Consider the following 57,671-nt stretch of genomic DNA (forward strand, 5'->3'; position numbering starts at 1 on the left):
GTACGCGTTGTGAACTACTCAAATAACGTTTATGGTAAAAAATATACCAATCATTTGTCGTAGGTGATTGAACAATACCATTATGACCGGGGCCATCTGCAGTTGTCGTATCTGTATGCAGCATAATACCTTGCGGTACAAATGGTCCTGTTACAGAACTCGACGTTGCATACATGACTTTATAAGAGGAATCTGCCCATACACCGGCAGCATAAGTCAAATAGTAGATCCCGTTTCTCTTGAACACTTTTGGCGCCTCAAAATAATCATTATCTCCCGTTTTAGCGGGCGTAACTTTCTTATAGACGGTTCCGTCGGGCCATGTACCCAGAGACTTCATGTCAGCGTTCAGTTTTACAACATTACACTCTCCCCAGCTGCCATAATACATGTATTCCTGACCGTCATCATCGATAAATACATCTTGATCCATTGGCCCCGCACCATTTCTTACAACATTAATAAGGGGGGCGCCAATCGCGTCGGTATAAGGACCTTGTGGATTATCGGCGACTGCAACGCCTATACCGCCTAATTGTCCATCGCCATTGATTGCGTTAGCAGCAAAATAGATGTAATATTTCCCATCACGATAAGCCCCGCTCGGTGCCCACAATGAATGTTGCAACCATGAGATATTGGCCGAACTTATGACATTTGAGTATTTGGTCCAATTGACCATGTCCGTTGAAGAGAAGATGTCCACCGATTTTGCGCCAGTGCCGGATTCACCAACTTGAGTCGAACGAGTCGGATATACCCAATATGTGCCATTATAGATCTGTACATCAGGATCTGCATAATAGCCATCCACAAATTGTGGTCCAGCGTGAATCGGAGCAGCATTAGCTAGTCCCGGTAACGATACTATCAAGCAAAATACAATCGAAACGCAGAACAATACCCAATTAGATTTTTTTAATTTTCCCATGAAATAACCTCCTTTTTAATTGACAATTTCATATCTTAGTTGAATTCTTTTACTTCGAACTTGTAGGGAAGCGCTTTCAGATTGATCGCTACAAATTGGCCACCTCCTAAATGTGATTCGGGAGAAAACTCTGTTGGAAATTTTATGCAGAGATCTCATGTGAAAAATTATACGCTCATGGATTTTTATTAAAAATGTAATTTGATAAATAATTTTTGTATAAAATTTAAATTTATGAATAAGGGAATTCTCATCGGAGAGAGCGGACCGTACATAAGTAAAAAAGGCTGGCTCGTGTTTGGGTACGCAATCATCACCTTGACGTAATTAAATAACTTTACTAAACTTGATTACAAATAGTAAGTATTTAAAGGGGGCTTTCCATGTCTGCGACTCTGCCTAAGGATATGAAGATTGGCATCATCAAATTGTTTGTCTCCGATTTAGAACGTTCCATACGCTTTTATCAAGAAACGGTCGGTTTGCGCCTAGGCAAGACAACATCCACATCCGCTGAATTGACGATTGACGGCATTAAACCCTTTGTAATACTGGAAGAAATGCCTGATGCACAGATTACACCGCGCAGGTCGGCTGCCGGGCTTTATCATTTTGCAATTTTGCTGCCGACACGGAAAGATCTTGGTTTGAGTTTAAAAAATTTGATTCAATCCGGCATCCATATTGGTCAAGCGGATCATTTGGTAAGCGAAGCTTTGTATATCACCGATCCGGATCATAACGGAATTGAGATTTATTGTGATCGGCCAAGAAGCACATGGCGTCGCGACGCCGAAGGAAACTACATCATGGCAGCAGATCCGATAGATTGGGAAGGCTTGCTGCACGAAGCAGAAGGTGCGGTATGGAGCGGTTTACCTGTTGGTACGGTGATGGGACATATTCATTTCCATGTTAAAAATTTGCAGAAGTCTCACGAATTCTACTGCGATATCCTAGGTTTTGATGTGGCGGCTGATGCTCGCATGGCAATGAAAGCCTTGTTCATCTCCGCTGGTGGCTATCATCATCACATCGGGTTAAATGTTTGGGCAGGTGAGGAGGCGCCATTACGGCCTGCAAATGGCACAGGGCTGGATTATTACACCTTAGTGTTTCCTGACGAGCAGACCCGTAATGAGGCCGTCGAGCGCTTGAAGCTGGCGAATGTGCAAGTGAGTATGATCGATAATATCTTAATGGTAAAAGATCCGTCCGGCATTCCACTGAGATTGGGTTACGAACAATAAGGCCAAAAGAAGCAGATGCCGGGGGAACCCTGCCTGCTTCTTTTTTATTTAGAACTACAATCCACTAATTTCACTGCAAAAGCATATTTAAGTAGGTAGTGGGACTACGTTTCGATATTTCGCCCCCAATTCCCTTCCGCGCAAAATGGGCCTAAATTCACAGAAATAGGGCCGTGTAGTTCCCCTCAGCCGACTCACAGCCTCGGCCCGGCTTTGCCGCGAGCATGCGGCGGTGCATAGAGGAACCTGAGGGCACTATTTTGTGCTCTCAGGGCTGTTCTAGAGCTTTCCGGGGAACTACAGGGCCTTATTTCTAAGTATTTGCCCGAGTATCAGCCAAATACTTAGAAATAAGGGCCCCCAGTTCCCCTTCAGCGCAAAATGGGCCTATTTCACAGAAATAGGGCCCTGTAGTTCCCCTCAGCCGAGTCACAGCCTCGGCTCGGCTTTGCCGTGAGCATGCGGCGGTACATAGAGGAACCTGAGAACCTGAGTGCGTTATTTGTGCGGCTCAGGGCTGTTCCAGATCTTTCCGGGATCTTCAAGTGACTTATTTCCAAGTATTTCTGGCGGAGTATCAGCCACCCCTCTACATGTACCGCAAAAGGTACAGAAATTAGTTCCAGATTGTCCCTTGCGCTTCGGACGAACCACGCATACTTTAGCATAAAGGCAGGCATGTACAGAGGAGGAGTCTTTCATGCGTCGAGTTGCTAGTAAGTGGTCGAAGTTCGCTGTTCTGCTGCAGCATTCCGGTGTCGCCAAGCATATTCCAGCTATGCGTCGGTATAGCGCAGAGAACCTTGCCGCAATGCTTCGTCAATTTCAATTTGTCGTAGCCAAACCAATCGTTGGAACCGGCGGGAGCCGTGTGATGAAAATTCAACGGGCAGGCAGCGGATTCATGCTTCACAACGCGGGTACGAAAAGAGTGTATAACTGGAATGAGCTGCTGCAAGCCATTCATCGCATACGCCAGAACCGCCCGTTGATGCTCCAACAGGGCATACATTTGACTACCATCGATGGTAGGCCCGTGGATTACCGGGTCAAGCTGGCCAAAGTGGGACGTACTTGGGAGATTCGTGCGGTTGTGGGCCGGTTAGCGCGTCCAGGACTGTTCGTCACGAACCTGTGTCAAGGCGGTACGCAGCTGAAAGGCAGGCATGCCGTACGTCGAACGTTCCCTGCTGCGCTTGTCAAATCCAAAATCGACACCATGGTTGGTGTTTCCCGGACATGCACCATGTTATTAGAGGCCAAATATCCCGGAATTGGGATGCTAGGGTACGATTTTGGCATCGATAATAGGGGAACTGTCTGGATTTTTGAAGTGAACACAAGACCTCACTAATATTGGCCTCATGCTCCAGCCCACACGCCTTATTCCTGAGCGCATACCAATATGGTAGGTGCATGACTACTTACAAGTCACAGGAGGCTCATAGCCATGTATAAAATAATATGTCATTGGAGCCGTTTGGATTGGCATTTTCCTCAGACTGTGATGAAGGAAGAATTTGAAACGAAGCAAATTTGGAAAAAGGCGATTCCCGCCAGTGTGAAAGTCGATCATCAAGGACAATATTATGTTTCGGTTCCGCGTTGGTCTCCCGATATTCCTGCAACGATGAATCGCATCGTGGTCAAGGAAGATAAGCCACTGCTTGAAGCTTTTCCAAGTTGGGAATGGAATGAGGTCGGCGATAGTCCCTCCCTGCAATCTGTCCTCGGCTTTGAAATTGATGAATATAATCGCATGTGGCTGCTGGATCAAGGCAAAATTGCCTTCGAGCCTTCGCAGGAGGGATCTCAGAAGCTTGTGATTTGGGATATAAGCAGCAATTCGCTGATTGATACGATCGTAATACCGGATGAGATCGCACCGTATCGGACTTCCTTCCTCAATGACCTCGTGGTAGATAACAAAAATGGTTTTGTTTATATCACGGATTCTGGATGCGGGCACCCGGACCATCCCCTACGCGGCGGCATTATTGTATATAACATGAAAACCAAATTGTTCCGGCGTGTGCTCGATCGGCAGTTCAGTACGCAGGATTTCCCGGACTTTCATTTTCAAATTGACTATAAGCCCGTGTTTAAGAATAAACCGCTGCGGATCGGAGTCGGCGGCATTGCTTTGTCAGGGGATCGTTCTACACTCTACTATTGTCAATTAACTGGCCGCAATTTGTACGCAGTTCACACGAAATTATTACGAAACGAGCAAATTCCGCTAGAACAAATAAATAGCTCCGTGCAAGTCCTCGGAAGCAAAGGGACAACGACAGACGGGATGCATGCAGATAATCGGGGCAATTTGTTTTATACGATGTTGGAGGGAAAAGGGATCGGTTTTTTCGACGCAAGGGATCGCAGTTTCCATAAATTCGTTTCCGACGACCGGATGTTGTGGGTAGATGGGGTTGCTTTTGATCAGAAGGGCTCCATCATTTTTAACAACAACCGGCTTCATGAAATGTTTGAGGATCATGAAATTGATTGGAACAATCCGTACAATTTGATTATCTGGAAAGCTTACGTTGGAAAAGATGTGAAATCCTATTTATACGGGTAGCTTTAAATATAGTTCGCGAAAAAACGGTCAAGAAGGTAGAAGCTACCTAATTGACCGTTTTTTTTGTTTTCAGTCTTTTTAGTTCAGCGACGATAACGAAGGATACAATCACAAGTAAAAACCAAGCAACAATTTTGGACGGATGCACGATATGCCACAAGTGATCTTGATTGGGATACCGCCATGCACCGAAATAAGTAGCAATATTTTCAGCGATCCAAATGAAGAAGCCGATGCACAAAAAGGATAATGGCAGTGGCATTGCTAATTCAAATCGGGATAGCTTAAATGTGATTTTTGTACGATAGAAGAGTATGCAAAGCAATATAATGAGCGGGTATCTCACATCGCAAATGAAATGATGCGTAAAGAAATTGAGATAAATGCAAGCACCGAAAGGAATCGAGATCCATGTTGGCGGGTAAGCGTTCAAGGAAAGCGATAATCGACGCCAAGATTGACAGATGAAGCTTGCTACACTTGCATACATAAAGCCGCTGTAAAGGGGAACACCCCAAAATTTGCTAAACCCATGCTCTGGATAGCTCCACGATCCCATATGTACTTTAAACAATTCTAGAGCGATACCAATGACATGAAAGACACAAATAACTTTTAATTCGTCCTTTGTTTCCAGCTTGCTAAGATACATAAATACTTGCAAGAGGAGACAACCTGCCAAAATAAAATCATACCGTGGTACCCCAGGTATCGAGATGAATTTGCTTAAAGCAAGTGTTATGAAAATGCCCACTGGGAATAAACACGCCATCGCTTCATGGTAAATAAAGAGGCTTAACAGCTTAATAAACAGTCTCACGCCATGCCTTCCTTTCGAGTACGGTTCATCATTCTAATACCGTCACTATTCTAACAAATGGACTTGATTTTCTAGCGCTTTGTTCAAAGCATTATTTTCCATTTTCAGCAAACGTTAAGTTAGCTTTCAACTTTCTTTCAGCCCGTGCTCAGTATGGTTTCAGCCTTACCCCTTAGACTCCTAAATGTGAGATGTATATGACGAAGACAATCGTGGTCTTGGTACATGGGAGAGGGGAAATCAACAATGAACTTGAATCGGAAGAAAAAATGGATCATTGTCGTTGTGGCTGCGTTGTTATGTGGAGCTGGAACTTATTACTACATACACAACAAATCGAAGCCTGTAGCAGCCGCTACGGGGCAGCAATCGGCAATGAAGGTAACCAAAGGAGCCATATCTTCATCTATATCGGGAACCTCTCAGCTGGATGCTAAAGATAAGCAAAATATCGTAATTCCCGTAGACGCAATTATTAAAACAATGAATTTGACCCAGAATCAGGCGGTAAAGAAAGGCGACGTACTTGTAGAGTTGTCTGTCCCTTCCACAGAAACAAATCTGAAAGAAGCGCAGGTCACTCAGCAGCAGCTGGAAAAGGAACTCTCTGAGCTGCAAGGTGAGCAAAACCATATGAGTATCTCCGCCTCCATGAGCGGAAAGCTTACATTGGCTTCCAATTTGGATGTGGGTAGTCAAGTGAGTAAAACGACGAAGATCGGTACGATTTCGGATACTTCACAGTTTAAGGTCAAACTTGCATTCCCTCTGCAGGAAGCTGTTCAACTGCAGCAAGGGGAAAACGTCGAGTTGACGGTAGATGGATATTTATTGTCAAAAATTGGGACGGTATCAACCGTATCTCATGAAATGAAAGCTGATACGAACGGCAATAAGATTGTTGACGTAGAGGTATTGGTTACGAATGACGGGACACTTTCCGCGGGCATGAAAGTGAAAGGCAGTATTGGAAGCGGCGATAGCAAAATTGAATCAACGGAACTTGTCGCCTTAGATTATGTGCGCACAACGCCTATTTTTTCGGAAGCTAGCGGCACTGTTAAAAGCTTGAAATTCAAAGACGGAGACACTGTGAAACAAGGTGATCTCATCGCAACGTTATTTAACGATGATCTTCAACAAAACATCATCAGTAAGCAAGCGGCGATCGACAGCCAGAAAATTAAAGTGGACGATGCACAGCAAAAGGTGAATCAATTGACAATCACAGCGCCATTCGACGGTGTGTTCTCGGCAGACTTTGCGAATAGCAAAAGCAATGTGCTTCGCAACTATCCGGTGGGCGCACAAATCACAGCCAATACCACGCTTGGTGCGGTAGCGAGTTTAAGTACGATGCAGCTGCCCATTGCTGTGGATGAGCTGGATTTAACGAGTGTGAAGGTCGGTCAGAAAGCTGTCGTGAAAGTGGACGCGATTTCGGGTAAATCTTTTGAAGGTGAAGTGACATCCGTGTCCAATGTCGGTACGACAACCAACGGAGTAACCACCTACGATGCCGTTGTCTCCATCCCGAATCCAGATAGCGTACTCAAATACGCGATGACGGCAACGGCTGAAATTTACATTCAAGATAAAAAGGACATTCTCGTAGTCCCTATTCAAGCAATTACGACGACGAAGGGCAAATCCACCGTTTCTTTGAAGAAAGCAGATGGAACTGTCGAAGAACAGCATGAAATTAAAACGGGTATACGCAGTAAAACACAAGTTGAAGTCTTGAGCGGTTTGGCAGAGGGCGATGAAGTTGTGATGCCGACACGACGAGCTACGACGACAACTAACCAGCAAGGCGGTTTCCCTGGCGGCGAAGGCGGTCCTCCCGCTGGTTTCCAAAGAGGCGAAGGTGGAGGCGGTGGCTTCCAAGGTCAAGGCGGAGGAGGAGCGCGCCAGTAATGGGCAGCTTCGAGGAAAGGAGCCAGTCGTATGAATATCATTGAATTAACGGGAGTCACCAAAAGCTATGCACGTGGAGAAGAAGAATTGCAAATTCTAAAGGGAATTACCCTGCACATTGCCAAAAGTGATTTCGTTGCTATTATCGGTCCCAGCGGATCAGGGAAATCCACGCTAATGAATACGATCGGATTGCTGGATATACCAACTTCAGGGACATACTCGCTCGATGGCGTTTCTACGGTAAAAATGTCCGACAATGGCTTAGCCGAGCTCAGAAATCGGAAAATCGGTTTTATTTTTCAACAATTCAATCTGCTGCCCCGGCTATCCGCTATCGAAAATGTGGAATTGCCGATGATTTATGCCGGTATTCCTGCGAAACAACGCCGAGACCAAGCCCAGCGTATGCTAGAAAAGTTAGGGATGGGTCAACGCGGACATCACAAGCCAAGTGAGCTTTCCGGCGGACAGCAGCAAAGGGTGGCGATTGCCAGAGCGCTGGCCATTTCACCATCGTTAATATTGGCTGATGAACCGACCGGAGCATTGGACTCCAAAACAGGGATTGAAGTACTGGAGTTAATTCAGGAGCTCAATCAGCAGGGCAACACGATCGTACTGATTACGCATGACAATCATATTGCCGATCATGCCAAACGAGTTGTGACGCTTCGAGACGGCGAAATCATCAAGGATGTTCGCAATCAGCCGTTGCCGATTCCGAAGGTGGAGGAGGCGGTGACGAGATGAGACCTTGGGAGCTTTTTCAAATGGCGATGGCCACGGTTCGTTCCAACCCGCTCAGAACGGTTCTGACTATGCTTGGCGTTATTATTGGGGTTAGCTCCGTTATTACGCTGGTATCAATCGGACAGGGAACCTCCAAATCGATTGAGAAGCAATATGAAGGACTAGGAACGAACCTGCTTACGGTGAATCTGCTTGGCAATGGCCGCGCTACGCAACTGAAGTATGAGGAGATCATGGAGCTCGAAGGCACTGCGGGAATTAGCGGGATTGCCCCGACGATGACTAGAAACAGCACGAGCATCAAGTATGACCGCACGACAGAAACGTACAACGTGATTGGTACGAACGACCGTTATCTGAGTATGCAAAAAGGAGAAATGGGCAGCGGGCGTTTCTTAGCCGAAGCGGATTTGGACTATCGCAATCATGTGGCAGTCATAGGAAGTGAAGTGGCGACGAAATTTTTTGGCAAGGATGATCCTTTGAATGAGGAGATCAATGTCAACGGCTATATGTACACAATTATCGGTGTTTTGAAAAGCAAAGGTTCCAACACGAGTGGAACGTCGCTAGACAGTGCTGTTATTGTGCCGTTGCCTACAATGAGCAGAGATTTTAAACTAGGCTCTATTCGCTCTACGTATGTAGAAGCAGCAAGTGGGGACGACGTTAGCAGGGTGCAGGCTGTTCTTGAGAGATATTTGTCGAGCAAATTCAAGAGTACGTCGGGTTATAACATTTTTAACTCATCCGAATTGATCAGCGCCAAACAAACGGCGTCAAGCACGCTAACGAATCAATTAGTTGCTGTAGCTGCGATATCCTTGCTGGTTGGCGGTATCGGAATTATGAATATCATGCTTGTAACCGTTAGTGAACGAACGCGAGAGATTGGGATTCGTAAATCCATCGGGGCCAAACGCCGGAATATTCTCTTGCAGTTCCTGGTGGAAGCTACGTTAATCAGCGGAATGGGCGGCTTTATCGGCCTTGTTGTTGGGGTAGCGTTGTCGCTCGCTTGGCCCTATATCAATCCGAGTCAGGCGACAAGTCTTTCCATTAACGTAGGCCTTTACGCATTCTTATTCTCAGCATTAGTCGGTGTTATTTTCGGATTGTACCCGGCCAATAAAGCGTCCAAATTAAAGCCAATCGATGCTCTTCGTTACGATTAATTCATAATGCTGAATGATTTCTTGACTATTATAAGCTACGGGAGGTAAACATCATGATTCGCAAATTAACAACTCTTTCTTTGAAACATACGACCTTAGCCTTGTTATTGACTGGCAGCCTAGCCGCTGCCTCCTTACCCACAGGGATGGCTCAAGCAGCAGGGGAAGCCGTTTATATTACTTCTGCCTCTTATTTTACGATCAGCCAAGCTGCGCTCTCGTCCTCATCGCTACAGTTCGCGGTTTCCTTACATAATGGGGACCAAAATGCAATCGACTTCAATCAATATGGCGTGCGCGTCACCGATACGTCTGGGCATAGTTTTACAGCTAAATTGAGTGAAAAGAAGAGCGCCAGCGTTCTTCCCGGACAGGATACGAGCTTCCGTTTCTACGCTAATTTGGCGGAAGGTGAAACTGCTGATCAGCTTAAGATCGATGTCTTCCGTTGGGATGCAGGGCAGGCAGATTTCATGAAACTTCTGGGTCAACTGCCTGTAAGTTCTGAGCTTGGAGAGGGTCAAGTGACCGTGCCGGAAGAGATTATTAATCTTCGTACACTGGACAGTACGTTAGCCAATGATGCTTCACTAGCTTTCCAATTAGGGCAGAGCGTTCGGGTTTCCGAGAATGGGAAATGGTATCTGTATACACAAGTTTCTGCAAAAAATCTCGGTTCCAGCAGCGTTAAACTGCCTGCGGCTCTTCAATTCAGGTTAGTAGATGCCAATGGATTGAAATACGCTTCTACCTATGCAAATGGATCTAGTACAACGTTCCTTCCAAGTGAATCCGATACCTTAACGTTAAAAACGCCTATCTCTAAACAAATGGCAATGTCTGGTGCATCTTTGGAATTTTATTACTTGAATCAAAGCGAAGATGTGACGCTGGGGAACATGAGCCTGAATGCCTCCCTCCAAACAACAGCGCTAAATACGAAACAGGTGTATAGTGGACAACAAGACGGAGAACAGATGACAGTCCAAGCGAGTACATCCCAGTACTCGACGCAAGCTGACGGCGTTCATGTGCAAACGGTTGTTACGTTAAGTAATGACGGTGAAGCGTCAGCGGCCATTCCATCCTTCATTGCGACTTACCAAGTTGGAGATTCCGGCACGGCTTTGTCGGCAGCGGATAATACGGCTCGCTCAGCATTTTTAGCTCCGAAAGAAACAACGACCTTTTACTTTAATGCGATTTTGCCGTCCGGCTCTGATCCGAATGCGGCTCAGCTTGTCCTCTGGGAGAAGACATCGGGCACGACGAGCGCAGGCAATGGTAGCAGTACGGGCAGTGCTAACAGCACTAGTAGCTCTAACAGCACTAATAGCACTAATAGTGCAAACGGAGACACAACGTCAACTACGGCTGGAACGAACGAGACGTCCAATTCGGCAACAGCATCTGCGGGTAGCGGAACTACAGGGCAGATGCCTGTAGCGGTGTTCCTGCTGAAAGGTGCGAGCGAAGCCAAAAATGGCTTTACGACAGCTGCAAGCTACTCGATTGGCAATAAGCTGACTTTAACGGATAATGCCATCGTGAACAAAAATGTGGATGTTTCGCTTGTCGAGCTGCATGCTCACGAAAACGATGACCTTGGCTACAAAACTGCCATCGCCAAATACAAAATCACAAATAACGGCTCGAACACGATTGCCTTGCCAGAGCTTCAAAATGAGCTGTTGGATAGCAGCGGCAATTCGTACACGGGCACACGCCAAAGCTCTGTCACCACGCAGCTTACGCCGGGCAGCTCTTATGTGGTCAGCTATTCCTATCTGCTTCCGAATCGCAAAACAGCGGATGATGAAGCCTTTGCGCTGAATATCTATGATGATAAGTCAGTGTCCGAAGGCAAAGTTTCACTCGGAACATATCAAGTTGCTCTACAGAAAGAGGACGAAGGCGACACAATTGATCTTTATCCGTTCTCATTGAAGGTGAATGATGAGTCAATCAGTTGGCTGTACAGCGGCGGTTCTTATTCTTATCAACTAAACCTTGATCTTGATATCACGCATGAGGATCAAGTCATCATTGACTCGAACTTCTCGACCATTGAATTCGACATGGTAGATTCGCTTGGCCGAATCGTAGGAACTCAAACGTCCTCACTAGTGGGAACTGGCAAACTGACGAGCGGTAAGCAAAAAATTGTTGTTACTGGACTTAAAAATGAGCAAGTAGACTCAGGTGTCGTCGTCAATATGTACGAAGTTATTAATACCCCTAACGGGACAGCTAAACGTCTGATTAAGCAATTCCACTAAAAGTTGCAGTACGTAGCCTGATGGGTCATAGACCTGTCAGGCTTTTTACTTATGATTGAGCCACTTGCAGCCCACTTGCTGTTTTGCGATCTGTTACGGTGCCTCACAGCGGCAATAACAGGAATTTCGCCGATCCTAAAATAGCTGGTTTGGAACTCCCTTTCTGCTGTTAAAAACAAGAAGATGTTCGTCGTAGACACGGAGATTCTCGGGCCTCTTGCTATGGGGCAGTTCAAAGAGAAGACCGAAAACCAATCATACTTGAAATGATTGGTTTTTATATATTAGGCTAATAGTGTGAAAAAAATATGAAGACGACAGGAGCCATCAAAAAGTTATGAAACAAAACAAATATGATGATCACAGTTTTTTTGAAAAATACAGCCAAATGGCACGCTCGACAGGCGGGCTGGATGCGGCAGGGGAGTGGCCTGCACTTCGCGCGCTGCTGCCCGATCTTTCAGGCAAGTCCGTGCTAGATCTTGGCTGCGGATATGGCTGGCATTGCCGATATGCACGCGAGAATGGAGCTCGCTACGTTGTAGGCGTGGATCTTTCCGAGAAAATGTTGGAGCGCGCTCAAGAACTAACAGAGGATGAAGCCATCACATATCGCCGTCTCGCGATTGAAGACATCGATTTTCCGGCAGGCCAATTTGATGTGGTGATTTCGTCACTTGCCATTCATTATGTGGAACATTTCGACGCTCTTTGTCAAAAGGTTCATCATTGCCTCGCAGAAGGGGGAAGCTTCATCCTCTCCGTCGAGCATCCGATTTTCACATCGCGTGCTGAACAAGATTGGTATTATGGTCCTCAAGGCGAACGCCTGCATTGGCCAGTTGATAACTATCAGGACGAGGGACTAAGACAGGCAAGATTTCTGGAAACAGACGTCGTGAAGTATCATCGAACGGTTGCCACCTATATGAATGCGTTGGTCGAGGCTGGATTCAACATCATGAAGCTGTCCGAGCCTCAACCAACGCAAGAAGCATTGGACAAGTATCCGGAGATGAAAGATGAAACCCGGCGTCCAATTTTTCTTTTGATTGCAGCAGCAAAACGCACCCAATAAGCCCATTTCGAGTCTTTTCATGCCCAGCCATATAATTTTCTTGATTGTTAGGCTAACTTGGTTATAATGAAAGATGTAAGTTTATACATTAAACAAACTAAGTTTAACGAGGAGAAAATGGACATGAACAAGCCTGCACAACCTAAGGAACCTTTAGTTACGCATATTTACACGGCTGATCCATCTGCCCACGTATTCGAAGGTAAAATTTATATTTATCCTTCCCATGACCTAGATCACGATGGACCGTCTAATGACAATGGCGACCAATATGCGATGGAAGATTATCATATTCTCTCCATGGACGATTTTAATTCACCTTGTGTCGACCATGGCGAAGCTTTGCACCTGAGAGATATTCCTTGGGCGAAGCAGCAATTATGGGCGCCAGACGCAGCATACAAGAACGATACGTACTATCTCTTTTTCCCGGCTCGGGACAAAGAGAACATTTTCAGACTTGGTGTCGCTACAAGCTCAACGCCTGCAGGTCCTTTTACGGCTCAGGAAAATTGTATCCCAGGCAGCTACAGTATTGATCCTGCCGTGTTCATCGACGAAGACAACAAAGCTTATATTTATTTTGGCGGATTATGGGGCGGCCAGCTGGAGAAATGGCAGACAGGTACATTCCTTCCTGATGCTAAGGGGCCGGCAGAGCATGAACCAGCCTTGGGGCCAAGAGTGGCTGTTCTAAGTGATGATATGCTCACTTTCACGGACGAGCCGCAAGAAATCAAGATTGTGGATGAAGAAGGCAATCCCATTCTAGCAGGCGACGAGGACAGACGATATTTCGAGGGTCCATGGGTTCATAAATACAATGGATATTACTATCTGTCCTATTCAACGGGGACTACACATTGTCTTGTTTATGCAATGAGCGAACATCCTCAAGGGCCGTATGTGTTCAAAGGCACGATCCTGACGCCGGTAATCGGATGGACAACGCATCATTCCATTGTTCAATTCGAGGATAAATGGTACTTATTTTATCATGATTGCTCCCTATCAGACGGAGTTAACCATAAACGCTGCGTCAAATATACGGAATTAACGTATAACGCGGATGGTACAATTCAAACGATAGACCCATATAAATAAACAATTATTCCTATAGAACTGCTTCCTACGGTCTTGTAAGACTTGAGGGGGCAGTTTTTTCATGCATAGAATCCCGATTTTGGATAAAAATACATGGAAGGAAATCAATGGAGAGAGAAAGCTGCAATCATCTAATGAGATGTACAGGGGGCGTATTCGGATGACGATTTGGCAGTGGTATAGACGTCGGACAAGACCAGGATCCCAAAGTCAACAGCCTTCAAAGATTCCACGGATCGAAACGCCAGCGCATCAAATTTTGGAGAAATATGCAGAAGCTACCGTTAGCCAAAAACTCGATGATTCCTTGGATTTCGTTCAGGGTATACTTGGCGACAATGACGATTTTATTATGCGCCGTTTTTGTATATGTGACGAGCATGCGGCAGCAGCTTTATATTTCGCTGATTTAATTGATAAACAACATTTGAACGACCATATATTAAAGCCTTTAATGCGTACGACCTCGAAGGAATATCCAAAGGATGATAACCGTTCAATGAGAGATTATCTGTTGAACGATACGTTGTATTCCTGTGAAGGCAGAACGGAAACCGAGCTGGATGAGATCATCCAAGCCATCGTCGAAGGGAAAACCGTCATTCTGGTTGACGGTCTGGTGGATGCTTTTGTTTTCAGCACCCGCCAAGTTGACAAGCGTTCCATCTCGCAGCCGGAAACCGAGCAGGTGATCAGGGGAGCCCGGGAAGGTTTTATAGAAATAATGGGCACCAACTTGGCGCTTCTCCGCTATCGGCTCCCGACACCGGATTTCCGGATAAAAACCATACGGATTGGGCGAGTTACGAAATCCAAGGTAGCTCTTTGTTATATTAATGGCATTGTGAACCCTGAACTCGTGAAAGAGGTATTCAGGCGTCTATCGTTGATTGATATTGATGGCGTTCTTGATGCAGGTTATTTGGAGCAATTTATCGAGGATAATCACGTCTCGCCATTTCCGCAGATTCAAAACACAGAACGGCCCGATAAGGCTGTCGCCAATCTGCTGGAAGGCAGGGTGATTCTCCTGGTAGACGGATCACCGTTTGCTCTTATTTTACCAACGGTTTTCAGCCAATTTTACCAAACGGTGGAGGATTACTCGGAACGGTATCTCTTGGTCAGTTTCATACGTCTATCTCGCCTCGTTGCGCTTGTATTCTCGCTGATTTTTCCATCGTTGTATGTAGCTCTGATCTCGTTTAATCCGGAGCTTATTCCAACGGAGTTCGCCGTCGCGGTGACAGGGGGAAGAGCAGGGGTGCCATTCCCGTCGGTCATTGAAGTGTTAATCATGGAAATCTCCATGGAAGTTCTGAGGGAAGCGACGCTGCGGCTACCGCAACAAGTTGGTGGAGCCCTTTCCATCGTTGGCGTGCTTGTCGTTGGACAAGCGGCAGTTGCGGCAGGATTTATTTCACCGATTACGGTTGTTATCATTGCATTAACGACGATCGGTTCTTTTGCAACACCGGCCTATAATGCAGCGCTAGCTCTTAGATTGTTGCGATTCCCGCTTGTTATTTTGTCAGGAATTTTCGGTCTGTATGGCGTGATGATCGGATTAATTTTGATCGCGAACCATATGCTCTCCTTACGTTCATTCGGCGTTCCGTACCTGAGCCCGATTGTGCCTGGAAATTTCCAGGGGATGAAAGATACACTGGCACGATTGCCCCTATGGTCGATGCCCAAAAGACCTGGGCTTTTACATACCCCTAATGACACTCGTCTAAGTAAATTAACGAAAGACATGAGTGGCAAAGCACCAAATAATACGTTAGATCCATTGAAGGTTGGAGATAGGAGGAACGTAACCTATGGAGCATCCTCGCCAGATAACAGTGATTCAAGCCGCGATCATACTGATTAGCACGATTATTGGAGTGGGGGTGCTTGCTCTCTCACTCTTTGCTGTTCGCGCAGCTGATTCCGGGGCACCGCTAGTTACTTTTCTAGGCTTAATGCTTGGATTAGTAGGTCTTTGGCTTCTAACAAAGCTCGGAATGCGATTTCCTGATCAATCGATTATTGAATACAGTAAGGATTTAATCGGCAAATGGACGGCAGGCGTATTCAGTGTATTAATCATTGCTTTCTTTGCTCTAATTACAGCACTGGCAGCTCGGGAATTTGGTGAAGTCGTCGTAACGTCCGTTTTGATGAAAACTCCGCTTGAAGTGACGGTGATCGTCATGCTGCTGCTAGCCGCTGTTTCCTCACGCGCAGATATTACCACGTTTACTTATTTCCATCATTTTTATTTTCCGGTCATTGTATTTCCTGGATTATTAATTGTTGTGCTATCGCTTAAGAACGCGCATTTAGTCAATTTGCTTCCTTTATGGGGGAATCAACCAAGCGGCATGTCTGGTGGCATTCTCACGATGGCAGCCCTATTTCAAGGCTCTTTCGTCATGACCATTGTCATACCTGCGATGCGTAGACCGGAGAAGGCCATGATTGCCGGCTATGTCGGGATGGCCATTTCAGGGGCTTTATATGTACTTATTGTCATTGCAACGGTTGGCGTCTTTGGATCGGAGGAAATTAAAAAGTTAGTGTGGCCAACCTTGGAATTAGCCAAAACAACTTCACTGCCTGCGAACATACTGGAGCGTTTAGATGGGGCTTTTCTTGCTGTATGGGTGACGGCGGTATTTACGACATTACTGTCTACATATTACTTAGCCATTTTTTTTATCACTCAGCTCTTGCGACTCAAGGATCACAAGATGTTCACCTTCTTTCTAGTTCCTTTTATTTATGTGATGGCTATGTTTCCTCAAAATTTGCTGCAGATGTATGAAATCATTCAAGTTGTCGGCCGCTGGGGATTAATCATCACGGTGGTGTATCCACTTGTCTTATTTATAGTGGCGTTGATTCGTAAGAAAAAAAGTCGGGGTGATCAACTTGTGGCAAAATCTGATTAAACAGATTCTTGTTTTCGTGTTGATGACCCCTTTGCTTACAGGCTGCTGGGATCGCCTTGAAATCGAAGATCGTGCGGTTGTCTTAGCCATTGGCATCGATGAAGCAAAGCCGGGAGATGAGAAAGAAACTAGCAATGCAACACATATTCTTAATCAGGAATCCTCAAAAAAGGGACTCATTCGTATCACCGTTCAAATTGCCGTACCAGGTCGCATTCCACTCGGGACAGGAGGCGACACAGGGGGGCCAGCTTCTCAAAAACCAGTTTGGGTCTTGACCAGCGTAGGATACACCATTGAAGATGGGTTAATGAACTTACAGCAGCAGCTCGCGGATCGGTTGTTCTATGGCCATTTAAGAGTCATTGTGCTGTCGGAAGCGGTTGCCAAAAGAGGGATTGAGAACGTGAATGATTTCTTTCGCCGTCAGCCTCAAGTTCGAAGAACAGTCTGGATGGTTGTTTCCAAAGGAGCCGCAGCAGACATTATGAATGCTACTCCGCAATTGGAGCGCGTACCGTCTTTATATTTGCTTGCCACTTTGGAGCATGCTAGAGAAATGGGCAAGCTGCCCAACATTTTCTTAGGTGTTTTTTTCAGTGCCAGTTCGGCGAAAGGTCAAGAAGGGACGGTTCCTTACTTGGAGTTAAAGAAGGAATCGAATATCGAACTTGCCGGAATGGCTTATTTTAAAAATGACAAAATGGTGGGCACCTCAACAGCTTTGCAAATTGGCCACTATATGGCCATAAAGCAATTAAACCCCGGCGGTTACAGTATCCTTCAGGAAATGCCGGGCTCTCATACAAACGTTATTTTCAAAACTACACATCGGAAATCAAAAATAACAACAACAATCAAAAATGGGAAAGTGTTTGCGACCATTAGATGCCAAGTCGAAGGGGATTTAACGGAAAAATCGGATGAGAAGGTACTCGTGACGAGAAATAATTTGATCAAGCTGGAAGAGAAAATTCAAAAAGACGCCGCGGAGGGATTCAAAGATTTCATCCAGCAGACACAGGAAGATGGCAGTGACATTTTCGGCTTTGGGGAATATGTACGTGCAACGCAGCCGGCATATTGGAACAAGGAAATTAAAACCAAGGAAAAATGGGAGAGCAAATATAAAGAGATGGCCGTAGATGTCTCGATGCACGTTAAGATTAGACGAATTGGAACGAAAACGAAGTAAGGAAGGATTCGGCCCATGATCACCTTTAATAATTACACGGTTTTGCTGCTGCTGATCTCCGGACTGCTCGTCTTAGTTTTTGATGTGAAAATTTATACCAAAGCAAACTTGCAGAGGGAGAAAAAAGGGGCTCTTTTTACCGGATGGTTCAATATATCCCTAGGGATTCTTTCCTACGTAGGCTACCTAGTTTATGAAAAATGGTTCTGGAAATAAGCGTGCATAGCCGTCTTGGTGTTATTCTTCAAAAGAGGGAAACAAGAGATATATGGAGAATATAGACATGCTGAACTTTGTACAAAAGCCGCAATTACGAGGAGGGGGAAATAGGAATGAAATACCGTCAACTAGGTGATACGGAACTTAGCATTAGTGAGGTTAGCTTCGGTACATGGGCCATCGGTGGGAGCTGGGGACTATCTAACGATGATGAAGCCATTAAGGGCTTGCACTTGGCTATGGAAGCAGGGGTTAACTTTTTTGATACAGCGGATGTTTATGGATCGGGGCATGCGGAAGAACTGCTGGCCAAAGCAACTAGAGGAAAAGAAGATGACATTTACATAGCAACAAAGTTTTGCCGTGCAGGAGATATTTATGATTCAAAAACGTATTCAGAGGAAACGGTTCGCCAATATTGCGAAGATAGCTTGAAAAGATTGAATCGCGAACGGATCGATCTCTATCAAATTCATTGTCCACCGCTAGCCATTTTGAAGGATGGTCACGTTTTCGAAGTGCTCGACAAGCTCAAAGCGGAAGGTAAAATTCGTCATTACGGCGTTAGCGTCGAGACGGTAGAAGAAGGTTTGTTCGCACTGAGTAAGCCTGGTGTCAAGGCGCTGCAAGTGATTTATAATCTGTTCCGGCAAAAACCGGCCGAAACTTTATTTCCGCAAGCGAAAGCCGCGGGGGTAGGGATTCTTGTCAGACTTCCGTTAGCCAGCGGTCTGCTGACCGGGAAATTCACTGAAACGAGCACATTTGCTGCGGATGATCACCGGAATTTCAATGCGGATGGCGCGCAGTTCAACGTTGGCGAGACGTTTGCCGGGCTTCCTTTTACCAAGGGAGTGGAGCTGGCAAGGGAACTGGCATGGATCGCAGAAGGCCGCGGCAACATGGCGCAAGCTTCTATGCGCTGGATTTTGGACAATCCGAATATTACCTGTGTGATTCCGGGCTTCAAAAACGAACGCCAAGTCGCAGATAACCTCGGTACTTCGCAGACCCCATCATTTTCCGGGGAAGAATGGGCGCGACTTCAAACTTTTTATGAGGACAGGGTGAAAGACTACATTCGGGGGCCTTATTAGTAGATGATGTTTCTATGATTGATTTTTTTAAAGACTTTATCTTAAATATCTTCTTGATTTTCTCTCCGCTTGTTGTTTATCCCTATTTGTACAAATCACAAAGTCATAGCATGAAGTACCGGCTGTGGCTTTGCTTTTTTTTCACAGTAGCTATTGGGTTCGCGATGTCCATACCTGTTAATTTAAATGGTTTGGTTTATGATTTTAGGTCCATTCCGCTGATTGTCGGCTCTCTGTACGGCGGGATTTATGTTTCGATGTTTCTGTATGCGGCAATTATTGTAGTCCGATATGTTCTCGGAAATCCAAATAATTTAATTTATTGCGTTTCCTTTATTCCAACAATTATTTTTATCGTCTTGCTTCTAAAAAGATATCAACAAATGCGTTTAACCCATAAAATAATTTCCGCCATTATCGTTTGCGTTGCTGTTAAAATTGTAAGTTTTCTCATTTATTTGACGAGCATCGGTAAGCTGGACCTTTTTACTGCCAACCTAATCTCCTCCTCTCAAACCTACATTCTGCAGAGTGTGGTAATCGCCGTCTATATTTATCTAATCGAGTTTCAACAGAAGTACATTCATATGCAGGAAGATGCAGTCCATGGCGAGAAAATGAGAATTGTCAGCGAGATGGCAGCTTCAGTCGCCCATGAAATCAGAAATCCGCTCACGGCTGTGAGAGGGTTTATTCAACTCATGGGGGTACCTCATTTGGCCCCATCGAAACTCCAATTTTATCAGCAAATCTCACTGGAAGAATTAGAGCGGGCACAAGTCATCATTAGTGACTACTTGGCCATCGCAAAGCCTGAACCTGAGAAAGATGAATTAATCCTGATGAAGGATGAAGTGCAATATATTTCTCAGGTGTTATTAACGATTGCCAATTATAACGATGTCAAAATTGATGTGACCTTGCAGGATGGACAAATGTTTATCCAGGGGGACCGGAATAAGCTGAGGCAATCGCTGATCAATATCGGGAAAAATGCCATTGAGGCGATGTCCAAAAGCGGTGGTGTTCTGGAAATAGGGCTAAAAGAGCAGACCGATAAAATTATCATCACGATACGTGATAACGGGATTGGCATGACAAAGGAACAAATTAGCCGATTGGGTACGCCATATTTTTCCACCAAAGAGAAAGGCACGGGCCTGGGTACAATGGTCTCATTCAGTCTTATTCGAGCGATGAAGGGGAAAATAAATATTACCAGCGAAGTAGGCAAGGGGACGGAATTTGAAATATCATTTCCAGCGGCTCCGCATGGATATTGACAAAAGTTGAATAACAGCTTACTTAAGGGGCTTGCCATTGGCAGCTCTTTTTTTGTTTATATTCACTTAAACATTGTCCGTTATAGTTGATCGCAAGACGACATAGGAGGCAGACAGGATGGGAAAAGAAAGCATAAAAAGTCGGTTCATCAAAGCTGGATTACGATTCATACAAGTTAATGCTATTTGGAAAAAGACAGGCGAAGCCCTTCAAAGAGAAATAGAAAATAGGCAGAATAAAGAAAGTTATGAACCTCCTAAGAATATGTTTAGAAAGTATGATTGCCGCAAATATGAGGCAAATGGTCATGCTTATTATGTCGTGAAACCTCTGGAACAAGCTGCTGGGAACAAGCATATCTTCTATCTGCACGGCGGTGGCCATGTGCTCAAAATCACCTCGCTGCATTGGGAATTTATTGCGTATTTAATTGATTCGTTACATTGTACGGTCACGGTTCCGATGTATCCACTTGCGCCAGCGCATAGCCACAAGGATGTTTTTGAGATGCTCGTCCCTCTGTATCGCCAAGTGTACGCGGATGTGGAGGAACGAGATCTCGTGGTGATGGGAGATTCTGCCGGTGGCGGGATGAGCTTGGCATTGGCACAATTCCTGCGGGTGAAGGGATTTAAACAGCCAGGGAATATCATTTTGATCTCCCCGTTGTTGGATATGACCTTCAGCCATCCCATGATAAAAATGATCGAGAAACAAGATCCGATCTCGGCTACTCCGGCGCTGCACGATATTGCCAAGTGGTATGCGGGCGAAGAAAGTGTGAAGCACTATTTGGTCAGCCCAATTTACGGGAACTTCCACGACTTGGGAAGGATCAGCGTGTATATCGGAACACATGATATCTTATATCCTGACGCGAATAAATTCAGTAAACTCGCTGGCATGCAAGGTATTCCCATCAATTATTATGAATACCCGTCTATGCTTCACGTCTGGCCGTTATTTCCCTGTCCGGAAGCCTGGCAAGCACGAGAGCAGATGATTCATACGATCCGGTCGACTTAACATTTTTTTAATAAATGTTCTTGACAGTTGAAACGATTTGGAATGATAATAAAAACGACTGAGTAGTCATTTTAAGAGAGAGAATAGATGAGGAGGATTTCAATGACTAAACACCATGATCAATTAGTTAAATATGCGTCTTTGGCTATACAACTGGGAGTAAATGTGCAGCCGGGACAAACACTAGTCATTTTCGCACCTCTAGTATCGGTGGATTTTGTACGCTTATTAGTCAAACACGCCTATGAAATAGGGGCAAAGCTTGTCTACGTGGAGTGGGTTGACAGTGAAATTACACGTTTGAAATATGAATTGGCGCCATTTGAAGCACTGCTTGAATACCCGATGTGGCAAGCAAAAGGTTATGAAGAATTAGCAAGTCAAAATGCCGCTTTCCTCTATGTTTCTGCCAATAACCCGGATCTGATGAATGGTATTGATCCCAAACGACTGCAAACCGCCAGCAAAACATCAAGCACGGCAATCAAGGAATTAACGATGGCAAGATTAACGAACAAAGTCAGCTGGACGATCGTCGCTGTGCCAACACCAGCTTGGGCGGATAAAGTTTTCCCACTACTTCCGGCAGAGGAACGGGTAGATGCGCTATGGAGCGCTATCTTCCAAGCAACTCGAGTTGAGAAAGATGATCCGATCGAGGAATGGAGGAATCATGCCCGCACATTACTAACCAAATCCGATTTGCTGAATCAGAAGCAATATAAGGCACTGCATTACTGCGCGGAAGGTACGGACATTACGGTTGAATTGCCTCAGGACCACTTATGGGTATCGGCCGGCAGCAATAATCAGCAAGGTGATACCTTTATTGCAAATATGCCGACAGAAGAAGTGTTTACATCTCCCTTGCGAACCGGTGTAAATGGTACCGTAAGAAGCACGAAACCGCTAAGCTACAATGGTGTTCTTATCGAAAATTTCTCTCTGACTTTTGAAGAGGGAAGAATCATTGATTTTGAAGCGGAAAAAGGCGAAGAGATGCTGCGAACTCTCGTTGAGATGGATGAAGGATCTCATTATCTGGGGGAAATTGCGCTAGTTCCGCATCGTTCGCCGATCTCGGATATGAATCTAATTTTCTATAATACCTTGTATGATGAGAACGCCTCCTGCCATTTTGCCATCGGTCGGGCATTCCCGTTTTGCTTGAAAGACGGCGTGACGATGAGCGGAGAAGAACTGCTGAAACGCGGCTTGAACGAAAGCTTGACGCATGTAGATTTTATGATGGGTTCAGCGGATATGGACATCGACGGGATTAAGATGAATGGCGAAGTTGAGCCCGTATTCCGCAATGGAGACTGGGTAATTTCGTAGAAACGGAGGAGCAGCATGTCACCGAAAGTTACGCAAGCCTACAAGGAAGAGAAGAAGGCGGTTATTCTTGAGGGAGCGCTCCACTGCTTTACGGAAAAAGGCTTCCAGGCTACGACAATGGATGATATCGTGCGGCATTTGGGAATTAGCAAAGGCGCTATTTACAGCTATTTTGCCAGTAAAGAAGAAATGTATATTCAGATGGCCGATGATAAAATGAATGCCATGCTGGAGAATTCTACAGAGACCTTCAAGAGCATGCCTAGCGCAGCGGATCAAATCCGTTACATGTACAACCGGTTTCGCAGCCAATCGCTGACAGAACTTCGCAAATGGATGGCCTTTCATTTGGAGTTTATGCTGTATGCGGCACGCCAACCCCAGTTAACGCAGCGATGGAATGAGTACGCGGACAAAGCCTTAGTGTTCATTAAGGACATCATGGATGGCGGCAAGCTAACAGGCGAATTTCGCTCGGATTTGGATAGCGCGGCAGCTTCTCGGTTATTCTGGTCCATTCGGGATGGCCTTGCGCTGCAGTACATGTTAAGTGGCGAGGAAGCCGACTATAAGCGCACAATTGATGATATGGAAAGTATGGTGTTCCGCTATATCATGGGGTAATCCTTTTGAACCGGAGGAGAAGGTTATGGTTTTCAAAAAAATGAGCGAAATGTCAGTCGAAGATCTGGTTGCGCTTTGGAATAAGGGCTTCGAAGGGTACTATCTCAACAGTTCACTGGACATGAGCAAATTCATGGCTAGAACCGTTCATGAAGGTCTCTCCTTGGAGCATTCTTTGGTGTTGTATGAAAATGAGGAAGCGATCGGTTTCGTCATGAACGGATTTCGCACCATCGAAGGGAAAAAGGTGGCGTGGAACGGCGGGACCGGAATTATCCCTGACTACAGGGGTAAGGGATTCGGAAAACACTTAATGCTTAGAAATTTGCAATTATATCAAGAGCAGGATGTGGACATTGCCTTGCTTGAAGCGCTTGTCCAAAATGAAGCCGCGATTAATCTTTACCAGAAAGTCGGTTATGAGATTACCGAACAGCTTGTCTGTTTGCAGCATACGGGAGAACTTCATGTTAACCTGCTGGAATCAAAATTCCCTGAAAAATATAGCTTACGTCAGGGACATCCCGTTGAAGTTAACGCTGTGCCATTCAATAAGCCGATGTCTGCCTGGCAGACACAATGGCCTAGTATGAAAGGCGGCGAAAGCATACTTGTAACCGTTGCTGAGGAAGTGGTGGGCTATGCCCTATTCAAGCGAGTTTATGCGGAGAATGGCAGCTTGACCTCATTCGTGCTTTATCAATGTGAAGCATGTCCAGGACGCGAGGATGAAACGGAGATTCTGAAAACGGCTTTAAGGGAAGTATTCGCACCACTGACCTCTTCATGTACGCGATTAACGATGAATATCAGACATTCCAATGAGGGGTTAAATGAGCTGTTAGCCGGATTAGGCTTTACCTCATTTGTTGAGCAGGTACATATGCTGCGGCATATTTGAAATCTGTTGGCTTGGAACATGAGAACCTGACGTATGAGTTGGGCATGGGGCGCATATGAATCGTTATGAGCAAAAAACGATGAATGGAGGGGGTACCCCATGTCTTTTTTTGACAAAGTCAAACAAGGTGCAACGGATGCCGCGAAGAAAGCTCAGCAAACCGTTGAGCTGACGAAGCTCAAAGCGCAAGTTTCTTCCAAGGAGAAGGAGATAGAGAAATTTTATAATCTCATTGGAGAGTCCGTGTATGCCGCTTATATGTCGGGAGATATAGCCCGTGCCGGTGAGATTGTCGAGAGATTCAGTCTTGGCATCGACGCGGTTAAGCAAGAAATTGCCGTATTGGATCAAAAAATCATTGAACTGCGAAATGAGAAAGAATGCGTTTGTGGTAAAGTCGTTGTGGCCGACACGAAGTTTTGTTCATCTTGCGGCCATCAGTTTTGAGGAAAGATGAGACAGTCTGTAGAGACTGTCTTTTTTGTTGCATGTGTGAAGCGGGTGCAGCGACGATCAACGCCGGGGTGCAACATCAAACTTGACGGAACAGCCCCTTCATGGTTTTAAGCTAGCTACTTCACCGGCCTTCCACTTTCCAGTCACACTTGCATATTACAGCAAACTTCTACCTTCCACTTTCCAGTCACGCTAATGCACAATACAACCAACTTCCACCTCAGTAGCATACAACAAATTTCATGAGATCTAGCGAGAATTCCGCTAAAGATTTTCTAGAGGGATCTATGGTCCACTATTTGAAGGTAAATCAGCTTATTCCTTGGTGAGTGGGAATTAGAGGCTCTTATTTAGCCTCCACGATACGATTTTCGGGTGAAATCGGCGAAATAGGGAAACGTAGTTCCCATGGGCTGATGGGAGAGGCTACTTTTCTGAGATTAGCGGACCATATTTCCCTCTACGTGCAGGGATATTCTGGGTCATAGGGAATTAATGTAAATGGAATGCCAACCAAGCGACAAATAAAAGCAAAGGAGCCCTCAATGTCCGATTATGATTGGGATAACAAAATTGAATATTTAAGAAACACAAGAGATCTATATTACAACGATGACTACTTGGAGTTTCTAGTGAAGACAGTTTGGAAGATCACTCAGCCAGTGAATGTCGTTGACTATGGTTGCGGGTACGGATATTTGGGGCTGAAGCTGTTACCGCTTTTACCCGAAGGATCCACGTATACGGGAATTGACAAAGGAATAGAGCTAGTCAACACAGCAAGGGAAATTTTCGCTACGCTGCCATTTACAACAAATTTTATCGTGGCCGATTTAGAAACGTTAGCGATCGACAGGCAATATGATCTGGCCGTTTGCCATGCGTTATTATTGCATCTGTCCGATGCGAAAAAATTACTCTACAAGATGATCGATTGCGTGATGGATGAGGGGAGGGTCATCTGCTTCGAGCCACATTGGATTGCTAACATGTCTAACTATAGTTTGCATGGTGTTGATCAAAGCCAAGTGATTCGCTTGGGAATTTTACAAAAACTATTTGAGCAGGATACTAAAAGTAACGGAAAAGACGGAAATATCGGGATAAAAATACCCGAATATCTCAGTAAAATAGGCTTAACAAATGTTCAATGCAGAGTAAGCGATAAAGTTAATTTTCTAGATCCGAATGCGGATCGACAAAAGAATCAACGGCTGTACAATTCCTTGAGAGAGGAAGGGATTGGCAGTTTCCCAGGCGATGAATGCAAGTTTATTCATAACTTGATGAATCGGGGGCTAACAGAAAGTGAAGCAAAGAGTCAATACGAGGCGGAGTTATTATTTTCAAAAATATTCAACGAGGACTCCGTATTAACCTACGCTCCTAACTTGAAGATTTCATTTGGTACGGTGAACCGATGAGCACAGAAAGCAAAATGCTTTTTAAAAAACCTGTGATCGTTGGGGCAATTGGTTGGGCTGTCTTACTTTTGTCAATTTCTACTTGCTATCTTATTTGGTTATTTTCTAGCCAATATACGATCCTCTACTACTGCACATTTTTATTTGCAATATTCCTCGTGGTTTGGACGGTAATATCTACTTTTGGCGTATTACAGAGTTTATTGGATTACAAAGAATTAAATTTTATGAAAGCTTATCTCCATTTAGCTGAGATTAAGAAGCGGAAAGCACTGTTTGTGTTGGGGCTGCTTACAAATTTATTATTAATTCTATGCAATAGCACGTTGATATTTTGTCTATATAATCTATGGCAAAAGATATTTCCGTAAAACAAACTCGGATAATTCCAAACAAGCATGTCAGAATTGTGCCGAAAAACAAAAATAAGAATTCTAATCGTAACTATATTGACACAATGTAAGGGGATACATTAATATGTAAACATGCTCAGGAAAACGTTTGGGCAAGAATTTGGATCATCGTTTTGGATAAAAAGGAGCTGTCACTATGCCTACACTTAAGGATATCGCTGATTTAGTGGGCGTCTCCATTTCAACAGCCTCGAGAGTGGTTCGAAATGATACAAGCCGGCATATTAATCCGGAGACGAGGGCCAAAGTATGGGAGGCCGTTCGCCAGCTCGATTACAAGCCGAATGAGTCAGCACGCCATCTCGTGAATAAACAGAAGACCGAGAAGAGACAGACCAAACAAATCGGCTGCATTATTCAAGCGGCACGACTCAATGATGATCATCCTTACTATTCGCCGATTATTACGGCTTTTACGAAAAAGATTTTGGAGTCAGGCTATTCATTAGCCTTCATTCATACTTCGGACGAGCTCGCGGATGATGCTTTGCTTCACCGCTGCATCCATGATATTCAAGTGGACGGCATCATCATCGTTGGCGAAGTCGGGCCGGCCATTCTGGATTATTTGCAAAAGGTAGAGGATCTCGCTTTGATTGGCATTTGTACGATTGGGACTGAGATTACGATGGTGGACTATGATCGTATCCACGCTGCCAAATCCGCTGTCGATCACCTCATTGCGCAGGGCCACCGTTCTATCGGATTTATCGGCGGGCCAGGTCATACGGGAGAGCTAAACAGTGAAGAGAGGTTCCAAGGCTACAAATTCGCGATGTATGACGCCGGCATTCCCTTACATAAAGACTGGGTGATAGACACCCGTTGGGAAATTGACCGCAGTTACGAATACGTGAAAGAACAGTTAAAACGATCCGATATAGAGCGCCCTACGGCAATCTTCTCAGCAAGCGATCAGTTGGCGATTCCGGCTATGCGTGCTGTGATCGAAAGTCAGCTACGAATTCCGGAGGATATCGCCTTCATCTCGATGGATAATATTGATTTCGCGCAATACACGACGCCACCGCTATCTTCGGTGCATGTGCCGAAAGTGGAGATCGGTTTGACAGCGGCTGCAACCTTGTTGGATATGTTAAAAGGAGAGCAGCTGGCGCTATCCAAAGTACTGCTACCACATAAAATTATTGTGAGAGAATCGTCCACATTTGCTAGAAGCTAATTTTTTTTATTACTCAGGATAACGTTATCCTGAATTTGGCGCCAAATTATTTTACTACGTCAAGGAGGTGAAATCAGCTTTTACGGGTTCCATTTTTAGCAAGGTCATGTTTCTTTCACAAAAATTAAAAAAGGGTGATTGCGAAATGGTAAAGAATACAAAAAAAATCGTCTGCTTAACTATGTTGATGTCTACAATGGTTGTTGCAAGTGCTTGCGGTAATTCCTCTTCCTCTAATCCCGTCTCATCCGGTGCGCCTGCAAATGATGCAAAAGCAACAGCAGCCGCCAGCGGTGAGAAAGTAACCATTACCTATGGCGGTTGGGGCCTGGATACGATGACGGAGGTTATCAAAGCCTTCCAAGCCAGTCATCCGAACATTGAAGTTAAAGCAGAGAATACACCGTATAAGCAATATTTCACCAAATTGGAAACAGCGGCACAAGGCGGAACGATGCCTGACGTGTTATGGATGAACGGACCGAATTTCATTAAGTACGCGGAAAATAAAATGTTGTTGGACTTGTCCGAAAACATCAAAAAGGATCAATTGGATCTTAAAAATTATCCGACATCTCTCGTTTCCCTATACAGCCTTGGCGGTAAGAACTACGGGATTCCCAAGGATTATGACACGATTGGATTATGGTACAACAAGAAGCTGTTCGATGAAAAAGGCGTTGCCTATCCAGACGCAACTTGGGATTGGAATAAGCTAACAGAAGCTGCGAAAAAGCTTACCGATCCTGGCAAAGGCATCTACGGCTTCGCAGCACCAATGATGAATCAAGAGGATTATTACAACACGATTCTTCAAGCCGGAGGCACGATTATTTCCGACGATCACAAAAAATCGGGTTATGATCAGCCGGAAGCGATTGAAGGTTTGAAATTTTTAACGGATCTCATTCAAGTTCATAAAGTATCGCCTACACTGGCGCAAATGACAGAAACGGCGCCTTCGGATTTGTTTACTTCCGGCAAGCTGGCGATGTATTTTGACGGTTCATGGGCAGCTTTCACAATTAATCAAAATGCCGATATGAAAAACAATGCCGATGTGGCGCCGCTTCCAAAAGGGAAAAAACAAGGCGTTGTCATTCACGGATTAGGCCACGTCATCTCCGCGAATTCCAAGCATCCGAAAGAAGCCTGGGAATTTGTGAAATTCCTTGGCTCGAAAGAGGCGGCAGAAGTAGCCGCTAAACAAGGAGGAGCGATTCCGGCTTTCAAAGGTTCTGAAACAGCTTGGTTAGCGGCATTCCCGCAATACCACGCCAAAGCGTTCATCGATATGACGGAATATGCTTCTCCTTATCCGGTTTCCAAGAATACATCCGTATGGACAACTTATGAAACTGAGATTTTGAAAAATGCATGGACAGGAGATAAACCGGTAGCTGACGCAGCCAAAGAGCTCGGCGCCAAAATGAATCAAGCGCTAGCTGCAGAAAAATAAGCTTTCGGTGCGGAGGTTCGTTTGCAAGTGGAGCGAATCTCCCTCCTAACTACACTCATGGGAGCGTGAGTACTCATGCGAATCAGCTCGAAACGCCGGTCCGATTGGATGTGGGCGTACATCATGATCACACCTTTAATGCTCGGTTTGCTCGTTTTCTACATTTGGCCCGTGTTTCAAACGTTTTATTTTTCATTCACGGATTGGGGTTCATTCGGCAAATATACATGGTCAGGTTTGGCGAATTATAAGCAGCTTTTTACAGATAAAGATTTGCTGTATGCCTTTCGGAATACGGGCATCTACATTATTACGGCTGTCCCGGTCGGCATTGTTTTATCCATTATCTTAGCTGTTCTGCTGAATCAAAAGGTAAAGGGGTTATCGGTATATAGAACCCTGTATTTTCTCCCTGTCGTCACAATGCCTGCAGCGGTTGCCATGGTGTGGAAGTGGTTGTATAATTCCGACTTTGGACTGATTAACTATGTGCTCAGCAAATTGTCCATTACAGGGCCGCACTGGCTGACGGACAATCGTACGGCATTATTATCTATTATCATCGTTGCCATCTGGAGTTCAATTGGCTCTCACATGATTATCTTTTTGTCAGGCCTTCAAGGCATCTCGGAGTCTTATTATGAAGCCGCATCGATCGATGGGGCAGGTTCTTTTACCAAATTCACTCGAATTACGATGCCTCTGTTAACACCGACGATTTTTTTCGTCATGGTAACCTCGCTCATTGGTGCGTTCCAGGTATTTGATTACATCTATATGATGGTTGGCGAAATTGTTATGGAATCTACGCAGTCGATTGTATTTTTATACTACAAATACGGGTTTCTCAAAAATGCCAAGGGGTACGCCTCTTCCATTGCCGTCATGCTGTTTGTCATTATCATGTTAATTACGTACATTCAAATGAAAATTCAGAAGAAATGGGTTCACTACGAATGAGAGGGGCGAGTGTATGAATACGAAACCAGTCAATCAGAAATCGCTTCGAATCGGCGGAATCCATCTTATCCTCATATTGGGTGCAATTATCATGGTTACGCCATTTATCTGGATGTTTCTTACATCGGTAAAAACATTAGGAGAGTCAACGGCCATTCCTCCCGTTTTGCTGCCAAAAGCTTTTCAATGGAGCAATTATGCGAAGGTTTTTGTAAACTTGCCGTTCTTTACTTTCTATTGGAATACATTCATAACAACTTTGGTTAAAGTGATTGGTCAACTGATTATTTGCTCGTTGGCGGCATATGCTTTTGCAAGGATAGCTTTTCCAGGACGTCACTTCTTTTTCATCCTGATGTTGTCGGTGCTGATGGTTCCTGGGCAAGTGTTTCTTATTCCGCAGTATATGATTATGAAGGATCTCGGCTGGTTGAACTCTTTGACAGCACTTATTGTACCTGGTTTATTCAGTGCTTTCGGGACGTTTTTGCTGCGCCAATTTTTTATGACGCTGCCTAATGAATTGGAAGAAGCCGCGAAGTTAGATGGTTGCAATCAGTTCCGCATTTATTGGCAAATCATGATGCCGCTTGCAAAATCCGGGATGATTGCGTTGGCTATTTTCACCATGTTGTGGTCATGGAACGATCTGATGTGGCCGCTCATCGTCAACTCCTCACCGGATAAAATGGTGCTGTCCGCAGGAATCGCATTCCTGGAAGGGGAGCACAAAACGAATTACACGATCATTATGGCAGGCTCCATGATGGCAATTTTGCCAATGATCATTATTTTCTTTGTTTTCCAACGTTCTTTTATTCAAGGGATTGCATTTACAGGAAGCAAGTCTTAATCAATGGCATATATTAGCCTATCGGTATCAATATCGTTATAGACGAAGTCACAGGAGATGAGTATTTGATGCAAAAAGTAACGGCAATCCTGCTCGGCGCAGGTGATCGAGGGGCGCAAGCTTACGCGCCATACGCACTGAATTACCCGCATGAATTACAAATTGTAGCAGTCGCTGAACCGAATGAGGAGCGTCGTGCTGCCTTTGCTTCCGCACATGGGATTGCGCCGGAACACGCTGTTGAGAATTGGGAACAACTGCTTGCACAGCCCAAGCTGGCGGATATCGCGATCATTTGTACGCAGGATCAAATGCACTATCACCCTACATTGAAGGCGTTGGAGCTTGGTTACCATGTTTTGTTGGAGAAACCGATGTCTCCTAGTCCGGAAGAGTGTGTGGAGATGGAACTCATGGCGAAGAAGCACAACAGGCTGCTAACCATTTGCCATGTTTTGCGGTATACAGCTTTCTGGACGGCAATGAAACGAGTGATTACAGAAGGTAAAATCGGACAAATCGTCAATATTCAGTTGAATGAAAATGTCGGTAACATGCATATGGCACACAGTTTTGTACGCGGGAATTGGAATAATTCCGATAAGTCTTCCCCTATGATTTTAGCCAAATCATGCCATGACATGGATATTCTCTCTTATATCATGGGCGAGCCATGCGAGCGTGTCAGCTCTTTCGGTTCGTTGATGCACTTTAATGAAGAGAATGCGCCTGCAGGTGCGCCTGCGCGATGCTTGGACGGTTGCCCGGCTGAAATGAGCTGTCAGTACTACGCACCTAAATATTATTTGGGCGCAGGACGCCGTTGGGCGCGTAAATTCACAACAGATACCAGCAATGAAGGCATCATTGAAGCGCTGAGTACGACGCCTTACGGGAAGTGTGTGTATCACAGCGATAATAACGTCGTTGATCATCAAGTTGTCAATATGGAGTTCGCGAGCGGTGCGACTGCGATGTTCAGCATGTGCGGATTTACCCGTGATAACACGCGCATTCTGCAAATCATGGGCACGAAAGGCGATCTTCGCGGCAATATGGAAGAGAACGAATTCACCATCCATGATTTTGTGACGAATGAGAAAACGACCGTGCGTGTGCACGCCTCGGAAGAGGGGCACAACGGAGGAGACGCGGGCATTGTGCGCAGCTTCTTGAGCGAAGTCAGAACGTATAACGGCGGAGAAAGCAGCTCTTCCGCTTCCGTTTCCGTGCGCAGCCATCTGATGTCGTTCGCAGCGGAGGAATCCCGCTTGAACGGCGGCAAGCCCATTGCGATTGAAGAGTTTTATAAACAACTCGTTACGATATAAACAAAACGCAAGCGACCAGAGAGACTGGCTGCTTGCGTTTTTTTAGGAAGACGGGTAGTAAATAAGCGTCTTATATACAGCTTTGCGATCAGACAAATTCGTATACGTGTGCGGACGATCTGCTGTGAAATGGATCGCATCGCCAGGTTGAAGAATGTAGCTTTCTTGAGCAATAGAAATTTGCAGCTTTCCTTCGACCATTAGAATGTACTCTTCGACACCCTCATTATGCGGCTCAGAAGCATGGGTACAGCCTTGCTCCATTTCGACGGTGTAGATTTCGAAACTTTTTTGCGGGTGAAAAGGGAAAAGGGGATAGGCGCGATATTGGCCGTCCTCCTCATCAAAGGAAGAAAGATCTTCGGAGCGAACAACCGTAATCTTAGGTTCGTCATCCTCAATTAAGCTCGTGAAGGAGATTTGTAGTCCGCTCACAATTTTCCATAAAACAGAGATCGTTGGGTTAGAATCTCCCCGCTCAATCTGTCCGAGCATAGCTTTGCTGACACCCGTCAATTCTGCAACCTGATCTAAGCTTAAACCTCTTGTTTTCCTTATGTTCAGCAGCTTTCTGCCTACCATTTTGTGTATCGGTTCCTGCATCAACGTGACTCCTTTTATTTAATTTGTGTCCGTAAAAATCGCCTATTTACAATATAACATACATTCGTGTACTATGGTATATATAGACAGTAAAACGCACGTATGTGTATTATATTGCATATTTGTCCTAGGAGGAAAAATGATGGGCGCAACAATGATAGGGTTGGTTAAAGAACACCGAGGACCCGGTGCTACACTGAAGGAAGTTCCCGTTCCCACGATTGGCGACGATGAAGTGCTCGTTCACATTAAGGCAACTTCCATTTGCGGAACGGATTTGCACATTTACAATTGGGATGCTTGGGCTGATAAAACGGTGCTGACTCCGAATGTGTTCGGGCACGAGTTTGCGGGTATCGTTGTTGACATCGGGGACCGTGTACGAGGCGTTAAGATCGGAGATCATGTTTCAGCAGAGGGACATATGATTTGCGGCACCTGCAAGGCTTGCCGAACCGGAAATGGGCATGTTTGCCCGAATACGAAAAGCTTTGGGATTACCGCACCGGGATGTTTTGCCGAATATGCGGTTGTGAAAGCAAGTAATATTATTCATAATGCGCCTGAGCTGCCTTTTGAAATCGCTTGTTTGCAAGATCCGCTAGGGAATGCGGTGCAAACCGTTTTGTCCGGAGACATCGTGGGTAAAACAGTGGCGATTATCGGCGTAGGACCAATTGGCTTGCTTGCCATTAAAGTAGCCAAAGCTTGCGGAGCTGGAGCCATTTATGCGGTAGATATTAATCCAAACCGGTTAAAGATGGCTTTGCAAATGGGGGCTGATGTAACTATAAACGCTATGGAAGCGCGTACATCTGAAGAACTGCGCAGATTGACGGACGGCGAAGGCGTTGAGGTTGTGCTTGAAATGTCCGGGAACCCAGTGGCGATTGCAGATGCTTTTGAAGCTGCGGCCAATGCAGGCAGGGTGTCCTTGCTCGGAATTCCCACGAAAGAAGTAAGCTTGGACGTAACGAATCAAATTATTTTCAAAGGCCTCAAGGTAGAAGGCATCACGGGTCGTAAAATGTACCAAACCTGGTATCAGATGAAAGGTTTATTGAACCAACATCGGGTTGATCTCGCATCCGTCATCACACACAGATTCACGCTGGATCAGTACGAGGAAGCATTCCGTTTGATGCATGAAGGGCAATGCGGAAAAATCGTGTTTACTCATTAAAACACAAGCTTGGGAGGGCAAAGATGAATTACTTAAATGATTTGGCGGCAGATATTGAAGGCTGGAAGCGCGATGGACGTTACCGCACGATAAAAGTATGGGAAAGCGGTTCGGATACATGGATGAATTTGAACGGACGCAAAATTCTCCAAATGTCCTCCAATAATTATTTGGGATTGACCCATCATCCCAAACTGAAGCAAGCTGCAATTGAAGCCATTGAGAAATACGGCGTTGGCAGCGGGTCGGTGCGTACCATTACAGGGACGCTGGATATTCACGAACAGCTTGAGCTTGAGCTGGCTGCATTTAAAGGCACGGAAGCGGCGCTCGTGTTTCAATCGGGTTTTACAACGAATCAAGGCGCACTGTCTTCGATTCTAGGCGCAGACGACGTTGTCATCAGCGATGAGTTGAACCATGCGAGTATCATTGATGGCATTCGTTTGACGAAGGCGAGCCGTAAAATTTTCGCCCATAAAGATATGAATCAGCTTGAAGCCGTGCTGAAAGAAACGCAAAAACATCGTAAGCGTGTTGTGGTAACGGATGGCGTATTTAGTATGGACGGCGATATCGCGCCGCTGCCTGAAATTGTTCAATTGGCCGAAGCCTATGATGCCATTGTGTATGTCGATGATGCCCATGCGAGCGGCGTATTAGGGAAGAACGGCAAAGGCTCAACCGATCATTTCGGACTTCATGGCCGTGTTCACATTCAGATCGGGACACTGTCCAAAGCGATTGGAGCTGTTGGCGGTTATGTTGCCGGTGCGCAATTGTTAAAGGAACATTTGATTCATACGGCAAGACCGTTTCTGTTCAGCACCTCGCAGACGCCAGCGGTAGCAGCTACTTGTTTGGCGGCGATTCAGGTGCTGCGCGATAGTGAAGATTTGGTAACCAAACTATGGGAGAATGCCAATGGTTTCCGCAGTGAATTGCAGCGTTTGGGCTTCGACACCGGAGCAAGTGAAACGCCAATCATTCCAATCATTATCGGCGATCCTGCGCAAACGATGCGTTTCTCGGACCGCCTGCTTGAAGAAGGCGTATTCGCGCAAGGGATTGTTTACCCGACCGTTGCCATGGACAAAGGGCGTGTCCGCTTGATCGTAACGGCACAGCATACGAAAGAAGATTTAGCGTTTGCTTTGAACAGCTTGCAAAAGGTCGGCAGGGAATTTGGATTGGTGTAAAGCACCGTAGGCGACACCGCGGTATTTTCGGATGTGGACAAAGATTTGCGGAATAGAAAGTCAGTTGCTCCTATATAATTAGGTCGATAGTTACATTTTGTAACATAACCGATGAGGAGTGATGGGATTGAGCAAGTTCCGTAAGCAGGCTTTCATCTTCTTTATTCTTAGCGTGTTGGTGCTCGCGTTCAGTGTAGTTCCGGCAGCAGCTGCAAGTGATGACTATGACATTTTTTTGAAACTGGATGGGATTAACGGGGATTCGATAACAAAAGGGTATGAGAAGTGGATCCAGCTGAATGATTTTTCGTTCGAAGTGGCAAATAAGGCGACGGTGGCTGCCGGAAGTGGATCTGGCTCAGGCAAAGCTACCGCCCAACCGATATCGATCAACAAAAATTTTGATTCAGCTTCGATTCCATTATTCTTAAATACAACGACGGGAAAAGCAATTGAGAAAGGCCAAATTGTTTTCGTCAAAAATACCGGAAATGAAAAGCAGGTTAGTCTTGTCATTGATTTGGAAAAAGTCCTCGTCAGCAATTTTAGCTTATACGATACGCATGAGAGCATTGAACTCACGTATGGAGCCATTACGTTTAAATACAATGTCGTTGGTCCTGATGGAAAGACGACAAGTACGGTGACGGGTGGTTGGGATTTTACAAAAAATCAGAAAAAGTAAGATAGATGAATAAGGATTTAGGGCTAGCGATAGGGCTTACTCGAGAGGACTGAAAAGGCCTTTTGGGTAGCCCTATTTTCATACAAGCAGGGGGATTATGTAAACTGTACTTCTCTTCTCGATGTCGATATAATTGGAATTATTTCTCAGATATTGAGGAGGGAAGAGCGTTTATGTTTATGGAAGAGGAGGTCATCGTATACTTGAGAGCGGGTTTCCTGATCGTAATGCTGCCAGTGATGGCGGTCGTCCTTTTCTTAATGCTAAAATTCAAGAGGATGGGATACGGATGGTTTTTGATCCATCTGGTGCTGTTCTCGATTGGAGCTCTTTGGTGGATACGGTTGCTTGAAACTAGAGCTTTTACCAGTTCTATTTATAATTCCCTCATGATCGCGATGATTGGTATTCTCTGGCTGATAAGTATGATCTTTTTTGTCAAAGGTTTATTTTCACTACGTAATAAGGGGGCGCGCGTGTGATTAGATCGGTGGGAATAGGGATTATCACGATGGCGGTAGTGTTGCTAAGCTCAGCTTGCTCGGATAAACTCAGTTCAACGACAAAGTCGAAGATGGTAGATAGTCAGACAAAAGCAGGCAACGCCTACACGATACTCGCGGAAAAGCTACGAACACCATGGTCGATTCAGTTCGATGAGGAAACGGTCTACGTAAGCGAGCGTGAAGGAAGTATTGTCAAAATAAGTAATGGCTCTGTGACACGTCAAAAGGTGAAGCTCAGCAAACCATTGAAGGTACAAGGAGAAGGAGGATTTCTTGGGATTCAACTAACTCCTGATTTTCATAATTCGCGCCAAGCCTATGCTTATCATACCTATGAGGAAGGCGGCAAGATTCTTAATCGCGTCATTGTTCTGCAGGAGAAAAATGGCGATTGGGCGGAAGTTAAATCACTCCTCGAAGGCATTCCTGGCGGTCATATCCATAATGGGGGCAGGCTTGCAATTGGTCCTGATCATATGTTGTATATTACAACCGGTGACTCGGGAGTAGACAAGCTTGCACAAGACGTGAAAAGTACAGCGGGCAAAATATTGCGCATGACACTGGATGGCAAGGTTCCATCTGATAATCCGTTCGCAAAGTCTTATGTTTATTCATATGGGCACCGAAACTCACAAGGTATTGCGTGGGACAAGCAGGGGCGAATGTTTAGCTCTGAACATGGTCCTTCAGGAGATCCTGGCGGGCATGATGAGATTAATCTCATTGAGAAAGGCAACAATTACGGATGGCCAGTCGTGATCGGAAACGAGAAAAAGGAAGGGATGGTAACGCCACTTTATCAAACGGGAGATAACGCTATTGCACCATCGGGGATTGCCATAGATTCGGAGGGGCAAATATTGATCGCAACCTTGATCGGGAAGAAGCTATACGGGTTCAATCCCGACACCAAGCAAATGGCTGCCGTATTGGAAAGTGAAGGGAGACTGCGCGATGTCAAGCTCCTTAATGGTGATATTTATGTGCTGACTAACAACACGGACGGTAGAGGAAGTCCTTCAGCGACCGATGACCGTCTTCTGATGCTTAAGAAGTAAAAGCAAAAAACCTAATCCATGCAGCAGTCGCTGAACGGATTAGGTTTTTTTATGACATCAGTTAAGTAGTGGTTTTTTTGAAAACGAGTACGGCATTATGGCCACCGAACCCAAAGGAGCTGGATAACCCGTAATTGAGCTCCGCCTTTCTGGCTACGAGCGGTACGTAATCGAGATCGCACTCTGGATCTGGATTCTCCAAGTTAATGGTAGGAGGGATTACGCCGTCTTGCAAGGTTTTGATCAGCGCGACTGCTTCTACACCGCCTGCTGCGCCGAGCATGTGCCCAATCATGGATTTGTTTGCGCTGATGGGAACGTCGTACGCGCGGCTGCCAAGAAGCCGCTTGATGGCGCGCGTCTCCGACAAATCACCGGCAGGCGTGCTTGTTGCGTGCGCGTTGATGGTGTCGAGCTCCTCTGGCGCCAGACCGGCATCGGCCAGCGCATCGCGCATGGCTCGGTAGGCACCCGCGCCTTCAGGATCGGTCGCCACGATGTGGTAGGCGTCCGAGGTTGAGCCATAGCCGATGATCTCGGCATGGATACGGGCACCGCGGCGCTCGGCATGCTCGAGCGACTCCAGCACGAGCACGCCGGCGCCTTCGGCGGCGACGAAGCCGTCGCGCTGCGCATCGAACGGGCGGCTCGCCTGCGTCGGCGCATCATTCCGCGTCGACAAGGCGGTCGCGTTGCCGAATCCCGCCAGCGCGAGATCGGTGATCGTCGCTTCGGCGCCTCCGGCAATGACGGCGTCTGCGCCTCCGCGCTGGATCAGCTTAAAGGCTTCGCCAATAGCATTGTTGCCTGTGGCGCAGGCCGTTACCGGCGCCAGGGTAGGGCCTTTGGCACCGAACAAAATGCTGACTTGCGCCGCTGCCATGTTGGCGATCATCATGGGCACGACGGTCGGACTGACACGGCTTGGTCCGCGGGACAGCAGAGTCCGGTAATTGTCCAGAATGGTATGAATCCCTCCAATACCAGAACCAATATAGACGCCGACGCGTTCCTCATTCGTTGCATCAATGGTAAGGTTAGCATCCTCCATGGCTTGCTTGGTTGCTGCAATAGCAAATTGTGTATATCGGTCCATACGGCGGACTTCTCGTCGACCGACGGCTGCTTCCGCATCAAAATCTCGCACAACCCCTGCGATACTGGTTTTATACTCGGATACATCCATATGATCGATTGTGGAAATGCCAGATGTTCCATTTATGAGATTTTGCCAAAAACGATCGACTTGATTGCCAATGGGCGTAATTACGCCCATTCCTGTCACAACTACACGCTTCATATCTAACGCCTCCTTGGATAGCTTTCATAACTTACTCTTAGTACCTGATATCAATAGCATGTCACACTTGTTATCCTATTACAAGTTATCGTTTATACTGGTATAATGACTTCTATGATGAGATGTGAAGGAGGAAAATGAAGTGAATACGAAGGAACGGCTGCAAGCCCTTTCCGCGTTCTTGACTACTCACCGGGCAAGGCTTAAGCCTAGCGATGCCGGGCTTCTTGGCGGCAGCCGAAGACGCACACCCGGCATCCGCAGGGAAGAAGTGGCGGCGATTGCTGGTGTGAGCACAACCTGGTATACGTGGTTAGAGCAGGGTAGAGAAATCAAAATGTCGGTGCAGGTATTGGACCGAATCGCGATTGCTTTACAGCTCAACGAGGATGAGCGGCAATATTTGTTCATGCTGGCTCTTGAGCAGCCCGCGCCCACGACGATTGTTGATCAGGCACCGACAGTTTCGCCTGCTTTGAATCGAATTTTGGAGGAGCTTCACGATTGCCCCACCATTATTTCGGATCGCAGATGTAATATCGTCGGTTGGAATCAAGCGGCGGCGGCAGTTTTTCTGGATTTTGCGCGGGTTCCGCTGGAAGAACGCAATCTGATTTGGCTGCTTTTTACGAGGAAAGAATTAAAAGCTTTGGCTGTGAACTGGCGTGATTTTGCGATGGGCTTTTTGGCGATGTTTCGTTCCTATTATGGGCAATATCTGGGAGATAATTGGTATAGCGAGTTTATTGAGCGCATTAGCGGAGAAAATCAGGATTTTCGGACATTTTGGAATCAGAGTGATGTGAGCAGCGCTCCGGAAGTGTTCATCGAGTTTCGTCATGCGAAGGTAGGGAAGCTTTTATTTGATTTGACGACATTGCAGGTGCAGGGTCGAGCTGATTTAAGATGCAGTGTGTATACAGCGTCACCTGGTTCGGATTCGGATTCTAAAGTAAAGCTGTTGATGAGTAAAATTTAGGGTATGAGGATGGTGGGGATATGATGCTGTCTTTTAGAAAAATGAACGAGAACGACTACGACTTTTTGATGGATATGCAGTATGAATCGATTCACATTTTGGAGAACAAACCACCTAAACTGGAATTGTTTAATGCTCCTCATCTTAAGAAATATCACGAGGGCTGGGGAAGACAAGGGGATATGGCTTTACTAGCTTTAATGGACAATGTGCCGGTAGGCGCAGGTTGGTACAGGTTATTTGATGACTCCAATCGAGGGTATGGATTTGTTGATCGCGAGACTCCGGAGCTAGGGATTGCTGTTTTACCTGCGTATCGAGGTCAAGGAGTGGGCGTTAAGCTGATGCAGGAGTTAATCGAACAAGCACAGAAAGATGGCTTCCCATCTTTATCTTTAAGTGTTGATCCGAGTAATCAAGCCGCTGTGCGTTTGTATGAGAAGCTCGGGTTTGTGTTTTGCGGCGTCGTGGGGACCTCTTGGACAATGAAGTTAAGTTAGTCTGAATTTTTGGTGAAGCAAGTGTCGCGGATGGCTTTAGGGTGAGTATTACTGGAGCCGCAGCGGCAGGAAAAACTACCGTTAATCTGCTCAATGCCAGTCCGGGCAGCGCAATAACTGGAGAAGCTCCTGCTAAATCGTCACACACTTCCCGAATTAGCCTAAATCTCTTCTGGTTAAATGGAGTTAATCCATGTAAATAGCCCAAACGTGGCTAAGAGGAGGGAATTAGCAGGAGTAATCCGCGTTATTCATAAAACATCAAGGTGCTCGCCTCGCCTAGTTAGGCCTGTTCGTTTATAGCACACAAAAAAAGGAACGCTATCCAGCGTTCCTTTTAAGCAGCTCTATTTACGTATGAGATAGTTTTTTGTCCTCACGTTCCAGTGCTTTCTGCTGCTCCTTGGTGAAGGTACAACGAAGTTTGGCTAATCCGGTATGTTCGTTGACGTAGATGATTCTAACAATGCCATGGATCGATTTCAGTTGTTTAGTCCATTCTCGCGGATCGAACATGAACATCAACTCCTTTTGAAAACGCTTTATTCTTTAATTCATCTTATGTGCATGGGACAAGTTTCATGCCTAAGGTATGGAAATGCTAAAAAAGTGGCATTCTGGTTAGTAATGACATGATTGTACGGTGGGTGAAAAGATTGAAAGTAGAAAAGAGTCAATCTGCAATATGTTCGTATTGTGAGGAATCAGCAACATTTCGGATCGGTAACGACGAGTACGCGCTGCATGCTTGTGATCGTCACGAAGATTCTGCGTATAACGAATTCGATTTCGTGAGCGGGGAGGACTCGTGGCGCATCATTTCCATCGCGTCGCACGGCTTTCCTGAACAGGCCATCATTTAAACAGGAGGGATTCATATTCGTTTATTTCATTTGAGTTACATTCTTTTTTTCAGTGCGGTGCTGCTTGCTGGCATCATTGGAATCGCTTGGTTTGTTTTTCATCGCAGAAAAAGAAAAGCGCGTAATGGTCATGGTTAGAAACCATAAATTAGTTTATGCAAAGAAGCCTCCACATTCCACTAAATAGGTGGAAGAGGAGGCTCTTTTGTTTTCAGCGGACACCTTTCATAAAGCCTTGAATTTTTGGAGTCATCAGAAAGAGTATGACGCTTAGGACCAATGCAATCACGCCGATAACACCGAAATACAGCATTTCCGAGTCGGGCGAGTAAAATTTCACAATCTGCGCATTGATGGCCTGGGCCGCGGCATTTGACAAGAACCACAAACTCATGGTCTGGGCTAAAAAGGCCGCAGGTGCTAACTTGGTCGTTGCCGAGAGACCTACAGGAGATAAACATAATTCTCCGATCACGACAATGAAATAGCTGAGCACTAGCCATAATGGATTAACGAGCGACTCCTTGCCACCGAAATAAGCGGGCAGCAGAATGACGAGAAAGGATACGCCGGCCAGCAGCAAACCTAATGAAAACTTGGTGGGAATGGAAGGCTGCCGGTCACCGAGCTTGACCCAAATCCACGCAAAAATCGGCGCAAATACGATAATAAATAACGGATTCAAGGATTGGAACCAAGCTGGAGAGATATGTATGCCTGCAAAATCAAGTTGTGTCCGCCGGTCCGCGTAATTGGCGAGAATCGTTGATCCCTGCTCCTCAATAGCCCAGAACATGACAGACGCAATAAACAGCGGGATATAGGCGAGAACTCTGGAGCGCTCGATACTTGTGGTCTTAGGGCTTCTGTACATGACAATGAAATAAATGGTTGGAATCAGGATACCCAGCAGGCCAACGATGGCGCTAAACGTCTGGAAAGTGAGGTAACCGGCAGGGATCGTTATGACAAGTAATAGGATGATGATTACGGCGCCTAGCCCAATCCATGTCAGGACCTTCGTTTTTTCCGACGGAGAGAGCGGGTTTACGACAAATGTGCCAGCGAGTCCCAAGTTTTTTTTCTTCGTAAACAGAAACACAGCTAACCCAAGAAACATGCCGATTGCCGCTAATCCAAAACCCAAATGGAAATTCACATTCATCCCTACAGTGCCAACGAGCAATGGGGCAAGGAACCCTCCAAGATTGATACCCATGTAGAAAATGCTGAATCCTGCATCGCGACGGGCGTCCTCTTCACTATATATTTCACCGACAATGCTGGATACGTTTGGTTTTAGCATGCCTGTCCCTAACACAATCAGTACCATAGAAACAAAAAATAACGCGACGCTTCCTGGTATGGCTAATACAATATGGCCGAGCATAATGAAAATGCCGCCATATAGAACAGCCTTTGAATTTCCAAAAATCCGGTCAGACAGCCACCCGCCAATAATGCCGGACATATAGACAAGCGAGCCGTAAATCGACATAATGGCAAGAGCGGTATTTTCGGCAATTCCCAATCCGCCTTTGGACACTTCATAATACATATAGTAAACAAGAATTGCGCGCATACCGTAATAGGAAAAACGCTCCCAAAATTCCGTGAAAAAGAGTGTGAATAACCCTTTCGGGTGACCGAGGAAACCGTGTTGTGGAACACTTGAGACAATCTCCTGTTTTTTATGGATATCGGACATGAAGCAATCTCCTTTATTTAAGCTAGTTGTGAGTCTCCTGCAGTATCCCTACAAGGTAGATTTCCCAGGTAGATAAAGTTCTACACTTTAATTAAGTTCTTATTCGAAGGAAAGGGGAATTCATGCTAAAATATGCTGCAGCCATCGTGGTAACGATCGTCTTGGGGCTAAGCTCAAGAAGGTTCCCGAAAGTATTTCCTGATATCATCGCTGTCAATGCCGGAGACATCCTTTGGGCAAGCATGATTTACTTTGGGTTTCGGTTTATTTGTACTAAAAGATCGTTAGCTTGGGCAGTAGGATGGAGCGTAATCTTCTGCTTTGGCATTGAATTCAGTCAATTATACCAAGCGGAATGGATCGTAGCGGTTAGAAGGACAGTCGTTGGCTCGCTGATCCTTGGAAGAGGTTTTTTGACCATTGATTTAGCTCGATATGTGATAGGAATTGCTGCTGCATGGCTCTTTGACAAGTATGTCTTCCAGCGCAGCAATCGTTAATTCAGTCAGCTTTGGAGATGATGTAATGGAAATTAGAATCATTCAAAAAGAGCAGGTCTGGCAGCTGCGGCATGAAGTGATGTGGCCGGAGCGGGAACTGGCTTATGTTCAACTTTCGGATGACGATGAAGGCGTGCACTATGGACTTTTTGAAGGGGATGCACTTCTTTCTGTCGTATCGCTATTTATCCAGGGTGAAGAAGCTCAGTTTCGAAAATTTGCCACCAAAGTATCCGATCAAGGCAAAGGCTACGGCAGCCATCTGCTTCGCCACATGTTTACGGAAGCTAAACAAGCAGGTGTGAAGCGCATTTTTTGCAATGCGAGGAGCAACAAGGTTTCTTTTTATGAAAAATTCGGGTTGACCGTAACAGATAAACAATTTACTAAAGGCGGAAAAGATTACGTTGTCATGGAACACCATGTCTTTCCGGAAGCTGATCTAGCCCAAATAAGAAAGGAAGATTCACATGTCTAAAAAGCTGTACTACGATTCTGCCTATATCCGAGAATGGCAAACAACGATCAGCCGCGTTATGGAGAGAGAAGACGGGTATTATGTCCTCTTGGATGAGACAGCCTTTTATCCACATGGGGGCGGACAGCCTTGCGATGAAGGGCATATCAACGGCGTTCCTGTATTGGATGTCATCAGTGAAGAGGAGAATGTGCTGCATAAAGTGGCGAGTCTACCTGGAGAGGGCATTGTATCCTGCGAGGTGAATTGGCAGCGAAGGTTCGATCATATGCAGCAGCATAGCGGTCAACATCTGTTATCCGCGGTATGCCGCGATCTCTACCAGGCAATGACCGTCTCTTTCCACTTGGGAACGGATTATGCCACCATTGATGTGGAACAGCCGGAACTCTCACCTGACCAGTTGGCAGCTATAGAGAGAGAAGTTAATGAGCAGATCTATAAGAACCGAACAGTCACCAGTTATTTCGTTACGGATGAGGAATTGGCCAAACTGCCGCTGGTGAAACAACCCAAGGTGACGGAGAATATCCGCATTGTCGAAATTCAAGGTGTGGAATATAACGCGTGCGGAGGCACGCATGTTTCGTCAACTGGTGAAATCGGGATGATCAAGCTGCTGAAAGCGGAGAAGCAGAAGGGGAATACGCGGATTTATTTTAAATGCGGATATCGTGCACTCCAGGAGTTTAATGATAGTTTGAAGATTTTGGGCGCACTATCCATCAAATTCAACACGGGGAAAGACGAAATTATCGATCGCTTGGAGAAATGGGAATTCGAGACGAAACAATTGCAAGCGGAATTAGCCCAGTTAAAAGAGGAGAACGACACTTATGTAGCAGGTGAGCTCCTCTCCCAACGAGAAGGGAACTTGATTGTCCGCGTGTTCGAAAATAAGTCCCTGAAAGATTTGCAAAACCTCGCTGGCAAGCTGGCGGTTCAGAGCGATTGCCCAGTCCTTCTTGCCACCCTTGCGGAGAACAAAGTTGTACTAGCGAATAATAGCGCATCGTTATCCTGCGGCGTTTTCTTCAATGCGAATTTGGCTGCCTACCAAGGGAAAGGCGGCGGGAGCGACAAAATCGCCCAAGCGGGATTTCCGTCATGGGATGACGCCGCAGCTTTCTTGGAGCACGCTAAAAAACAGGCAGCTCACCTTCTTTAGGGTCAGCTGCCTGTTCTACGGTTAATCGGCGGATGAGCGCTGCTTCTGCCATAGCGTTTCAAGCTCGGGGAGCAAACGAACGCTTTCCTGTTCATTTGGATCCGTTCTTGCCAGCAGGGCGGTGCAGGACTCGCTTTCGCTAGGGTTATAGGGCATATGAGGCATCCCGGCAGGGATGTACAGAAAATCGCCTTCCTCCACCTCCATATGCTGGTCGAGTTTCTCGCCGTACCACATGGCCGATTTCCCTTGCAGCATGTAGATGGCTGTTTCATGTTGTTCATGCAGGTGGGCCTTTGCTCTCTTGCCAGGGGGAATCGTTAGCAGATGCATGCATATACCTTGCGAGTCAACGCTTTCCTTGGATATGGCCTCCGCATAGTCGAAGCCTTGTTTGCCATGGTATGTGCGAGATGAACGAATGAGTCGACAAGATCGTGTTGGCTCCATGTTCAAACACACCTCCTTCTGATTCAAACTATTAAGATGGATGAAATTTCATGCAAAAAACCCTCATCTAAGTAGATGAGGGTTTTCGATTGATCATTAGCAAGGACGGAAAGGGAAAAAAGGTCTAGTATCCAGTAAGGCAATAGCCAAAAGATCAAACAGGACGAGCGGTAAAATAAACGGCAAAAATGAAATTTGCGCCTTGTTCCCATTCCGGGACGGCTTCAAATAGACTTTATTATTGTCCACTTTGACTATGGTACCCTTGTAAGTGCCGTGTGTTGTTTTGATCATTACTTCTCGATTGAGGTACTTCTTACAAATTCGATAGGAATCCACTTTTTTCATCGTGATACCTCCTCTCTAGCTGTCTTATTCTAGTATATGTTCGTCCAATAGAACTAGTGCGTGGGAATAGACAGGAATGGGAGAAAGATCCAATAAGTATTTTGCCGAATAAATGATATAATCAATAAGCAAATTACACCGCTGTCCCATAAAATTGCAGGGTTAAGGAAGAGTAGATCGATATGTACAAGAAGTCAGCAGTAAGGGTAAAAAGCTCTTTGAAAGTGACCTTCCTCTATGTCTTGTTTGGAAGTTTATGGGTCATTCTATCAGATCGATTCATCGATAGCGTGAAGTTGACCGATGCCATTTCCGTAAATTCATCAAAAGGACTTTTTTATGTCGTTATTACCGCATTTATTTTGTATTTTTGTTTAAAGCGGTTGAAAAAGGCGTTGTTGGAAAGCGAGGAGCGGTATCGAATCCTGGTGGAACATTCACCGGAGCCAATCGTGGTTCATAGCGAAGGGATTATCATCTTCATTAACCCTGCCGGTGCCAGAGTTTTAGGTGCGAACTCGCCTGAGGAACTCATCGGGCAATCCGTGATGACATTTGTGCACCCCGATTTTGCAGATATAACGATGAAACGTATCCGTCAAATCATCGAAGAAAAGCAGCCAACAGAACCGATGGATCAAAAGTTTTTACGGCTCGATCAGCAAGTTATCGATGTAGATGTAAGAGAGGTGCCAATCGTCTTTCTTGGTAAACCTGCGGTGCAGTTATTATGCCGAGATATTACGGAGCATAAACGGGCGCAATGCATGCTGGAAATGCGGGAACAGAGCTATAAATCGCTTGTGGAGCACAATCCCGATGCGATTTTCACGATGGATTTAAAGGGGAATGTGCTGTCAGTTAATGCGGCTACTGAGAAAATTACTGGCTATACGGAAGAAGAATGCACGCAGCAAATATTTCAGCCCTTTCATGTGTCCAGTGACCAAGAGAAGGCATGCGAGCTATTTGTAAAAGCGATGCAGGGCGAATCCAATAATACGGAAATAACGCTAATGCATAAAGAAGGAAATCAAATCGAATTAAATTTGAAAATGGTTCCCATCTATATTAATGATAAAGTTGACGGCGTATATGGCATAGCCAAAGATATTACAGAACGTAAACGGACGGAAGAGCTGCTGCTCAAATCAGAAAAGCTGTCTATCGTTGGACAGCTTGCGGCAGGGGTTGCCCATGAGATTCGAAATCCATTGACTTCGCTGAGAGGTTTTGTGCAGCTTCTACAGTCAAAAGTAGAAAATTATCAGTATTATTTTCAAATCATGTTATCGGAACTGGACCGAATTAACGATATCGTGAGCGAGTTTATGGTCATTGCGAAACCGCAGGTGATCAATTTTGAAATGAGAGATATCCGGAAGATCCTTCAAGATGTCATCTCCTTGCTACAAACCCAAGCTATTCTTAATAATGTGCAAATTCATACAGAGGTCATGACTGAAATTCCTTTCATCAAGTGCGAGGAAAATCAACTGAAACAGGTCTTCATTAATATTCTTAAAAATGCGATTGAGGCCATGCCGGATGGAGGAAATGTCACCATCGAGTTGAAGCAGGATGACGACAAGGTTCAGATTCGTTTCATTGACGATGGCTGCGGCATCTCGGCGGAGAGATTGGCGCTACTAGGCGAACCTTTCTACACAACCAAGGAAAAAGGGACGGGCTTAGGTTTAATGGTTTGTCATAAAATCATCGAAGCTCACCGTGGATGCCTCAAAATTGAAAGTGAAATTGAGCAGGGAACGACCGTACAAGTATTTCTGCCGATTGATGAAGAAAGTACGGTTAGATGAGCTTAAAAACAAAAAAAAGGACTGCTCCATAAGTAGATTATCTACTAGGAGCAGTCCTTTTTATAATGGATGAACGGTTATTTTTTCACGCGTTCCCGTACGACTTTTTCAATAATTAATTTATGTCCGAGCATGCCCATGAGACGAATCAGTCCGGTTGTTCTTCCGGAAATGATATGACGATGGCCGTCAGCAACGTTCGTTTGGATCGAAAACCGGTGAAAATGGTTGGGACCATTGCCAATGTTGAGACCTGTTTGACCGGAGTAGGAATGTCTGTGTCCGTCCGCTGTTGTTGTAGTGCCGCGGAAATTGTGACGGTGTCTGCCATTATCAGGAATGAACAAATCAGTCAAATTCCCAAAAGCATGTTGATGCCCTTGCACGCGAGTCGTCAAACCCTCCATTCGATGTTTGAACTGAACAGGTCCTTCATCTCCTTGCTTGACTTTTGCCATGATCCCATCATCCTTTCGAAACAAGATGCTATTAAAGTATGTACCGCTTTCAAACTTGGTTTGGACAGACGACCAAAAAAGGACCTATTTATGGGAGCGGAATAGGACGAGTTTAATCTTGATAAGATGATAGAAAACACCAGATTTCTCATACATCATGTATGCCGTAATAGAGTAGGAGTGGTTGAAGTTGAGCGTAATAGGAAAGGGCATCCCAAGACTTGAATCCCGAGATAAGGTAACCGGTTTCGCTACATATTCGAACGATACACAATCTCCAGGCATGCTGCATGGTTGGCTCGTGACCAGCCCCTATTCGCATGCGTTAATTTTATCGATTGATATTACGGATGCGCTGGCAGTGAGCGGTGTTCACGCCATAGTTCGGGGAGAGGATTCCCCCATCCTAACAGGTACTCTTCTAGCAGACCGCCCGCCGCTTGCCTGGAAAAAAGTGAGGTATTACGGCGAGCCGATTGCCGTCGTTGTGGCGGAAACGGAGCAGATGGCTAAACGCGCAGCAGCCTGTATACGAGTGGAATACGAGCAGCTTCCTGTTGTTCATTCACCCAGCGGCGCCTTACAACGGAACGCCCCATTAATTCATGAAGATTTGGGCAGCTGTCAAAAGTTCGGGGATGTGTATCCCGTTCCAGGAACAAATATCGGCAATTTAGTCAAAATCAGAAAAGGTGACATGGCCTCAGGTTGGGCAGCTAGTGAAGTGACGGTGGAAGGAACATATGCGTTCAACTCGTCCGATCATTGCGCGATGGAACCGCGTTGTGCCATCGTTGAAGCAAAACCGAGCGGTATAATCAACATCCAAACGTCGACGCAGGATCCTTTTATGATTAAACGTGCTTTCGAGCGCTTTTTTCAAGTTGAGCAGTCCAAGGTGATCGTGCATGTGCCTTTAGTAGGCGGGGGATTTGGCGGCAAGGGCTCCATTCAATTGGAATACATGGCTTATCTAGCGTCCAAAGCTTGCGGCGGCCGTCCTGTCAAAATCAATAATTCCCGTGAAACGGATATGGTCAGTTCCCCTTGTCACATTGGGCTGGAAGCAAAAGTGAAGCTCGGCGCTACCCGAGAAGGCAGACTAACAGCAGCTGAAATCACGTTTTTATTTGATACAGGGGGCTATACAGACGAGGGAGCTACGGTGACCGTAGCGGGAGCCATCGACTGCACAGGGCCTTATCGCTTGGATAACGTGTGGTGCGACTCTCTATGTGTCTACACGAATCATCCTTATGCTACGGCATTTCGGGGATTTGGGCATACGGAAGCTCTTTATTGTCTGGAGCGTACGATGGATATGCTTGCGAAAAAACTCGGGATGAATCCTTTGGATTTGCGGTTTCGCAATGCGATTGAGCCGGGGGATACGACACCAACGCAAGCACCGCTTACACGAAGCTCGGTAGGGGATCTACCTCTATGCATTCGTAAGTTGAAGACGCTGATCGAGTGGGATCAGGGTCAATGGACGAAGGTTGACCGTGATAAAGTCAGGGTGAAAGGTATGGCCTGTGTGTGGAAAGCCTCGGGCTCCGGCATCGATACCGGAAGCGGGGCTACGATCACATTCAATCACGACGGCAGCGCGAATCTCAGCGTAGGTTCGATCGAGATAGGCCAAGGAAACCGCACCGTCATGGCGCAGATCCTTGCCGAGCAGCTGGATATGGATGTGAAGGATGTCCATGTCAAAATGGACGTGGATACCCAAATCACACCGGAACATTGGAAAACAGTGTCAAGCAGCAGTACGATGATGGTCGGTCGTGCTGTTCAGGACGCAGCTGAAGATGTGATCGCCCAGCTGAAAGCTAATGCCTCGATCGTCCTGCAAGTGCTGCCGCAAGATCTCGCAGTCGGCCGTGGCATGATTTATGTCAAAGACGATCCGATCATCAGTCTAAAAGTCAGTGAAGTGGTCAGCGGTTACCAATATCCGAATGGCAGTGCTTCGGGCAAACCGGTTATCGGCCGCGGCAGATACCGTGTCCATGATATTACGAGGCTTGATCCCGAAACGGGGAAAGGAATCCCAAGCCAGCAATGGACCGTTGGTGCACAAGCCGTTGAAGTTGAATTTGATACTCGCGAGTGTACGTATCGTGTTCTTCGGGCAGCTTCTGTTTTTGATGCGGGAAAAGTCATTAATGAAGCCACAGCACGCGGGCAGGTGGTAGGCGGAATGAACATGGGGCTGAGCTTTGCCACGCGGGAGGGGTTTCTGTTTAATCAGGCGGGGCAAGTGCTTAATCCGCAGCTGCGGTCCTACAAATTAACCCGGTTCGGCGATCATCCGGAATATTTGGTCGAATTTGTGGAGACGCCTTTCACAGAAGGTCCTTTTGGTGCCCGCGGTGTTGGGGAGCATGGAACCATAGGGATGGCTCCTGCTCTGGCGAACGCCTTATCGCTTGCAGCCGGCATTGAATTGAACGTACTGCCTTTGACACCAGAGGTGATCTGGCAATCGATGGGGAGGGGCCAATGATTTCATTTGACTTTGAATATTATAAGCCGACTACCTATGATGAAGCGGTATCAATCTATCAGAACATGAATGCAAGCGGTAAATCACCCTTGTATTATGCCGGTGGTACTGAAATCATCTCCATGGCGCGCATGGATCAGCTTCGCACTGGTGCGGTAATTGACATGAAAGGGATTCCCGAATGCCGCGTATTTCAATTTCATCATAACCAGCTTGTCATTGGCGCAGCACTTACACTCAATGAGCTTGCGGAGTCGCCTTTGTTTCCATTACTTGCGGACACTGTTCGAGACATCGCTGATCATACGATTCGCAATAAAATTACAATTGGCGGCCTCCTATGTGGAAAGTTCATCTATCGGGAGGGGCTGCTGCCCTTTCTCCTAGCGGACAGCGAGGTTATTCTGGCCGGCCCTAGCGGAGTGCGTCAAATTCCCATTCGCCAGATTTTGAATGGAGAGCCGCGCTTGGAGAAGGGTGAACTTCTCGTGCAAATCATAACCAATGCCAACTATTTGGAAATGCCGTATGTGACGATAAAGAAGACCAAATTGGAACGAATTGATTATCCAATCGTCCGCATAGCTGGGCTTCATACAGGAGAAGAGATTCGCATGGCTTTCAGTGGAGTCAGTGCGATACCGTTTCGATCAAAGAAAATCGAAGAAATTTTAAACGATACCTCACTCTCCTTGGAAGCTCGTGTTGATATCGCCATTCAATGGTGGCCTGTGCCGATTTTGAATGACATTCTTAGCTCATCTGCTTATCGGACATTTGTGCTTCGCAACACACTATTGGATGCTATGGCAGCTCTGGAACAGGGGAGGCGTTGAGGATGAGCGGGACGATCAAAAGTGAAGTTGAATTCGTTGTCAACGATAAGCGGCATCATGCTGTCATTCGATCCGCGGATACGCTATTGCGAGTGCTGCGGGAGCAATTGGGGTTAACTGGAGCAAAAGAGGGCTGCGAAAATGGCGATTGCGGTGCATGTACGGTGAATGTGGATGGAGTTCCTATCAAATCGTGCCTGATGCTGGCCATTGAAGCACCGGGATGCAGCATCACGACCATTGAAGGGTTAGGCGGAGATGCTCCCATGCAAAGGGCTTTCGTCGAGCATTTTGCTTTTCAGTGCGGATTCTGCACACCAGGTTACATTATGGTGGCACATGCTTTGAGCCAGCAATGCCCGAATGCGAGTGAAGACGTGATGCGTAGATGGCTTCAATCCAATATTTGCCGCTGTACAAGTTATGAGGAGATTGGGAAGGCTGTCAGGTCTGTGATCTCAAACTCGCAGAAATAGGTGGAGGGAACTACGGTCCTCTATTTCCGTGAAAACTCACATCATCCACTCAGATGGGGAACTACAGTTCGCTATTTTGTCATTTCTACTGAGAATCGCGTTGTTGAGGACAAATAAGTGCCTGTAGTTCCACTCAAAGTTCAAAATAGCTCGTTTTTCTCCAGATAGAGGACCACAGTTCCCTTAAATATTCGGATGCGGGAGCCCTGCTCATTTTTTATGAAAGGAAATGAAAGGTCATAGTTAGGAGGATCCTGGGGATAGACGGATCAGGTTAAGAACAAACATGTCAACTATTATTTTATTTCGTGGGAAAGCTGGGACAGGCAAAACTACCTTATCCAATGAACTTGGTAAAAGGCTCAAGACAGCTGTGCTTCATAAAGATGATATTTATGATTCGGTCGCCAAGCATGTCTCCGCACATGAGGCGAGAAATCAGATCTGTTTTGATTTTCTGTACCGGTTTCTTGAAACGGTTATTGCGACGGAAGCAGATGTAATTCTTGATTATGGTTTTAATCACTCGGATGATGTGTTGAAGTTTAAGCATTGGATCGAGGAAAAAGGTGGGAAGTTGAAGACGCTGATCTGCATATGCAGCGATGAGTCTATTTGGGCGCAGCGACTTGCTGAGAGAAGCAATGAGCCAAAGGCTAATCAATTAATAACCGATTTAGATGAGTTAAAGGAACATTATAAGCATGTTAGATTGGAATTTTTGGATGGTGAACTTGTTTTGGACACGGTTCAGCCGATCGATTCTCTAATGGATCAGGTTTTCAAGTCTATTTGAATGAGCTACTATATACATGTAGATATAATCAATTTAGGAGGCAATGGAATGAATAAAATCGAGCTTTTGCTTCATGGATGGGATAGCTGCTATGAGAATGAGGATTGGTATCCGCCGCTTACGGATGCCCTCAAAGGTTTGACTGCCGAGCAGGCCAACTGGCGGCCGGAAGGCGAGTATGTGAATACGATTGCCGAGAATTTGAATCATTTAATTTTTTATAAAGAACGATTGTTGTATCGAATGACTGGAGCAGAGTCCGAATATCCGGATATGACGAATGATGATACGTTTGTTGTGGCATCTACTTCAGATGAGACATGGGAGGCAACTTTGGCTCGTTTGCAAGCTGTTCATCAAGGTATTCGGGATCGGATCGCGCAGTGGGAGGAGCATGATTTTGAATATGTGTATCCGAATCGTTCGCAATCCGTTGGGCGTTGGGTGAACAGTCTGATTATGCATGATGCCTATCACACAGGACAGATCATGTTTATCCGGAAGCTGCAGGGATCTTGGCCATCCCGTCGTTCTTTTGAATAAAAAATGAGAGGTGCGAGGCTTGACGGAGTTTGACTGGTCAAGCTTTTTCGCTGTTTATAGAGGGATTTGCCGTTTTATTTCGAATAAAGAAAATAACTGATTGTAAGGAGGTCTCATCGAGACATGAACATGGATATGGCATTGCCGCAAGCGGCTCCAGAACAACTAGGGATAAATGGTGATAAATTACAACTTGCTTTCCAATTGTTGGATCGTGAAGAGGAAGCCGGTGAAATACCAGGTGGCGTGGCCATCGTGGGTCGAAAAGGGACTATCGTAGGAACGTATGCCGTTGGTCACTCGATTATTTCGGACGATACGCAGCTAAAGGTAACGGAAGATACGATTTATGACTGTGCTTCTTTGACCAAAGTAATGGCGACACTTCCCTTGATTATGCAGCTGATCGATCGTGGCGAGCTGCGCCTCAGAGACCCGATCACCCGGTTCTTCCCTGAATTCTCAGGGAATGGGAAGGAAGAGGTGACGGTGAAACATCTATTGTCTCACACGTCCGGGCTGCAGGCTTTCAAGGATTTGCATTCTCATGGCTGGACGCCTGAGCAGATTAAGGCTGCCGTTCTCGGAGAGGGTTTGAGCCATTCTTGCGGCAGCAGTTATGCGTACAGTGATTTTAACTATATCATTCTTGGTGAATTGGCTGCGAAGCTGTTTAGCATGCCGCTAGATGAGGCCGCTAACCGATATGTGTTTGAACCGCTGGGGATGCACGATACGGGTTATTGTCCGGCGAAAGAATTGCAGTCGCGAATAGCGGCAACGGAGTTCATGGACGGCGCTTATCGATGGGGCGAGGTGCATGACGAGAACGCTTGGGCAATGGGGGGCGTCAGCGGGCATGCCGGTGTTTTCTCGACGGCGAGGGATGTTGCGAAATATGCGGCCATGTGGCTGAACCATGGGAAGCCTGCTGCAGACGGCCTTGGCCATGTTCTGTCAAGTGCATCCGTAGCAGCAGCCACTCGTAGCTACACGGAAGACAAGGTAAATGCTAGCCGTGGCCTTGGTTGGGTGCTGAAGGGGGATGTCTGGGACGCTTCGGGGGATTTGTTTTCCTCGCAAAGCTACGGGCACACGGGGTTCACAGGGACCAGCGTATGGATGGATCCCCAAAGCAGCGTTTTCGCCGTATTATTGACCAACCGTGTGCACTTTGGACGCGAGAAATCTGTCGTACGGCTGAGGGATTGCTTTCATAATGCCATTGCCGCATCGATTGAACCCTAAAGGTGGAAAAAGTACCAGATGAGGTGGAATCGCTTCATTGCTAAGGGTTTAGCGCTGCTTGATAATGAGGATAGGAAGTAAATCTCATTGTTGGGGGAGCGAATCGCCATGCGTAACGTCCACACAGGTCACCAGGTCCACATCACATCTGAGCAGATGAAGCATTATCAGGAACAAGGCTATATCATTTTTGAAAGTCTCTTTTCAGAAGAAGAGATGGATCGTATTTGCGGTATCATTGACGGCTTCGACGAAGCCTCAGAGAAAGCCTTGCGCGCGAAAGGCAAGGAATTCATCAGCAGATCAGGTCAAATTAATTTTACTGCAAATTTGAATTTCCTAAGCGCAGAGCTGCAGCAATTTATTGCAGATCAGCGTTTTGTTGATATTACGACTACAATACTGGGACCCGACATCAAGCTGTACTGGGATCAGTCCGTGTACAAACGTCCGGAAGCAGACAAAGACTTTCCATGGCATCAAGATAACGGATATGTACCGACGGAGCCGATCCACTATGTCACATGTTGGCTAGCGCTTGAAGACGCTACGGTGGATAACGGCTGTATCTGGGTTCAGCCACGTACGCACTTGGATGGTTTTGTGGAGCATGTGAAAACAGATCTCGGCTGGGTTTGTTATTTTGGAGAAGAAAAAGGCATACCGGTTGAATTAAAAAAAGGCAGCATGGTTGTCTTCCATTCCTTGCTCTTCCATCGCAGTACGCCAAACTTGAGCAAAACGCAGACACGCAAAGGTTATGTGGTGCAGTACTCGGTGGACGGATCTTTTAACCCGAATACTGGTCAATTATTCAAGAACGGACCGCTGATTGCAAAAGACGGGAAGTCTGCGTATGAAGGTTTTGTAACTAGAGAGAATTGTTCTTAGTGATTCTAGGCAATACACGGGAAATCGGTTAAGTTGAACATATGAGGTGATTGTCAATGTCGACGAAACCGCCCGAATGGGTAGAAGGACCGTGGTCCGTTCAGCTGCATAGCGTGAATCGGTCGCCGTATGTCAAGCTTCACATGGAAAATCGTAGTTTTCCGAATTGGATCATTAGTTATGTGAAAACCGGCCATGTCACGACAGGCACAGGAGGCGAAACCCATACGGCGAAAGCGGGTGATGTGATGCTTCATCCGCCTGGGCTGCCTTTTTCGGAGCATGCGAATGTTGGCGGTGTTCACTTATGGATGCAGGTTAGCATTCTGTGTTCCCATCAATTCGACCTCCTGATGCTCTATCGCGTTTCACCGGTTATTACCCTGCCTGAGCCTGGCCGTTATGAGGCTGTATTCACCAAATTGCTTGCCGATTGGGGAAATCGGGAGCTGTCTTTTCGTGATTTGAAACTCACAACTGCGATGCTGCAGCTAACGGAAATGATTCTAACCGGTTGGGAAAAAGCAGGAAATCCGGAGCGTTCAAGCGCATACAGCTCACCTGGCGATCGCTTCGCCCGGTTAATTGGACAAATGTCCATGCGGCTGGAAGAGAAGCTGACCAGAGAGGAACTTGCTTCGCTAGTTTGTCTGAGTGCGAACTATATGGACAGAGCGTTTCAGCAGCAGTTTGGACTAACCCCCATGCAAATGCTTCGAGATATGCGTCTTAAGCGTTCCAAGCAGCTGCTCGAAATGAGCGAAGAGACGCTGGAATCTATTGCTGCGCAATGTGGATTCACGGATGCGTCCTATTTATGCAAACAATTTAAGAAAGAGTACGGTGTTCTTCCTGGGGAATATCGCGAGTCTGTCCGATACAAACAATTCGAAAATGTGTATGGTTAAGGTGAATTCATGCAGGAACAACTAGATGAGCTGGTTCGTTATTATTTTGAGGAAGCTGATTATGAGATGGAAGCCGTTCCGTTTGGACTTACCAATTTAACAAAAATAGTGAAGTTAAACGACCGAAGATATGTCCTCCGTATCTATAATCGACATACGAAACATGTAGAGGGCATCGAGTTGGAATCAAGGACGACATCATTTTTGGTGAACAGAGAGCTGACTTTTCAAGTGCCAGAATTTCTTCCAACTTTAAGTGGGGACGATTATGTTCGATTGTCTGACGGAAGCTTAGGCGCTGTTGTCGTCTTTCTTGAAGGCACGAATCACGTGCTTGCAAATGTCCATGATGCTGCTGAATTCGGACGTGTTGTTGGTGAAATGAGCCAGGGACTCCAACAATTCGATAGAAGTGGGCTCGATTATCAAGGCATATCATTTTTGGATTTTTACAATCTTCATCCGCTTGCGGATCAAAGCGCTGTTGACGCTTTTATCGAAAATCCATCGTTTCATATTCCAGAAGCTTCCTTGAATTTTTATAGAGCCAAGGTCGAATCCGTGGAAAACAGTGTCAGGGAGATAAAAAAACTTCCTATTCAGCTTGTTCACCATGATTTGTTAATATTTAATTTGTTAGCTCAAAACAACCGCATTTGCAGCGTATTGGATTTTGATTTTATATCGGTGGATACGAGCTTTCTGGAGTTTGCGATTTGCTTGAATCATCTTTTACAGATGTCGAATGGTTCAATTGAGATGGCGGAGGCTTTTGTAAAAAGGTATTCAGCTTATAAAACGCACAGCGTGCAAGAGATTGAACAACTGCGGAATTTAACTCAGCTCTATCATGTCGCTGTGCTGCACATCTATATCGGCCAGCATTATGCGGGCATCGACATCCAACATAACTTCACCTACATTTTGAATCAATTCATACATAGAGATACGTGGTTAATGGAGCATGGCAAAACTATTGAGCGGATGCTGATAGCTTATATTGTTGGGTGAAGGTCATCAGAGCGAGGATTAACTGGAAATTGCTATCTATTCCAGATTTAT

At 45.9% G+C, this 57,671-nt stretch carries 56 protein-coding genes (1 of these 56 cut by a window edge); 47 read left to right on the forward strand and 9 right to left on the reverse strand.

The features are described 5' to 3' along the window. Nucleotides 1–874, reverse strand: the start of a protein-coding gene (locus RQP52_RS04925) for a family 43 glycosylhydrolase (RefSeq protein WP_315949808.1). The gene continues 989 nt to the left of window position 1, outside the view; 874 of the gene's 1,863 nt are visible here — the first part of the coding sequence; its start codon is at nucleotides 872–874; its stop codon lies beyond the left edge, outside the window. A gap of 440 nt (nucleotides 875–1,314) precedes the next feature. Here RQP52_RS04925 and RQP52_RS04930 point away from each other — a divergent pair, with 440 nt between their 5' ends. The 3 genes from RQP52_RS04930 (at nucleotide 1,315) to RQP52_RS04940 (ending at nucleotide 4,762) form a co-directional block, all read left to right on the forward strand. After that, on the forward strand, nucleotides 1,315–2,181 hold the full coding sequence (locus RQP52_RS04930; RefSeq protein WP_315949810.1) for a VOC family protein: 867 nt from the start codon (nucleotides 1,315–1,317) through the stop codon (nucleotides 2,179–2,181). A 700-nt stretch (nucleotides 2,182–2,881) separates the two neighbouring features. Continuing rightward, nucleotides 2,882–3,535 (forward strand): YheC/YheD family protein, encoded by a 654-nt coding sequence (locus tag RQP52_RS04935; RefSeq protein ID WP_315949811.1) that lies wholly within the window; start codon nucleotides 2,882–2,884, stop codon nucleotides 3,533–3,535. Between the two features lie 96 nt (nucleotides 3,536–3,631). Beyond that, complete coding sequence (locus RQP52_RS04940; protein ID WP_315949812.1) at nucleotides 3,632–4,762, forward strand: L-dopachrome tautomerase-related protein; 1,131 nt, start codon at nucleotides 3,632–3,634, stop codon at nucleotides 4,760–4,762. Between the two features lie 46 nt (nucleotides 4,763–4,808). On the opposite strand, the gene RQP52_RS04945 is transcribed toward RQP52_RS04940, so the two are convergent. Then, nucleotides 4,809–5,582 carry a DUF817 domain-containing protein gene (locus RQP52_RS04945; protein WP_315949813.1) on the reverse strand — a complete coding sequence of 258 codons (774 nt, stop codon included), beginning with the start codon at nucleotides 5,580–5,582 and terminating at the stop codon, nucleotides 4,809–4,811. 246 nt (nucleotides 5,583–5,828) lie between these two features. On the opposite strand from RQP52_RS04945, the gene RQP52_RS04950 reads away from it, so the two are divergent. From RQP52_RS04950 to RQP52_RS05060, 23 genes are all read left to right on the forward strand, one after another. Continuing rightward, nucleotides 5,829–7,499, forward strand: coding sequence for an efflux RND transporter periplasmic adaptor subunit (locus RQP52_RS04950; RefSeq protein WP_315949814.1), 1,671 nt, complete (start codon nucleotides 5,829–5,831; stop codon nucleotides 7,497–7,499). Between the two features lie 30 nt (nucleotides 7,500–7,529). Next, on the forward strand, nucleotides 7,530–8,252 hold the full coding sequence (locus RQP52_RS04955; protein WP_315949816.1) for an ABC transporter ATP-binding protein: 723 nt from the start codon (nucleotides 7,530–7,532) through the stop codon (nucleotides 8,250–8,252). After that, nucleotides 8,249–9,427 carry an ABC transporter permease gene (locus RQP52_RS04960; RefSeq protein ID WP_315949818.1) on the forward strand — a complete coding sequence of 393 codons (1,179 nt, stop codon included), beginning with the start codon at nucleotides 8,249–8,251 and terminating at the stop codon, nucleotides 9,425–9,427. The genes RQP52_RS04955 and RQP52_RS04960 overlap by 4 nt, the downstream gene beginning before the upstream one ends. A gap of 53 nt (nucleotides 9,428–9,480) precedes the next feature. Continuing rightward, nucleotides 9,481–11,706, forward strand: coding sequence for a hypothetical protein (locus tag RQP52_RS04965; protein WP_315949819.1), 2,226 nt, complete (start codon nucleotides 9,481–9,483; stop codon nucleotides 11,704–11,706). Nucleotides 11,707–12,043: 337 nt separating this feature from the next. After that, nucleotides 12,044–12,784 (forward strand): class I SAM-dependent methyltransferase, encoded by a 741-nt coding sequence (locus tag RQP52_RS04970; protein WP_315949821.1) that lies wholly within the window; start codon nucleotides 12,044–12,046, stop codon nucleotides 12,782–12,784. Nucleotides 12,785–12,907: 123 nt separating this feature from the next. Next, complete coding sequence (locus RQP52_RS04975; protein ID WP_315949822.1) at nucleotides 12,908–13,888, forward strand: glycoside hydrolase family 43 protein; 981 nt, start codon at nucleotides 12,908–12,910, stop codon at nucleotides 13,886–13,888. A gap of 160 nt (nucleotides 13,889–14,048) precedes the next feature. Beyond that, nucleotides 14,049–15,764: a spore germination protein gene (locus tag RQP52_RS04980; protein ID WP_394358146.1), complete on the forward strand. Its 1,716-nt coding sequence runs from the start codon at nucleotides 14,049–14,051 to the stop codon at nucleotides 15,762–15,764. Then, the gene (locus tag RQP52_RS04985; protein ID WP_315949826.1) at nucleotides 15,712–16,827 is read left to right on the forward strand and encodes a GerAB/ArcD/ProY family transporter; all 1,116 of its coding nucleotides are present in this window, start codon (nucleotides 15,712–15,714) and stop codon (nucleotides 16,825–16,827) included. Before RQP52_RS04980 ends, RQP52_RS04985 begins: the two co-directional genes overlap by 53 nt. Next, nucleotides 16,799–18,022, forward strand: a complete 1,224-nt coding sequence (locus RQP52_RS04990; RefSeq protein ID WP_315949827.1) for a Ger(x)C family spore germination protein — start codon at nucleotides 16,799–16,801, stop codon at nucleotides 18,020–18,022. Before RQP52_RS04985 ends, RQP52_RS04990 begins: the two co-directional genes overlap by 29 nt. A 15-nt stretch (nucleotides 18,023–18,037) precedes the next feature. Continuing rightward, nucleotides 18,038–18,238, forward strand: coding sequence for a CLC_0170 family protein (locus RQP52_RS04995; protein ID WP_315949829.1), 201 nt, complete (start codon nucleotides 18,038–18,040; stop codon nucleotides 18,236–18,238). 116 nt (nucleotides 18,239–18,354) lie between these two features. Beyond that, nucleotides 18,355–19,338 carry an aldo/keto reductase gene (locus RQP52_RS05000; RefSeq protein WP_315949831.1) on the forward strand — a complete coding sequence of 328 codons (984 nt, stop codon included), beginning with the start codon at nucleotides 18,355–18,357 and terminating at the stop codon, nucleotides 19,336–19,338. Between the two features lie 14 nt (nucleotides 19,339–19,352). Further along, nucleotides 19,353–20,621 (forward strand): ATP-binding protein, encoded by a 1,269-nt coding sequence (locus RQP52_RS05005; RefSeq protein WP_315949833.1) that lies wholly within the window; start codon nucleotides 19,353–19,355, stop codon nucleotides 20,619–20,621. A 118-nt stretch (nucleotides 20,622–20,739) separates the two neighbouring features. Further along, nucleotides 20,740–21,648, forward strand: coding sequence for an alpha/beta hydrolase (locus RQP52_RS05010; protein ID WP_315949835.1), 909 nt, complete (start codon nucleotides 20,740–20,742; stop codon nucleotides 21,646–21,648). A gap of 102 nt (nucleotides 21,649–21,750) precedes the next feature. Beyond that, nucleotides 21,751–22,986 (forward strand): aminopeptidase, encoded by a 1,236-nt coding sequence (locus tag RQP52_RS05015; protein ID WP_315949837.1) that lies wholly within the window; start codon nucleotides 21,751–21,753, stop codon nucleotides 22,984–22,986. A gap of 15 nt (nucleotides 22,987–23,001) precedes the next feature. After that, nucleotides 23,002–23,610, forward strand: coding sequence for a TetR/AcrR family transcriptional regulator (locus RQP52_RS05020; RefSeq protein WP_315949839.1), 609 nt, complete (start codon nucleotides 23,002–23,004; stop codon nucleotides 23,608–23,610). A gap of 40 nt (nucleotides 23,611–23,650) precedes the next feature. Next, nucleotides 23,651–24,511: a GNAT family N-acetyltransferase gene (locus RQP52_RS05025; protein ID WP_315949840.1), complete on the forward strand. Its 861-nt coding sequence runs from the start codon at nucleotides 23,651–23,653 to the stop codon at nucleotides 24,509–24,511. A gap of 99 nt (nucleotides 24,512–24,610) precedes the next feature. Beyond that, nucleotides 24,611–24,958: a hypothetical protein gene (locus RQP52_RS05030; protein WP_127456012.1), complete on the forward strand. Its 348-nt coding sequence runs from the start codon at nucleotides 24,611–24,613 to the stop codon at nucleotides 24,956–24,958. 554 nt (nucleotides 24,959–25,512) lie between these two features. Next, nucleotides 25,513–26,391 carry a class I SAM-dependent methyltransferase gene (locus RQP52_RS05035; protein ID WP_315949841.1) on the forward strand — a complete coding sequence of 293 codons (879 nt, stop codon included), beginning with the start codon at nucleotides 25,513–25,515 and terminating at the stop codon, nucleotides 26,389–26,391. A 549-nt stretch (nucleotides 26,392–26,940) separates the two neighbouring features. Beyond that, entirely contained in the window at nucleotides 26,941–27,987 is a 1,047-nt protein-coding gene (locus tag RQP52_RS05040; protein ID WP_315949842.1) for a LacI family DNA-binding transcriptional regulator, read from the forward strand. Nucleotides 27,988–28,174: 187 nt separating this feature from the next. Further along, on the forward strand, nucleotides 28,175–29,446 hold the full coding sequence (locus RQP52_RS05045) for an ABC transporter substrate-binding protein (protein WP_315949844.1): 1,272 nt from the start codon (nucleotides 28,175–28,177) through the stop codon (nucleotides 29,444–29,446). 75 nt (nucleotides 29,447–29,521) lie between these two features. Next, on the forward strand, nucleotides 29,522–30,406 hold the full coding sequence (locus RQP52_RS05050; protein WP_315949846.1) for a carbohydrate ABC transporter permease: 885 nt from the start codon (nucleotides 29,522–29,524) through the stop codon (nucleotides 30,404–30,406). Nucleotides 30,407–30,419: 13 nt separating this feature from the next. Beyond that, nucleotides 30,420–31,259 carry a carbohydrate ABC transporter permease gene (locus RQP52_RS05055; protein ID WP_127456007.1) on the forward strand — a complete coding sequence of 280 codons (840 nt, stop codon included), beginning with the start codon at nucleotides 30,420–30,422 and terminating at the stop codon, nucleotides 31,257–31,259. A 68-nt stretch (nucleotides 31,260–31,327) separates the two neighbouring features. Then, complete coding sequence (locus RQP52_RS05060; protein ID WP_315950387.1) at nucleotides 31,328–32,590, forward strand: Gfo/Idh/MocA family protein; 1,263 nt, start codon at nucleotides 31,328–31,330, stop codon at nucleotides 32,588–32,590. Nucleotides 32,591–32,632: 42 nt separating this feature from the next. Here RQP52_RS05060 and RQP52_RS05065 read toward each other — a convergent pair whose 3' ends face one another. Further along, nucleotides 32,633–33,193, reverse strand: a complete 561-nt coding sequence (locus tag RQP52_RS05065; RefSeq protein WP_127456006.1) for a helix-turn-helix domain-containing protein — start codon at nucleotides 33,191–33,193, stop codon at nucleotides 32,633–32,635. Nucleotides 33,194–33,335: 142 nt separating this feature from the next. Here RQP52_RS05065 and tdh point away from each other — a divergent pair, with 142 nt between their 5' ends. From tdh to RQP52_RS05090, 5 genes are all read left to right on the forward strand, one after another. Continuing rightward, a complete protein-coding gene (tdh, locus tag RQP52_RS05070) occupies nucleotides 33,336–34,376 on the forward strand; it encodes an L-threonine 3-dehydrogenase (protein WP_315949851.1) in 1,041 nt (346 codons plus the stop codon). Nucleotides 34,377–34,399: 23 nt separating this feature from the next. Next, nucleotides 34,400–35,575, forward strand: coding sequence for a glycine C-acetyltransferase (locus tag RQP52_RS05075; protein ID WP_315949852.1), 1,176 nt, complete (start codon nucleotides 34,400–34,402; stop codon nucleotides 35,573–35,575). Nucleotides 35,576–35,702: 127 nt separating this feature from the next. After that, nucleotides 35,703–36,260, forward strand: a complete 558-nt coding sequence (locus RQP52_RS05080) for an Hcp family type VI secretion system effector (RefSeq protein WP_315949854.1) — start codon at nucleotides 35,703–35,705, stop codon at nucleotides 36,258–36,260. 173 nt (nucleotides 36,261–36,433) lie between these two features. Further along, nucleotides 36,434–36,742: a hypothetical protein gene (locus tag RQP52_RS05085; RefSeq protein ID WP_315949856.1), complete on the forward strand. Its 309-nt coding sequence runs from the start codon at nucleotides 36,434–36,436 to the stop codon at nucleotides 36,740–36,742. Beyond that, on the forward strand, nucleotides 36,739–37,827 hold the full coding sequence (locus tag RQP52_RS05090; RefSeq protein ID WP_315949857.1) for a PQQ-dependent sugar dehydrogenase: 1,089 nt from the start codon (nucleotides 36,739–36,741) through the stop codon (nucleotides 37,825–37,827). The genes RQP52_RS05085 and RQP52_RS05090 overlap by 4 nt, the downstream gene beginning before the upstream one ends. Before the next feature lie 61 nt (nucleotides 37,828–37,888). Here RQP52_RS05090 and fabF read toward each other — a convergent pair whose 3' ends face one another. Further along, nucleotides 37,889–39,127, reverse strand: coding sequence for a beta-ketoacyl-ACP synthase II (gene fabF, locus RQP52_RS05095; RefSeq protein WP_315949858.1), 1,239 nt, complete (start codon nucleotides 39,125–39,127; stop codon nucleotides 37,889–37,891). A 142-nt stretch (nucleotides 39,128–39,269) separates the two neighbouring features. On the opposite strand from fabF, the gene RQP52_RS05100 reads away from it, so the two are divergent. Together RQP52_RS05100 and RQP52_RS05105 are read left to right on the forward strand one after the other, a co-directional pair. Then, a complete protein-coding gene (locus tag RQP52_RS05100; RefSeq protein WP_315949859.1) occupies nucleotides 39,270–40,106 on the forward strand; it encodes a helix-turn-helix transcriptional regulator in 837 nt (278 codons plus the stop codon). Between the two features lie 20 nt (nucleotides 40,107–40,126). Continuing rightward, the gene (locus RQP52_RS05105) at nucleotides 40,127–40,606 is read left to right on the forward strand and encodes a GNAT family N-acetyltransferase (RefSeq protein WP_315949861.1); all 480 of its coding nucleotides are present in this window, start codon (nucleotides 40,127–40,129) and stop codon (nucleotides 40,604–40,606) included. 351 nt (nucleotides 40,607–40,957) lie between these two features. On the opposite strand, the gene RQP52_RS05110 is transcribed toward RQP52_RS05105, so the two are convergent. Continuing rightward, nucleotides 40,958–41,122 (reverse strand): hypothetical protein, encoded by a 165-nt coding sequence (locus tag RQP52_RS05110; RefSeq protein ID WP_157326507.1) that lies wholly within the window; start codon nucleotides 41,120–41,122, stop codon nucleotides 40,958–40,960. A 116-nt stretch (nucleotides 41,123–41,238) separates the two neighbouring features. Here RQP52_RS05110 and RQP52_RS05115 point away from each other — a divergent pair, with 116 nt between their 5' ends. Then, a complete protein-coding gene (locus tag RQP52_RS05115) occupies nucleotides 41,239–41,469 on the forward strand; it encodes a hypothetical protein (protein WP_315949864.1) in 231 nt (76 codons plus the stop codon). A gap of 211 nt (nucleotides 41,470–41,680) precedes the next feature. Here RQP52_RS05115 and RQP52_RS05120 read toward each other — a convergent pair whose 3' ends face one another. Continuing rightward, the gene (locus RQP52_RS05120) at nucleotides 41,681–43,177 is read right to left on the reverse strand and encodes a peptide MFS transporter (protein ID WP_315949865.1); all 1,497 of its coding nucleotides are present in this window, start codon (nucleotides 43,175–43,177) and stop codon (nucleotides 41,681–41,683) included. Between the two features lie 122 nt (nucleotides 43,178–43,299). Here RQP52_RS05120 and RQP52_RS05125 point away from each other — a divergent pair, with 122 nt between their 5' ends. From RQP52_RS05125 to RQP52_RS05135, 3 genes are read left to right on the forward strand one after another with little or no spacing between them, the layout of a single operon-like run. After that, entirely contained in the window at nucleotides 43,300–43,677 is a 378-nt protein-coding gene (locus RQP52_RS05125) for a ribosomal maturation YjgA family protein (RefSeq protein WP_315949866.1), read from the forward strand. Nucleotides 43,678–43,702: 25 nt separating this feature from the next. Continuing rightward, entirely contained in the window at nucleotides 43,703–44,155 is a 453-nt protein-coding gene (locus RQP52_RS05130) for a GNAT family N-acetyltransferase (protein WP_315949867.1), read from the forward strand. Beyond that, nucleotides 44,148–45,323: an alanyl-tRNA editing protein gene (locus RQP52_RS05135; RefSeq protein WP_315949868.1), complete on the forward strand. Its 1,176-nt coding sequence runs from the start codon at nucleotides 44,148–44,150 to the stop codon at nucleotides 45,321–45,323. The genes RQP52_RS05130 and RQP52_RS05135 overlap by 8 nt, the downstream gene beginning before the upstream one ends. 21 nt (nucleotides 45,324–45,344) lie before the next feature. Here the strand turns inward: RQP52_RS05135 and RQP52_RS05140 are convergent, their stop codons facing one another. Then, the gene (locus RQP52_RS05140) at nucleotides 45,345–45,773 is read right to left on the reverse strand and encodes a cupin domain-containing protein (RefSeq protein WP_315949869.1); all 429 of its coding nucleotides are present in this window, start codon (nucleotides 45,771–45,773) and stop codon (nucleotides 45,345–45,347) included. Nucleotides 45,774–45,869: 96 nt separating this feature from the next. Next, nucleotides 45,870–46,121, reverse strand: coding sequence for a hypothetical protein (locus RQP52_RS05145; protein ID WP_315949870.1), 252 nt, complete (start codon nucleotides 46,119–46,121; stop codon nucleotides 45,870–45,872). Nucleotides 46,122–46,303: 182 nt separating this feature from the next. Here RQP52_RS05145 and RQP52_RS05150 point away from each other — a divergent pair, with 182 nt between their 5' ends. Then, the gene (locus RQP52_RS05150; RefSeq protein ID WP_315949871.1) at nucleotides 46,304–47,941 is read left to right on the forward strand and encodes a PAS domain-containing sensor histidine kinase; all 1,638 of its coding nucleotides are present in this window, start codon (nucleotides 46,304–46,306) and stop codon (nucleotides 47,939–47,941) included. 77 nt (nucleotides 47,942–48,018) lie between these two features. Here RQP52_RS05150 and RQP52_RS05155 read toward each other — a convergent pair whose 3' ends face one another. Further along, nucleotides 48,019–48,399, reverse strand: a complete 381-nt coding sequence (locus RQP52_RS05155) for a YmaF family protein (protein WP_315949872.1) — start codon at nucleotides 48,397–48,399, stop codon at nucleotides 48,019–48,021. Between the two features lie 190 nt (nucleotides 48,400–48,589). Here RQP52_RS05155 and RQP52_RS05160 point away from each other — a divergent pair, with 190 nt between their 5' ends. From RQP52_RS05160 to RQP52_RS05200, 9 genes are all read left to right on the forward strand, one after another. After that, nucleotides 48,590–50,911 (forward strand): xanthine dehydrogenase family protein molybdopterin-binding subunit, encoded by a 2,322-nt coding sequence (locus RQP52_RS05160; RefSeq protein WP_315949873.1) that lies wholly within the window; start codon nucleotides 48,590–48,592, stop codon nucleotides 50,909–50,911. Next, on the forward strand, nucleotides 50,908–51,747 hold the full coding sequence (locus tag RQP52_RS05165) for an FAD binding domain-containing protein (RefSeq protein ID WP_315949874.1): 840 nt from the start codon (nucleotides 50,908–50,910) through the stop codon (nucleotides 51,745–51,747). The genes RQP52_RS05160 and RQP52_RS05165 overlap by 4 nt, the downstream gene beginning before the upstream one ends. A gap of 2 nt (nucleotides 51,748–51,749) precedes the next feature. Continuing rightward, nucleotides 51,750–52,223, forward strand: a complete 474-nt coding sequence (locus RQP52_RS05170; RefSeq protein ID WP_315949875.1) for a (2Fe-2S)-binding protein — start codon at nucleotides 51,750–51,752, stop codon at nucleotides 52,221–52,223. 286 nt (nucleotides 52,224–52,509) lie between these two features. Then, on the forward strand, nucleotides 52,510–53,019 hold the full coding sequence (locus tag RQP52_RS05175) for an AAA family ATPase (protein ID WP_315949876.1): 510 nt from the start codon (nucleotides 52,510–52,512) through the stop codon (nucleotides 53,017–53,019). Between the two features lie 48 nt (nucleotides 53,020–53,067). Then, the gene (locus RQP52_RS05180; protein WP_315949877.1) at nucleotides 53,068–53,562 is read left to right on the forward strand and encodes a DinB family protein; all 495 of its coding nucleotides are present in this window, start codon (nucleotides 53,068–53,070) and stop codon (nucleotides 53,560–53,562) included. Nucleotides 53,563–53,685: 123 nt separating this feature from the next. Next, the gene (locus RQP52_RS05185) at nucleotides 53,686–54,810 is read left to right on the forward strand and encodes a serine hydrolase domain-containing protein (RefSeq protein WP_315949878.1); all 1,125 of its coding nucleotides are present in this window, start codon (nucleotides 53,686–53,688) and stop codon (nucleotides 54,808–54,810) included. A 108-nt stretch (nucleotides 54,811–54,918) separates the two neighbouring features. Continuing rightward, entirely contained in the window at nucleotides 54,919–55,701 is a 783-nt protein-coding gene (locus RQP52_RS05190; protein WP_315949879.1) for a phytanoyl-CoA dioxygenase family protein, read from the forward strand. A 56-nt stretch (nucleotides 55,702–55,757) separates the two neighbouring features. After that, nucleotides 55,758–56,609: an AraC family transcriptional regulator gene (locus RQP52_RS05195; protein ID WP_315949880.1), complete on the forward strand. Its 852-nt coding sequence runs from the start codon at nucleotides 55,758–55,760 to the stop codon at nucleotides 56,607–56,609. 9 nt (nucleotides 56,610–56,618) lie between these two features. Beyond that, the gene (locus RQP52_RS05200) at nucleotides 56,619–57,620 is read left to right on the forward strand and encodes a phosphotransferase enzyme family protein (protein ID WP_315949881.1); all 1,002 of its coding nucleotides are present in this window, start codon (nucleotides 56,619–56,621) and stop codon (nucleotides 57,618–57,620) included. Nucleotides 57,621–57,671: the final 51 nt, after the last annotated feature.

Source organism: Paenibacillus violae (assembly GCF_032461945.1).
GTDB classification, from domain to species: Bacteria; Bacillota; Bacilli; order Paenibacillales; family NBRC-103111; genus Paenibacillus_E; species Paenibacillus_E violae.

Excerpts from the sequence above, each read along its gene's own strand:
- RQP52_RS04930 (WP_315949810.1), top strand. The coding sequence starts at position 1,315 with ATGTCTGCGACTCTGCCTAAGGATATGAAGATTGGCATCATCAAATTG.
- RQP52_RS04935 (WP_315949811.1), top strand. The coding sequence starts at position 2,882 with ATGCGTCGAGTTGCTAGTAAGTGGTCGAAGTTCGCTGTTCTGCTGCAG.
- RQP52_RS04940 (WP_315949812.1), top strand. The coding sequence starts at position 3,632 with ATGTATAAAATAATATGTCATTGGAGCCGTTTGGATTGGCATTTTCCT.
- RQP52_RS04950 (WP_315949814.1), top strand. The coding sequence starts at position 5,829 with ATGAACTTGAATCGGAAGAAAAAATGGATCATTGTCGTTGTGGCTGCG.
- RQP52_RS04955 (WP_315949816.1), top strand. The coding sequence starts at position 7,530 with ATGAATATCATTGAATTAACGGGAGTCACCAAAAGCTATGCACGTGGA.
- RQP52_RS04960 (WP_315949818.1), top strand. The coding sequence starts at position 8,249 with ATGAGACCTTGGGAGCTTTTTCAAATGGCGATGGCCACGGTTCGTTCC.
- RQP52_RS04965 (WP_315949819.1), top strand. The coding sequence starts at position 9,481 with ATGATTCGCAAATTAACAACTCTTTCTTTGAAACATACGACCTTAGCC.
- RQP52_RS04970 (WP_315949821.1), top strand. The coding sequence starts at position 12,044 with ATGAAACAAAACAAATATGATGATCACAGTTTTTTTGAAAAATACAGC.
- RQP52_RS04975 (WP_315949822.1), top strand. The coding sequence starts at position 12,908 with ATGAACAAGCCTGCACAACCTAAGGAACCTTTAGTTACGCATATTTAC.
- RQP52_RS04980 (WP_394358146.1), top strand. The coding sequence starts at position 14,049 with ATGACGATTTGGCAGTGGTATAGACGTCGGACAAGACCAGGATCCCAA.
- RQP52_RS04985 (WP_315949826.1), top strand. The coding sequence starts at position 15,712 with ATGGAGCATCCTCGCCAGATAACAGTGATTCAAGCCGCGATCATACTG.
- RQP52_RS04995 (WP_315949829.1), top strand. The coding sequence starts at position 18,038 with ATGATCACCTTTAATAATTACACGGTTTTGCTGCTGCTGATCTCCGGA.
- RQP52_RS05000 (WP_315949831.1), top strand. The coding sequence starts at position 18,355 with ATGAAATACCGTCAACTAGGTGATACGGAACTTAGCATTAGTGAGGTT.
- RQP52_RS05005 (WP_315949833.1), top strand. The coding sequence starts at position 19,353 with ATGATTGATTTTTTTAAAGACTTTATCTTAAATATCTTCTTGATTTTC.
- RQP52_RS05010 (WP_315949835.1), top strand. The coding sequence starts at position 20,740 with ATGGGAAAAGAAAGCATAAAAAGTCGGTTCATCAAAGCTGGATTACGA.
- RQP52_RS05015 (WP_315949837.1), top strand. The coding sequence starts at position 21,751 with ATGACTAAACACCATGATCAATTAGTTAAATATGCGTCTTTGGCTATA.
- RQP52_RS05020 (WP_315949839.1), top strand. The coding sequence starts at position 23,002 with ATGTCACCGAAAGTTACGCAAGCCTACAAGGAAGAGAAGAAGGCGGTT.
- RQP52_RS05025 (WP_315949840.1), top strand. The coding sequence starts at position 23,651 with ATGAGCGAAATGTCAGTCGAAGATCTGGTTGCGCTTTGGAATAAGGGC.
- RQP52_RS05030 (WP_127456012.1), top strand. The coding sequence starts at position 24,611 with ATGTCTTTTTTTGACAAAGTCAAACAAGGTGCAACGGATGCCGCGAAG.
- RQP52_RS05035 (WP_315949841.1), top strand. The coding sequence starts at position 25,513 with ATGTCCGATTATGATTGGGATAACAAAATTGAATATTTAAGAAACACA.
- RQP52_RS05040 (WP_315949842.1), top strand. The coding sequence starts at position 26,941 with ATGCCTACACTTAAGGATATCGCTGATTTAGTGGGCGTCTCCATTTCA.
- RQP52_RS05045 (WP_315949844.1), top strand. The coding sequence starts at position 28,175 with ATGTCTACAATGGTTGTTGCAAGTGCTTGCGGTAATTCCTCTTCCTCT.
- RQP52_RS05050 (WP_315949846.1), top strand. The coding sequence starts at position 29,522 with ATGCGAATCAGCTCGAAACGCCGGTCCGATTGGATGTGGGCGTACATC.
- RQP52_RS05055 (WP_127456007.1), top strand. The coding sequence starts at position 30,420 with ATGAATACGAAACCAGTCAATCAGAAATCGCTTCGAATCGGCGGAATC.
- RQP52_RS05060 (WP_315950387.1), top strand. The coding sequence starts at position 31,328 with ATGCAAAAAGTAACGGCAATCCTGCTCGGCGCAGGTGATCGAGGGGCG.
- RQP52_RS05065 (WP_127456006.1), bottom strand. The coding sequence starts at position 33,193 with ATGCAGGAACCGATACACAAAATGGTAGGCAGAAAGCTGCTGAACATA.
- tdh (WP_315949851.1), top strand. The coding sequence starts at position 33,336 with ATGGGCGCAACAATGATAGGGTTGGTTAAAGAACACCGAGGACCCGGT.
- RQP52_RS05075 (WP_315949852.1), top strand. The coding sequence starts at position 34,400 with ATGAATTACTTAAATGATTTGGCGGCAGATATTGAAGGCTGGAAGCGC.
- RQP52_RS05085 (WP_315949856.1), top strand. The coding sequence starts at position 36,434 with ATGTTTATGGAAGAGGAGGTCATCGTATACTTGAGAGCGGGTTTCCTG.
- fabF (WP_315949858.1), bottom strand. The coding sequence starts at position 39,127 with ATGAAGCGTGTAGTTGTGACAGGAATGGGCGTAATTACGCCCATTGGC.
- RQP52_RS05105 (WP_315949861.1), top strand. The coding sequence starts at position 40,127 with ATGATGCTGTCTTTTAGAAAAATGAACGAGAACGACTACGACTTTTTG.
- RQP52_RS05110 (WP_157326507.1), bottom strand. The coding sequence starts at position 41,122 with ATGTTCGATCCGCGAGAATGGACTAAACAACTGAAATCGATCCATGGC.
- RQP52_RS05115 (WP_315949864.1), top strand. The coding sequence starts at position 41,239 with ATGATTGTACGGTGGGTGAAAAGATTGAAAGTAGAAAAGAGTCAATCT.
- RQP52_RS05120 (WP_315949865.1), bottom strand. The coding sequence starts at position 43,177 with ATGTCCGATATCCATAAAAAACAGGAGATTGTCTCAAGTGTTCCACAA.
- RQP52_RS05125 (WP_315949866.1), top strand. The coding sequence starts at position 43,300 with ATGCTAAAATATGCTGCAGCCATCGTGGTAACGATCGTCTTGGGGCTA.
- RQP52_RS05130 (WP_315949867.1), top strand. The coding sequence starts at position 43,703 with ATGGAAATTAGAATCATTCAAAAAGAGCAGGTCTGGCAGCTGCGGCAT.
- RQP52_RS05135 (WP_315949868.1), top strand. The coding sequence starts at position 44,148 with ATGTCTAAAAAGCTGTACTACGATTCTGCCTATATCCGAGAATGGCAA.
- RQP52_RS05140 (WP_315949869.1), bottom strand. The coding sequence starts at position 45,773 with ATGGAGCCAACACGATCTTGTCGACTCATTCGTTCATCTCGCACATAC.
- RQP52_RS05145 (WP_315949870.1), bottom strand. The coding sequence starts at position 46,121 with ATGAAAAAAGTGGATTCCTATCGAATTTGTAAGAAGTACCTCAATCGA.
- RQP52_RS05150 (WP_315949871.1), top strand. The coding sequence starts at position 46,304 with ATGTACAAGAAGTCAGCAGTAAGGGTAAAAAGCTCTTTGAAAGTGACC.
- RQP52_RS05155 (WP_315949872.1), bottom strand. The coding sequence starts at position 48,399 with ATGGCAAAAGTCAAGCAAGGAGATGAAGGACCTGTTCAGTTCAAACAT.
- RQP52_RS05165 (WP_315949874.1), top strand. The coding sequence starts at position 50,908 with ATGATTTCATTTGACTTTGAATATTATAAGCCGACTACCTATGATGAA.
- RQP52_RS05170 (WP_315949875.1), top strand. The coding sequence starts at position 51,750 with ATGAGCGGGACGATCAAAAGTGAAGTTGAATTCGTTGTCAACGATAAG.
- RQP52_RS05175 (WP_315949876.1), top strand. The coding sequence starts at position 52,510 with ATGTCAACTATTATTTTATTTCGTGGGAAAGCTGGGACAGGCAAAACT.
- RQP52_RS05180 (WP_315949877.1), top strand. The coding sequence starts at position 53,068 with ATGAATAAAATCGAGCTTTTGCTTCATGGATGGGATAGCTGCTATGAG.
- RQP52_RS05185 (WP_315949878.1), top strand. The coding sequence starts at position 53,686 with ATGAACATGGATATGGCATTGCCGCAAGCGGCTCCAGAACAACTAGGG.
- RQP52_RS05190 (WP_315949879.1), top strand. The coding sequence starts at position 54,919 with ATGCGTAACGTCCACACAGGTCACCAGGTCCACATCACATCTGAGCAG.
- RQP52_RS05195 (WP_315949880.1), top strand. The coding sequence starts at position 55,758 with ATGTCGACGAAACCGCCCGAATGGGTAGAAGGACCGTGGTCCGTTCAG.
- RQP52_RS05200 (WP_315949881.1), top strand. The coding sequence starts at position 56,619 with ATGCAGGAACAACTAGATGAGCTGGTTCGTTATTATTTTGAGGAAGCT.